This is a genomic window from Falsiroseomonas sp. (genome assembly GCF_051860665.1).
Classification (GTDB): domain Bacteria; phylum Pseudomonadota; class Alphaproteobacteria; order Acetobacterales; family Acetobacteraceae; genus Falsiroseomonas.
On the sequence record NZ_JBHYDM010000030.1, the window covers coordinates 1 to 56,885 of the forward strand.

46 protein-coding genes and 1 tRNA gene are annotated in these 56,885 nt (G+C 70.2%); 23 read left to right on the top strand and 24 right to left on the bottom strand.

Going from position 1 to position 56,885, the window contains the following annotated elements; all coding sequences use genetic code 11:
• Positions 1 to 125: 125 nt before the first annotated feature.
• The gene (locus ACTIF1_RS21710) at positions 126 to 698 is read right to left on the bottom strand and encodes a DUF924 family protein (protein ID WP_439598540.1); all 573 of its coding nucleotides are present in this window, start codon (positions 696 to 698) and stop codon (positions 126 to 128) included.
• Positions 695 to 3,610, bottom strand: coding sequence for an FAD-binding and (Fe-S)-binding domain-containing protein (locus ACTIF1_RS21715; protein ID WP_439598541.1), 2,916 nt, complete (start codon positions 3,608 to 3,610; stop codon positions 695 to 697). Before ACTIF1_RS21715 ends, ACTIF1_RS21710 begins: the two co-directional genes overlap by 4 nt.
• Positions 3,611 to 3,752: 142 nt before the next feature.
• Here ACTIF1_RS21715 and ACTIF1_RS21720 point away from each other — a divergent pair, with 142 nt between their 5' ends.
• The 4 genes from ACTIF1_RS21720 (at position 3,753) to ACTIF1_RS21735 (ending at position 7,572) form a co-directional block, all read left to right on the top strand.
• Positions 3,753 to 4,937 (top strand): pyridoxal-phosphate-dependent aminotransferase family protein, encoded by a 1,185-nt coding sequence (locus ACTIF1_RS21720; protein WP_439598542.1) that lies wholly within the window; start codon positions 3,753 to 3,755, stop codon positions 4,935 to 4,937.
• 89 nt (positions 4,938 to 5,026) lie between these two features.
• The gene (locus tag ACTIF1_RS21725; RefSeq protein ID WP_439598543.1) at positions 5,027 to 6,106 is read left to right on the top strand and encodes an SMP-30/gluconolactonase/LRE family protein; all 1,080 of its coding nucleotides are present in this window, start codon (positions 5,027 to 5,029) and stop codon (positions 6,104 to 6,106) included.
• Positions 6,107 to 6,195: 89 nt separating this feature from the next.
• Positions 6,196 to 6,894: a glutathione S-transferase N-terminal domain-containing protein gene (locus ACTIF1_RS21730; protein ID WP_439598544.1), complete on the top strand. Its 699-nt coding sequence runs from the start codon at positions 6,196 to 6,198 to the stop codon at positions 6,892 to 6,894.
• 33 nt (positions 6,895 to 6,927) lie between these two features.
• Entirely contained in the window at positions 6,928 to 7,572 is a 645-nt protein-coding gene (locus ACTIF1_RS21735; protein ID WP_439598545.1) for a VOC family protein, read from the top strand.
• A 60-nt stretch (positions 7,573 to 7,632) separates the two neighbouring features.
• On the opposite strand, the gene ACTIF1_RS21740 is transcribed toward ACTIF1_RS21735, so the two are convergent.
• Positions 7,633 to 8,247, bottom strand: a complete 615-nt coding sequence (locus ACTIF1_RS21740) for a class I SAM-dependent methyltransferase (RefSeq protein WP_439598546.1) — start codon at positions 8,245 to 8,247, stop codon at positions 7,633 to 7,635.
• A 143-nt stretch (positions 8,248 to 8,390) separates the two neighbouring features.
• On the opposite strand from ACTIF1_RS21740, the gene ACTIF1_RS21745 reads away from it, so the two are divergent.
• A complete protein-coding gene (locus ACTIF1_RS21745; RefSeq protein WP_439598547.1) occupies positions 8,391 to 9,791 on the top strand; it encodes a PleD family two-component system response regulator in 1,401 nt (466 codons plus the stop codon).
• A 104-nt stretch (positions 9,792 to 9,895) separates the two neighbouring features.
• Here the strand turns inward: ACTIF1_RS21745 and rpmG are convergent, their stop codons facing one another.
• Together rpmG and ACTIF1_RS21755 are read right to left on the bottom strand one after the other, a co-directional pair.
• A complete protein-coding gene (gene rpmG, locus ACTIF1_RS21750; RefSeq protein ID WP_216836822.1) occupies positions 9,896 to 10,069 on the bottom strand; it encodes a 50S ribosomal protein L33 in 174 nt (57 codons plus the stop codon).
• A gap of 99 nt (positions 10,070 to 10,168) precedes the next feature.
• Positions 10,169 to 11,140 carry a Bug family tripartite tricarboxylate transporter substrate binding protein gene (locus ACTIF1_RS21755; RefSeq protein WP_439598548.1) on the bottom strand — a complete coding sequence of 324 codons (972 nt, stop codon included), beginning with the start codon at positions 11,138 to 11,140 and terminating at the stop codon, positions 10,169 to 10,171.
• A gap of 187 nt (positions 11,141 to 11,327) precedes the next feature.
• Between ACTIF1_RS21755 and ACTIF1_RS21760 the strand changes: the two genes are divergently transcribed.
• From ACTIF1_RS21760 to ACTIF1_RS21785, 6 genes are read left to right on the top strand one after another with little or no spacing between them, the layout of a single operon-like run.
• The gene (locus ACTIF1_RS21760) at positions 11,328 to 12,596 is read left to right on the top strand and encodes a dihydroorotase (RefSeq protein ID WP_439598549.1); all 1,269 of its coding nucleotides are present in this window, start codon (positions 11,328 to 11,330) and stop codon (positions 12,594 to 12,596) included.
• The gene (gene plsY, locus ACTIF1_RS21765; protein WP_439598550.1) at positions 12,593 to 13,183 is read left to right on the top strand and encodes a glycerol-3-phosphate 1-O-acyltransferase PlsY; all 591 of its coding nucleotides are present in this window, start codon (positions 12,593 to 12,595) and stop codon (positions 13,181 to 13,183) included. Before ACTIF1_RS21760 ends, plsY begins: the two co-directional genes overlap by 4 nt.
• Before the next feature lies 1 nt (position 13,184).
• Entirely contained in the window at positions 13,185 to 14,294 is a 1,110-nt protein-coding gene (gene dprA, locus ACTIF1_RS21770; RefSeq protein ID WP_439598551.1) for a DNA-processing protein DprA, read from the top strand.
• 50 nt (positions 14,295 to 14,344) lie between these two features.
• Positions 14,345 to 17,107, top strand: a complete 2,763-nt coding sequence (gene topA / locus ACTIF1_RS21775) for a type I DNA topoisomerase (protein ID WP_439598552.1) — start codon at positions 14,345 to 14,347, stop codon at positions 17,105 to 17,107.
• A 22-nt stretch (positions 17,108 to 17,129) separates the two neighbouring features.
• A complete protein-coding gene (rnr, locus tag ACTIF1_RS21780) occupies positions 17,130 to 19,385 on the top strand; it encodes a ribonuclease R (RefSeq protein WP_439598553.1) in 2,256 nt (751 codons plus the stop codon).
• 56 nt (positions 19,386 to 19,441) lie between these two features.
• On the top strand, positions 19,442 to 20,905 hold the full coding sequence (locus ACTIF1_RS21785; protein WP_439598554.1) for a S41 family peptidase: 1,464 nt from the start codon (positions 19,442 to 19,444) through the stop codon (positions 20,903 to 20,905).
• 14 nt (positions 20,906 to 20,919) lie between these two features.
• On the opposite strand, the gene ACTIF1_RS21790 is transcribed toward ACTIF1_RS21785, so the two are convergent.
• Together ACTIF1_RS21790 and ruvX are read right to left on the bottom strand one after the other, a co-directional pair.
• Positions 20,920 to 21,858, bottom strand: a complete 939-nt coding sequence (locus tag ACTIF1_RS21790) for an aspartate carbamoyltransferase catalytic subunit (protein ID WP_439598555.1) — start codon at positions 21,856 to 21,858, stop codon at positions 20,920 to 20,922.
• 10 nt (positions 21,859 to 21,868) lie between these two features.
• Complete coding sequence (ruvX, locus tag ACTIF1_RS21795) at positions 21,869 to 22,336, bottom strand: Holliday junction resolvase RuvX (protein ID WP_439598556.1); 468 nt, start codon at positions 22,334 to 22,336, stop codon at positions 21,869 to 21,871.
• A gap of 82 nt (positions 22,337 to 22,418) precedes the next feature.
• Here ruvX and gatC point away from each other — a divergent pair, with 82 nt between their 5' ends.
• From gatC to gatB, 4 genes are read left to right on the top strand one after another with little or no spacing between them, the layout of a single operon-like run.
• Positions 22,419 to 22,715, top strand: a complete 297-nt coding sequence (gene gatC / locus ACTIF1_RS21800) for an Asp-tRNA(Asn)/Glu-tRNA(Gln) amidotransferase subunit GatC (RefSeq protein WP_439598557.1) — start codon at positions 22,419 to 22,421, stop codon at positions 22,713 to 22,715.
• The gene (gatA, locus tag ACTIF1_RS21805) at positions 22,715 to 24,202 is read left to right on the top strand and encodes an Asp-tRNA(Asn)/Glu-tRNA(Gln) amidotransferase subunit GatA (RefSeq protein WP_439598558.1); all 1,488 of its coding nucleotides are present in this window, start codon (positions 22,715 to 22,717) and stop codon (positions 24,200 to 24,202) included. Before gatC ends, gatA begins: the two co-directional genes overlap by 1 nt.
• 36 nt (positions 24,203 to 24,238) lie before the next feature.
• Positions 24,239 to 25,015 (top strand): hypothetical protein, encoded by a 777-nt coding sequence (locus ACTIF1_RS21810; RefSeq protein ID WP_439598559.1) that lies wholly within the window; start codon positions 24,239 to 24,241, stop codon positions 25,013 to 25,015.
• Positions 25,016 to 25,049: 34 nt separating this feature from the next.
• Complete coding sequence (gene gatB, locus ACTIF1_RS21815; protein ID WP_439598560.1) at positions 25,050 to 26,501, top strand: Asp-tRNA(Asn)/Glu-tRNA(Gln) amidotransferase subunit GatB; 1,452 nt, start codon at positions 25,050 to 25,052, stop codon at positions 26,499 to 26,501.
• A gap of 132 nt (positions 26,502 to 26,633) precedes the next feature.
• Here the strand turns inward: gatB and ACTIF1_RS21820 are convergent, their stop codons facing one another.
• Positions 26,634 to 28,229, bottom strand: coding sequence for an ABC transporter substrate-binding protein (locus tag ACTIF1_RS21820; RefSeq protein WP_439598561.1), 1,596 nt, complete (start codon positions 28,227 to 28,229; stop codon positions 26,634 to 26,636).
• A gap of 41 nt (positions 28,230 to 28,270) precedes the next feature.
• Entirely contained in the window at positions 28,271 to 29,215 is a 945-nt protein-coding gene (locus ACTIF1_RS21825; protein ID WP_439598562.1) for an NAD(P)H-dependent flavin oxidoreductase, read from the bottom strand.
• Positions 29,216 to 29,315: 100 nt separating this feature from the next.
• Here ACTIF1_RS21825 and ACTIF1_RS21830 point away from each other — a divergent pair, with 100 nt between their 5' ends.
• The 5 genes from ACTIF1_RS21830 to ACTIF1_RS21850 are packed head-to-tail and all read left to right on the top strand — an operon-like array spanning position 29,316 to position 36,350.
• Positions 29,316 to 31,376 carry a 3-hydroxyacyl-CoA dehydrogenase NAD-binding domain-containing protein gene (locus ACTIF1_RS21830; RefSeq protein ID WP_439598563.1) on the top strand — a complete coding sequence of 687 codons (2,061 nt, stop codon included), beginning with the start codon at positions 29,316 to 29,318 and terminating at the stop codon, positions 31,374 to 31,376.
• A gap of 1 nt (position 31,377) precedes the next feature.
• Positions 31,378 to 32,988 (top strand): AMP-binding protein, encoded by a 1,611-nt coding sequence (locus ACTIF1_RS21835; protein WP_439598564.1) that lies wholly within the window; start codon positions 31,378 to 31,380, stop codon positions 32,986 to 32,988.
• Positions 32,989 to 32,998: 10 nt separating this feature from the next.
• Positions 32,999 to 34,198 (top strand): acyl-CoA dehydrogenase family protein, encoded by a 1,200-nt coding sequence (locus ACTIF1_RS21840; RefSeq protein ID WP_439598565.1) that lies wholly within the window; start codon positions 32,999 to 33,001, stop codon positions 34,196 to 34,198.
• Positions 34,199 to 34,204: 6 nt separating this feature from the next.
• A complete protein-coding gene (locus tag ACTIF1_RS21845; protein WP_439598566.1) occupies positions 34,205 to 35,359 on the top strand; it encodes an acyl-CoA dehydrogenase family protein in 1,155 nt (384 codons plus the stop codon).
• Between the two features lie 19 nt (positions 35,360 to 35,378).
• Entirely contained in the window at positions 35,379 to 36,350 is a 972-nt protein-coding gene (locus ACTIF1_RS21850; protein ID WP_439598567.1) for a tripartite tricarboxylate transporter substrate binding protein, read from the top strand.
• Between the two features lies 1 nt (position 36,351).
• On the opposite strand, the gene ACTIF1_RS21855 is transcribed toward ACTIF1_RS21850, so the two are convergent.
• From ACTIF1_RS21855 to ACTIF1_RS21885, 7 genes are all read right to left on the bottom strand, one after another.
• Positions 36,352 to 37,152, bottom strand: coding sequence for a YdcF family protein (locus ACTIF1_RS21855; protein ID WP_439598568.1), 801 nt, complete (start codon positions 37,150 to 37,152; stop codon positions 36,352 to 36,354).
• Positions 37,153 to 38,025, bottom strand: a complete 873-nt coding sequence (locus tag ACTIF1_RS21860; RefSeq protein ID WP_439598569.1) for a glycosyltransferase family 2 protein — start codon at positions 38,023 to 38,025, stop codon at positions 37,153 to 37,155.
• Positions 38,025 to 38,915 carry a glycosyltransferase family 2 protein gene (locus ACTIF1_RS21865; RefSeq protein ID WP_439598570.1) on the bottom strand — a complete coding sequence of 297 codons (891 nt, stop codon included), beginning with the start codon at positions 38,913 to 38,915 and terminating at the stop codon, positions 38,025 to 38,027. The genes ACTIF1_RS21860 and ACTIF1_RS21865 overlap by 1 nt, the downstream gene beginning before the upstream one ends.
• Positions 38,912 to 40,033, bottom strand: a complete 1,122-nt coding sequence (locus tag ACTIF1_RS21870) for a glycosyltransferase (RefSeq protein ID WP_439598571.1) — start codon at positions 40,031 to 40,033, stop codon at positions 38,912 to 38,914. The genes ACTIF1_RS21865 and ACTIF1_RS21870 overlap by 4 nt, the downstream gene beginning before the upstream one ends.
• The gene (locus ACTIF1_RS21875; protein ID WP_439598572.1) at positions 40,030 to 41,073 is read right to left on the bottom strand and encodes a glycosyltransferase family 4 protein; all 1,044 of its coding nucleotides are present in this window, start codon (positions 41,071 to 41,073) and stop codon (positions 40,030 to 40,032) included. Before ACTIF1_RS21875 ends, ACTIF1_RS21870 begins: the two co-directional genes overlap by 4 nt.
• Positions 41,070 to 42,590 (bottom strand): flippase, encoded by a 1,521-nt coding sequence (locus tag ACTIF1_RS21880; RefSeq protein ID WP_439598573.1) that lies wholly within the window; start codon positions 42,588 to 42,590, stop codon positions 41,070 to 41,072. Before ACTIF1_RS21880 ends, ACTIF1_RS21875 begins: the two co-directional genes overlap by 4 nt.
• A 73-nt stretch (positions 42,591 to 42,663) precedes the next feature.
• Complete coding sequence (locus ACTIF1_RS21885) at positions 42,664 to 43,389, bottom strand: sugar transferase (RefSeq protein ID WP_439598574.1); 726 nt, start codon at positions 43,387 to 43,389, stop codon at positions 42,664 to 42,666.
• A gap of 460 nt (positions 43,390 to 43,849) precedes the next feature.
• Between ACTIF1_RS21885 and ACTIF1_RS21890 the strand changes: the two genes are divergently transcribed.
• Positions 43,850 to 45,505, top strand: a complete 1,656-nt coding sequence (locus ACTIF1_RS21890; protein WP_439598575.1) for a DUF6311 domain-containing protein — start codon at positions 43,850 to 43,852, stop codon at positions 45,503 to 45,505.
• Between the two features lie 4 nt (positions 45,506 to 45,509).
• Here the strand turns inward: ACTIF1_RS21890 and ACTIF1_RS21895 are convergent, their stop codons facing one another.
• On the bottom strand, positions 45,510 to 46,526 hold the full coding sequence (locus ACTIF1_RS21895; protein WP_439598576.1) for a glycosyltransferase family 2 protein: 1,017 nt from the start codon (positions 46,524 to 46,526) through the stop codon (positions 45,510 to 45,512).
• 80 nt (positions 46,527 to 46,606) lie between these two features.
• On the opposite strand from ACTIF1_RS21895, the gene ACTIF1_RS21900 reads away from it, so the two are divergent.
• On the top strand, positions 46,607 to 47,062 hold the full coding sequence (locus tag ACTIF1_RS21900) for a MarR family winged helix-turn-helix transcriptional regulator (RefSeq protein ID WP_439598577.1): 456 nt from the start codon (positions 46,607 to 46,609) through the stop codon (positions 47,060 to 47,062).
• Positions 47,063 to 47,072: 10 nt separating this feature from the next.
• On the opposite strand, the gene ACTIF1_RS21905 is transcribed toward ACTIF1_RS21900, so the two are convergent.
• The 3 genes from ACTIF1_RS21905 to ACTIF1_RS21915 all read right to left on the bottom strand — a co-directional run bounded on the left by ACTIF1_RS21905 (position 47,073) and on the right by ACTIF1_RS21915 (position 50,718).
• Complete coding sequence (locus tag ACTIF1_RS21905; protein ID WP_439598578.1) at positions 47,073 to 48,671, bottom strand: SIR2 family protein; 1,599 nt, start codon at positions 48,669 to 48,671, stop codon at positions 47,073 to 47,075.
• 108 nt (positions 48,672 to 48,779) lie between these two features.
• Complete coding sequence (locus ACTIF1_RS21910) at positions 48,780 to 49,739, bottom strand: radical SAM protein (RefSeq protein WP_439598579.1); 960 nt, start codon at positions 49,737 to 49,739, stop codon at positions 48,780 to 48,782.
• Between the two features lie 61 nt (positions 49,740 to 49,800).
• Positions 49,801 to 50,718 (bottom strand): alpha/beta fold hydrolase, encoded by a 918-nt coding sequence (locus ACTIF1_RS21915; RefSeq protein WP_439598580.1) that lies wholly within the window; start codon positions 50,716 to 50,718, stop codon positions 49,801 to 49,803.
• Between the two features lie 156 nt (positions 50,719 to 50,874).
• Here ACTIF1_RS21915 and ACTIF1_RS21920 point away from each other — a divergent pair.
• A tRNA-Thr gene (locus ACTIF1_RS21920) sits at positions 50,875 to 50,949 on the top strand.
• Positions 50,950 to 50,974: 25 nt separating this feature from the next.
• On the opposite strand, the gene ACTIF1_RS21925 is transcribed toward ACTIF1_RS21920, so the two are convergent.
• The 4 genes from ACTIF1_RS21925 to ACTIF1_RS21940 form a co-directional block, all read right to left on the bottom strand.
• Complete coding sequence (locus ACTIF1_RS21925; RefSeq protein ID WP_439598581.1) at positions 50,975 to 53,746, bottom strand: PAS domain S-box protein; 2,772 nt, start codon at positions 53,744 to 53,746, stop codon at positions 50,975 to 50,977.
• On the bottom strand, positions 53,743 to 54,024 hold the full coding sequence (locus ACTIF1_RS21930; RefSeq protein ID WP_439598582.1) for a circadian clock KaiB family protein: 282 nt from the start codon (positions 54,022 to 54,024) through the stop codon (positions 53,743 to 53,745). The genes ACTIF1_RS21925 and ACTIF1_RS21930 overlap by 4 nt, the downstream gene beginning before the upstream one ends.
• Positions 54,017 to 55,717, bottom strand: a complete 1,701-nt coding sequence (gene kaiC, locus ACTIF1_RS21935) for a circadian clock protein KaiC (protein ID WP_439598583.1) — start codon at positions 55,715 to 55,717, stop codon at positions 54,017 to 54,019. The genes ACTIF1_RS21930 and kaiC overlap by 8 nt, the downstream gene beginning before the upstream one ends.
• A gap of 160 nt (positions 55,718 to 55,877) precedes the next feature.
• Complete coding sequence (locus ACTIF1_RS21940; RefSeq protein WP_439598584.1) at positions 55,878 to 56,795, bottom strand: response regulator transcription factor; 918 nt, start codon at positions 56,793 to 56,795, stop codon at positions 55,878 to 55,880.
• Positions 56,796 to 56,885: the final 90 nt, after the last annotated feature.

Sequence of the window (56,885 nt, forward strand, 5' to 3'; positions counted from 1 at the left end):
GCGGTGGCTCCGGCCCCCTCTCCACTCCTGCTCATGATTCAAGGGTTCCAAGGGGCCACTGCCCCTTGGCAGGGGGTGCAGGGGGACAGCGTCCCCCTGCAGTCACGCGCGCCGCGCCCCTCGCTTCAGAACCCGCCCCCGGCGGCGAGCCAGGCGAGTTCTGCCGGTGTGCTGGGGCGGCCGAGGGGGGTGTTGCGGTGGGGGAAGCGGCCGAAGCGTTGGATGACGGTTCGGTGGCGCCAGGCGTAGTCGATGACGCTGTCGGGGGCGGCCATGGCGGGGAAGTCCCGCAGGCCTTCGAAGAGGGCGACGGCCAGGTCCTGGTCGGCCGGGGCTTCGCTGTGTTCGAAGGGCAGGTAGAAGAAGCTTCGCTGTGTTGGTGTCACGGCCAGGTCGAAGCGGCGGGTGAGGACGGCTTGGCGGGCGATGGCGCGGCCGTGTTCATCGCTGGCGAAGGCCTCTGGGCTGCCGCGATGCAGGTTGCGGGGGAATTGGTCGAGCACCAGTAGCAGGGCGAGGGCGCCGTCGGGCGTTTCGGCCCAGGTGTCGAGGGCGCCGGTGCGGGCGGGGACCAGGAGGTCGCCGAAGGCGGTCCGGATGCTGGCGTCGAAGGTCTCGTCCTTGAGGAACCAGGCCTTGCGGAAGGTGTCGGGGCCTTCGGAGAACCAGAAGGCGAGGATGCTTTGGGGTTGGGTCATGCCAGGGACATGTCGAGAAGCCGGATGGAGTGCAAGGCCGGGCGCTTGGCGAGGTCGCTGATCTGGTGGCGGCAGGAGGTGCCGTCGGCGACGATCAGCGCGCTGGGCGCGGTGCGCCGGATATGCGGCAGCAGCGAGAGCTCGGCCATTGCGATGGAGGTCGGCAGCTTTTCCGCGTCGTAGCCGAAGGCGCCGGCCATGCCGCAGCAGGAGGAGGTGATGGGGGTCACCTTCAGGCCGGGTATGCGGGTGAGGGTGGCGACGGCCGCGGGGAAGTCGCCGACCGCCTTCTGGTGGCAGTGGCCGTGGATATGCGCCTCCGCGCCGATGGATTTCAGCTTCAGCGGCGCCTTGGTCTTGGCCAGCCATTCGGAGACGAGCATGGCGCGGCCTGCCAGCTTCTGGGCGGGCTCGCCGGGCAGAAGCGACAGAAATTCGTCGCGCAGGGTGAGCAGGCAGGAGGGCTCCAGGCCGAGCACGGGGCTGTCCCAGGCCGAGAGCGCGGTGAGGGTGCGCTGCGCCTCGGCGCGGGCCTGCGGGACCATGCCGGCGGCGAGGTAGGTGCGGCCGTCATCGAGGGGGCGGGACCCGCGCGCCGGACGCGCCACGGCAGGATCGGCGCCGGCGGCGCGCAGCACGCGGATGGCGGCCCGCAGATTCTCGGGCTCGAAGTAGCGGTTGAAGAGGTCGGGCAGCAGGATGACCTCGTTGGCGCGGCCGTCCGGCGCGCGCAGCTCGGCATCGTGGAAGGCATCGGCGCGGAAGCGGGGCAGGGTGCGGCCGGCAGCGAGGCCGGTGAGGCGCTCGGACAGCTTCGCCAGGCCGGGGATCAGGTCGCGCGCGTTGAACAGGATGGGCGCGATGGCGGCGTAGGGCGCCCAGTGCGGCATGCTGGCGATCAGCCGGTCGCGGAGCGCGATGCCGTGCCGGCGGCCGCGGGCATGGGCGGCCTCGATCTTCATCTTGGCCATGTCGACGCCGGTCGGGCATTCGCGCTTGCAGGCCTTGCAGCCGACGCAGAGGGACATGGCTTCCGCCACGTCGTCGGAGGCCAGGCCCTCGGGGCCGAGCTGCCCGGTCAGCGCCAGCCGCAGCGTATTCGCGCGGCCCCGCGTCAGATGCTGTTCCTGGCGCGTGGCGCGGTAGGAGGGGCACATGGAGCCGGCGTCGAATTTCCGGCAGGTGCCGTTGTTGTTGCACATCTCGACGGCGCCCAGCAGGCCACCTTGCGGACCTGGCCAGGCGGACCAGTCGAGCGCCGACGTCACCGCCGGGTCGGCCGCATAGTCCGGCCCGTAGCGGAACAGTGTCCGGTCATCCATGCGCGGCGGATGCACCACGCGGTTCGGGTTCAGCAGGCCGTGCGGCAGGTCTGGCGTGCCCGGGTCGAAGGCCTCCTTCACCGCCTCGAAGGCTTTGACGATGCGGGCGCCGAACATCGGCTCGTGGAATTCGGAACGGACGATGCCGTCGCCATGCTCGCCGGAATGCGAGCCCTTGTATTCGCGCACCAGCGCGAAGCACTTTTCGGCAATCGCCCGCATCTTCGTGACGTCTTCGCCGGACTTCATGTTCAGCACGGGCCGGACATGCAGGCAGCCCACCGAGGCATGCGCGTACCAGGTGCCCTTGGTGCCGAACTCGGAAAAAACGTCGTTCAGGCGCTCGGTGTAGTCGGCGAGGTCGGCCAGCGGGACGGCGCAATCCTCGATGAAGGAGACGGGCTTCCCGTCGCCCTTCATGCTCATCATGATGTTCAGCCCGGCCTCGCGCACTTCCGCCACGCGCGCCTGGAATCCGGCATCGGTGATGCGCACCACCTGGCCGGGCAGGCCGAGGTCGCCCATCATTTCCTCCAGGCGGTCGAGGCCCTGCAGCAGGGTCGCATCGTCATGCCCGTGGAATTCGACGATCAGCAGGCTGTCCGGCTCGCCGATGAGGATCTGGTCGATGGTGTCGCGGTAGATCGGGATCGAGCGGCCGAGGTCGATCATGGTGCGATCGACCAGCTCGACCGCTTCCGGGTCCAGCGTCACCAGGTGCTGCGACGCCGCCATCGCCTGGCGGAAGGACGGGAACTGGCAAATCCCCAAAACCTTGCGCGGCTTGATCGGCCATAGCTTCAGGTCGAGCGAGGAGGAGAAGGCCAGCGTGCCCTCGCTGCCCACCAGCAGCCTCGCCAGGCTGCCGCGGCCGGCGGCGCGGCCGGCGGGCGTCAGCGCATCCAGGTTGTAGCCGCCGACGCGGCGCAGCTGGTCGGGGAACCGCGCCGCCACCTCCTCCGCCTCCCGCGCCCCGATGGCGCGCAGCTTTGCGACCAGGTCGGCGACGCTGCCGGGCACGTCGGGGCCCAGGTTCTCGGGGATGTCTCCGAAGCGGAAGCGGCTGCCATCGGCGAGGATCGCGTCGATGGCGCGGACATTGTCAGCCATCAGCCCGTAGCGGATGGATTTGCTGCCGCAGGAATTGTTGCCCGCCATGCCGCCGATGGTGCAGCGCTGCCAGGTGGAGGGATCAACGGGATAGAATTTGCCCGAGCTCTTCAGCGCCTCGTTCAGCGCGCCCAGGGTGATGCCCGGCTCCACCGTCGCGGTGTCGCCCTCCACCTTCAGCACGCGGCGCAGATGCGGCGTGCAGTCCAGCACCAAAGCGCGGTTCACCGTCTGGCCGCATTGGCTGGTGCCGCCGCCACGCGGCAGCACGGGCACGCCTTCCTCCCGGCAGATCGCCATGGCGGCCGCGACATCCGCGGCGCTGCGCGGCACCAGCACGCCGATCGGCATCATCTGGTAGATCGACGCATCTGTGGCATAGCGGCCGCGGTCGGCAGCGGAGAACAGCACCTCCCCCTCCGTCTCCCGCTTCAGGCGCTGCGCGAGGCGGCTGTCCGCGATTCCGATGCTGGCATTCATGCGGCGTCTCCCATCGCCGGCTGTTTAGCGCGGGCCGTGGCGTCTGTCCGATCTATAACGCTTATCAATTCCACAAGGGTTACTCATTGGCGGATGGCATTGCCGGGCGTTAGATGAACCCAACCGAGGGAGCCCCGCCGCCATGGCCTATTTCCAGTCCAAGCCGAATTCCGGCCGCCATTTCCTGCAGATTCCGGGGCCCTCCAACGTGCCGGACCGCATCCTGCGCGCCATGGACCACCCGACCATGGACCATCGCGGCCCGGATTTCGGCAAGCTCGGCGCGCAGGTGCTGGAGAAGGCCAAGGCGATCTTCAAGACGAAGTCGCATGTCATCATCTACCCCGCCTCCGGCACCGGCGCCTGGGAAGCCGCGCTGGTCAACACCCTCTCGCCCGGTGACCGCGTGGTGATGTGCGAGACCGGCTGGTTCGCGCATCTGTGGAACGAGATGGCGGAGCGCCTCGGCATCGTCGCCGACTTCGTCAAGACCGACTGGCGCCGCGGCGCCGACGTCGAGGCGATCGAGCACAAGCTGCGCGACGACAAGTCGCACGCCATCAAGGCCGTCTGCGTCGTGCACAACGAGACCAGCACCGGCGCCACCTCCCGCATCGCGGAAGTCCGCGCCGCGATCGACGCCGCGAAGCACCCGGCGCTGCTGCTGGTGGACACGATCTCCGGCCTCGGCTCGATGGATTATCGCCACGACGAATGGGGCGTCGATGTCACCGTCTCCGGCAGCCAGAAGGGGCTGATGCTGCCGCCGGGCCTGTCCTTCAACGCGATCAGCGCCAAGGCGATCGAGGCGAGCAAGTCCGCCAGGCTGACGCGCAGCTTCTGGGACTGGAAGCCGATGCTGGCCTCCAACGCCACCGGCTACTTCCCCTATACGCCGGCGACCAACATGCTCTACGCCTTCGACACCGCTTGCGACATGCTGCTGGAGGAAGGCCTCGACAACGTCTTCGCGCGGCACGACCGCATGGCGGAGGCGACGCGCCGTGCCGTTCGGCATTGGGGGCTGGAGGTGCAGTGCCAGGACCCGCGCCATTTCTCCAGCGTCCTGACCGCCGTGCGCCTGCCCGAGGGCCACAGCGCCAATGCCCTGCGCGCGACGATCCTTGAAAAATTCAACATGTCGCTCGGCAACGGGCTCGGCCAGTTGAACGACCGCGTCTTCCGCATCGGCCATCTGGGCGACATCAGCCCGCTGCAGCTGGTCGGCGCGCTGGGTGGCGTGGAGATGGGGCTGCGCGCCGCCGGCGTGCCGCACCAGGCGGGCGGCGTGCAGGTGGCGATGGACTACCTCGGCGGGAACGCCTGACCGCCGAAGTCATCACGCCTTCGGGATGATGCGGGGCGCGACCGCATGGCATCCTTCATGGGCCCGGAAGGGCCAATGGAGGAAACAGCATGAAGCCTCTCCCCGACCCGTCGCGCCGCGCTTTGCTCGGCGCGGCGGCCGCGCTGGCCGCGACGCCGGCGCTCGCGCAGCGCAGCTATGGCCCCAATGCCGGCCCGCAGCGCTACCCCGACCCCGATATCATCGCCAGCGACCCGCGCCGCTTCACGGCCAAGCTCGGCAACTCCGCCATCACCCGGCTGCACACCGGCATGGGCTGGGCCGAGGGTCCCGCCTGGCACGCCACGGGCCGCTTCCTGATCTGGTCGGATATCCCGAACGACGAATGCCTGCGGCTGGTGGAGGAGGACCTCACCACCCACCGCCGCTTCCGCAGCCCCTCCGGCTATTCCAACGGCAACACTTTTGACCGCGAGGGCCGCCAGATCGCCTTCCGCCACTTCCATCGCGACGTCGCGCGCTACGAGCGCGACGGCCGCGTCACCGTGCTGGCCGATCGCGGCCCGGACGGCGCCTTCAACGCGCCGAATGACGGTGTGGTGCACCCCGAGGATGGCGCGCTGTGGTTCACCGATCCCGGCTATGGCGGGCTGATGGATTATGAGGGCAACCGCGTGCCCGAATCCGCCCGCTCGCCCCGCCCCTTCATCAAGGAGGCGATCTACCGGATCGACGCGCAATCCGGCCAGGTGGCGAAGGTGGCGGATGATGTCTTCAAGCCGAACGGCCTGTGCTTCTCGCCGGACTACCGCACGCTCTATGTCGCCGACACCGGCCGCAGCCACTACCCCGATGCCGCCAGCCAGATCTGGGCCTATGAGGTGGACGGCCCCCGCCTGCGCAATCCGCGCCGCTTCGCGGAGATGACGCTGGATGGCCGCACCGGCATGGTGGACGGCATCCGCTGCGACGAATCCGGCAATGTCTGGGCCGCCATGGGCTGGGTGGGGGAGGGCTATGACGGGGTGCACATCTTCGCCCCCGACGGCGCCCGCATCGGCCAGATCCGCCTGCCCGAGATCTGCGCCAATCTCTGCTTCGGCGGCACCAGGCGGAACCGGCTGTTCATGTGCGCCAGCCAGTCGCTCTACATGGTGCCGGTGGAGACGCGCGGCGCGCATTTCTGCTGACCTGCCAATGGGTCAGGCTTGGCCGCGGCGCCTTGCAAGGGCGCCGCGGCCGGCCCAACCTGCGGCGCAACGAATGCCGGGAGCGCCGCATGACGATCGAGGTCTTCACCTGGCCCACGCCGAATGGCCACAAGGTGCATATCGCGCTGGAGGAGCTGGGCCTGCCCTATACCGTGGTGCCGGTGAATATCGGCGCCGGCGAGCAGTTCCGGCCGGATTTCCTGGCCATCACGCCGAACCACCGGATCCCGGCCATCGTGGATCCGCACGGGCCGGGCGGGCAGCGACTCGCACTGTTCGAATCGGGCGCCATCCTGGTCTATCTGGCGGAGAAGGCCGGCGCCCTGATCCCCTCGGACCCCGCCGGCCGCTACACCTGCCTGCAATGGCTGATGTTCCAGATGGGCGGCGTCGGGCCGATGTTCGGCCAATACGGCCATTTCCACAGCTATGCGCCGGAAGTCATCCCCTATGCCCGCGACCGCTATGCGAAGGAGGTCGGGCGCCTGCATCGCGTGCTGGACAAGCGGCTCGGGGAAGCGGCCTATCTGGCGGGGGATGACTATTCGATCGCCGACATCGCAACCTTCCCCTGGATCCGCAATCCGGAGCGCCGCGCCATCGACCTGGCCGACTTCCCGAACCTGAAGCGCTGGCACGATGCAATCGCGCAACGGCCGGCGGTGCAGCGCGGCGTGGCCGTGCTGGCGCAGAACCAGCGTGTCGGCGGCATGACGGAGAAGGAACGCGAGGTGCTGTTCGGCAATACGCAGTTCCAGGCCCGCTGAGCGCCCGCGTCGAACGACAGGACAGGACAGACCATGGCCGAAATCGACCACATCGTGGTGGGCGCCCGCACGCTCGAGGAAGGCGCCGATTACATCGAGGCGCAGCTGGGCATCCGCCCCGGCAAGGGCGGCAGCCATCCGGGCGTCGGCACCCACAACATGCTGCTGAGCCTGGGCCCGCAGCAGTATCTGGAGGTGATCGCCCCCGACCCGGCGCAGGACACCCCGCCGCATCCGCGGCCCTTCGACCTCGATGATCCGGCGGTGAAGCTGATGCTGGAGGCCGGGCCGCATCTGCTGGCCTGGGTGGCGCGCACGCCGGTGCTGGATGCCGTCGTCACCCGCCTCGGCGCCAGCCAGGCGGGGGAGGTGCGGGCCATGTCGCGCGGCGAGCTCACCTGGCGCATGGCCTTCCCGCCGCAGCGCCAGGACATGGGCAACCTGATCCCGCCGCTGATCCAGTGGGATGATGGCAAGGGCGCCGCGCCGCGGCTGAAGAAGTCCGGATGCAAGCTGCTGGCGCTGGAGGCCGAGCATCCGGATGCCGAGCAGTTGCGCGAGGCGCTGCGCCAGCGCGGGCTGGAGGAGGCGCTGAAGGTGCGCCGCAGCCCGCACCCGCGCCTGGTTGCGCGCATCACCCGGCCGGATGGCACGGAAGTCGCGCTGCGCAGCGGCTGAACCAGGTGGTCACGCGGCGCGCAGCCCTGCGCGCCGCATGGCGGGACGTTGCGGCGCGCGCTATGACCGGGCAGGCTGGTAATGCCAGACGCTGGCCGGCGGGAAGTTCAGGGGGGTCCAGGCCTCCCGCTTCGCGCTCAGGCCAAGCTGGCGGTAGGGAAGCGGCGAGGTGATGCAGTAGGTGTACAGGAGAAAGCCCTTTCCGGGGGCCACCGCTTCCACCGCATCGACGAATCGCTGCTGGTCCGCCCGCGGCAGCAGGACCAGGGGAATCCCGCAGATCGCCGTGCCCACCTTGCCATGCATCGCCGCCGGCAGCGCCTTCGGAAGCTCGAAGGCATCGCCCTGGATGACGTTCACGCCGGGCAGGGCGGAGCGCAGGTGGTCCGCCATGTCGCGCACGATCTCGACCACCACCAGCTTCTCCGCCGGCACGCCGGCGGCGAGCAGGGCGCGGGAGATCACGCCGGTGCCGGCGCCAAGCTCCACCACCACCTCATCCTCCGCGCGCTTCACCAGTGCCGCGATTCGCCGGCACAGGGTGGCGGAGGAGGGGATGATGGAGCCCATCTGCAGGGGATTCGCCATCCAGCGCTTGAAGAAGAGGCCGGCATTGGCGACATCGCGATGGGCCGCCTTCGGCAGCGCATTGTCGCCGCGTGTGATGTCGGACACTGATTTCTCCTTGACAGATTTGTGACCATGTGCATCAGGCCAGCAGCGCAGCGTGTAGCCGGAATGTCGCCGCGTCACCAGATCGCCGCGGCCCCGCCGCGCGTTCCGGATTCCGAACGGCCTGGACGGGAACCGCCCCGCCGATGACCGCGCGCATTCTCGTCGTCGATGACATCGCCGCGAATCTCCGGCTGCTCGAGATCAAGCTGCTGAACGAGTATTACGAGGTGGCGATCGCCGCCTCGGGGCCCGAGGCGCTGACCACGGTGCAACGCTGGATGCCGGATGTCGTTCTGCTGGACGTCATGATGCCCGGCATGGATGGCTACGAGGTCTGTCGCCGGCTGAAGGCGCAGCCGGGCACCGCGCATATTCCCGTGGTGATGATCACGGCGCTGACCGACCCGGCGGAACGGGTGCGGGGGCTGGAGGCGGGGGCGGACGACTTCCTCTCCAAGCCCGTCGACGATGCCACCCTCTTTGCCCGGCTGCGCGCCCTGCTGCGGATGAAGCAGGTGCTGGATGCCTGGCGCCTGCGGGCGGAGACGGCGCGCGACCTGGGCTTCGAGCCGCCGCCCGGGCCCTCCCCCAGCGTCGCCGGCGCGCGCGCCCTGATCGTGAACGAGGATGCGGCGGAGGCCGATGCCCTGGCCGCGGTGCTCGGCGCCGATGGCATCGAGGTGGCGCATTGCACCGACCCGGCCGAGTCCTGGGATATCCTGCAGGACGGGCTGCATGACGTGGTGCTGCTGAGCCTGTCGCTGGATGGCGGCGATGCGCTGCGGCTGGCATCGCGCCTGCGCGCCCATGGCAGCACGCGGGACGTGCCGGTGCTGCTGGTGGCCGACCCCGGCCAGAAGGGCCTGGTGCTGCGCGGCTTCGACCTCGGCGCCAACGACCATGTGATCCGCCCGGTCGATCCGAACGAGCTGCGCGCCCGCGTGCGCAACCAGATCCGCCGCAAGCGCTACCAGGAACGACTGCGCGCCGACCTCGACCGCAGCCTGGAGATGGCGGTGACGGACCCGCTGACCGGGCTGCGCAACCGCCGCTATGTCCGCCGCCATCTGGAGGGCGTGCTGCGCAATTCCGGCGCCTGCGTGCTGCTGATGGATGTGGACCGCTTCAAGCTGGTGAACGACACCCATGGCCATGCCGCCGGTGACGTGGTGCTGCGCGAGGTGGCGGAACGCGTCCGCGGCCATCTGCGTGCGGCGGATGTGGTGGCCCGCTATGGCGGGGAGGAGTTCCTGGTGGTGATGTCCGGCGCCGCCACGGAGGATGGCATGCTGGTGGCCGAGCGCCTGCGCGCGGCCATCGCCACCGTGCCGATCCTGGCGGAGGGCAGCCAGCTCAGCATCACCGTCAGCATCGGCGTGGCCGCCGGCGGCATCGGCGCGCAGGCGGATGACGTGGTGAGCGCGGCCGATGCGGCGCTCTACCGGGGCAAGAACAGCGGCCGCAACCTGGTGCTGGCCGCCGAGAAGGCCGATTGGCCACCCAGCGCGGACCAGGGCAAGCCCGCCGCGCGCACCACGCGATAAGGCATCACGACACGCAGAAAAGCCGCGCCTGACCAGGGGTCGGGCGCGGCCGTTGTCGACCAGTGGGGCCGATCAGCGGGACGGGGGCGGGGCCCCCGGCCGAATTACTTGATCTTGGACTCGCGGAAGAGCACGTGCTTCCGGGCGACCGGGTCGTACTTCTTCATCTCGAGCTTGCCGGTGGCGTTCCGGGTGTTCTTCTTGGTCACGTAGAAATAGCCCGTCGACGGCTCGGCCGTGCTGATGAGCTTGATCAGGATGGTATTGGCCTTGGCCATCGGACAGGTTCCAGCACAGGAAACGGTTTGCGGGCGGACCTTGCGGCCCACCCGGCACAGGTGGGGGTTCTAGCCCGGCGGGGGCTCAGGTCAAGTGTTTCAATTGGCGGTCGCGCCGCTGGCCCGCACCACCGGCACCCATTCGGCCAGCTCCCGCCGCAGGAAGGCCGCGAATTCGGCGGGGCTGCCCTCCGCGATCGGCGGCAGGTCCTGCTCCACCAGCCGGGCCGAGGTCGCCGGCTCCAGCAGCGCCGCCCGCACCGCGGCGTTCATCCGGCTGACGATCGGCTCCGGCGTGCCGGCGGGGGCGAAGAGGCCGAACCAGGAATAGGCCTTGTAGCCGGGCAGCCCGGCCTCCGCGGCGGTCGGCACATCGGGCATCAGGGGCGACCGCGCCTCGGTCGCCACGGCCAGGCAGCGCAGCTTGCCGGCGGCGTGATGGGGGGCGATCAGGGCCGGGGTGTCGAAGCAGATATTCACCTGGCCGGCCAGCATATCCGCCAGCATCGGCGCGCTGCCGCGATAGGGCACATGGGTTGCCTCCGCCCCGATCGCGTTCAGGAAGGCCACCGCGCCGATATGCGCGGACCCGCCGGCGCCGCCGGTGCCATAGGCATACTTGCCGGGATTGGCCTTCAGCAGGGCGATGAGGCCGGCGAGGTCCGTCACGCCCAGGGCGGGGTGGATGGTGATGCAGATCGGCACCATGACGGTGGGCGCGACGGCGACGAAATCCCGCTCCGGATCATAAGGCAGGCGGTCGCCATAGAGGCCCACGGCCAGCACATGGGTGGAGATGGTGCCCATCAGGAAGACGCTGCCGTCCTTCGCCGCCTTGGCCACCGAATCGGAGCCGATGGTGCCGCCCGCCCCACCCCGGTTCTCGATCACCACCGGCTGGCCGAGGATCTGCTGGATGCGCGGCGCCAGTAGCCGGGTGGAGACATCCGTGCTGCCGCCGGGCGCGAAGGGCACCACGATGCGCACCGGGCGGTTCGGCCAGTCGGCCTGGGCCAGGGCCGGGCTGGCCATCAGGGTGGCGGGAAGGGCGAGCAGGGTGCGGCGATGCATGGCAGGGGGTCCCGGAGCGAGGGTCGCATCCTAGGCGCGGCCGCCCGCGAAGGCATCCGGGTCCCGCCGCAAGGATGGGCGCGGCCTGGCGCTGGCTGCCCAGGACGGCTGCAGCCGTAGCCCGGTCCGCCACCGGATGCGGCAGCGCCCGCTGGCGGGACTCGCGGCGGCGATTATAAGGGTGGCGATGTCCGATCTCCTCCTCCTCCATGCCCGCCTGCTCGACCCCGCCTCGGGACTCGATGCGCCCGGATCGCTTCTGGTGCGGGAGGGGCGGATCCTGGACCATGGCAGCAACCTCGGCGTGCCGGAGGGGGCGACGGTGGTGGATGCGGAGGGCGCCTGCCTGGCCCCCGGCCTGGTGGACCTGCGCGCCGCCCTCGGTGAGCCCGGCGCCGAGCATCGCGAAACCATCGCCTCCGCCGCCCAGGCCGCGGCGGCGGGGGGCATCACCACCCTCTGTGCCCTGCCGGATACCACGCCCGCCATCGACGACCCGGCGCTGGTCGCCTTCCTGGCTCGCCAGGCCAGCGCCAGCCTGACCATCCTGCCCTACGGCGCGGCCACGCGCGGCTGTGCGGGCAAGGATATCTCCGAATTCGGCCTGCTGCGGGAAGCGGGCGCGGTGGCCTTCACCGATGGGCGGCGCGCCATCGGCCCGGCGCGGCTGATGCGCCTGGCGCTGTCCTATGCCCGCGCCTTCGGCAGTTTCGTGGTGCAGCATCCGGAGGAGCCCTCGCTGGCCACGGGCGGCGCGGCGACGGAGGGGGAGCGCGCCACCCGCATGGGCCTGCCCGGCATCCCGGCGGCCGCCGAATCCATGATGGTGGAGCGCGACATCGCGCTGGCCCGGCTCTCCGGCGGCCATGTGCATTTCGCCCATGTCAGCACCGGCGCGGCGCTGGCGGCGATCCGTCGCGCCAAGGCGGAGGGGCTGCAGGTCACCTGCGACACCGCGCCCCCCTATTTCGACCTGAACGAGACGGCGATCGGCGAGTACCGCACCTACGCGAAACTCTCCCCGCCCTTGCGGGAGGAGGCGGACCGGCTGGCGGTGGTCGCGGCACTCGCGGATGGCACCATCGATGCCATCGCCTCCGACCACCAGCCGCATGATGCCGACGACAAGCGCCTGCCCTTCGCCCAGGCGGAGCCGGGCGGGGCGGGGCTGGCCACGCTGCTGGCGGTGACGCTGGCGCAGGTGCATGGCGGCAAGCTCTCGCTGCTCGATGCGCTGGGCCTGATGACGGCGCGGCCGGCGAAGCTTCTGGGGATCGAGGCCGGGCGCCTCGCCAAGGGCGCGCCGGCGGACCTCATGCTGTTCAGCCTGGAGCGTGGCTGGCAGGTGGTCTCGGGAAAACTGCCGGGCAAGGCGCAGAACACGCCCTTCGACGGGCGGGCGCTGGAGGGCCGTGTGCTGGGCACCTGGAAGGCCGGGCGGAGGGTCTTCGGGTGAGCACCGGCCTGATCCTCGCCGCGGCACTCGGCTATCTGCTCGGCTCCGTGCCCTATGGGCTGCTGCTGACCAAGGCGGCGGGGCTGGGCGATGTGCGGGCCATCGGATCGGGCAGCATCGGCGCCACCAATGTGCTGCGCACCGGCAACAAGAAGCTCGCCGCCGCCACGCTGCTGCTGGATGCGGCCAAGGGCGCGGTGGCGCTGCTGCTGGCCCGCATGATCTGGGGCGAGGATGCGGCGCTGGTCGCCGGCTTCTGCGCGCTGCTCGGGCATACCTTCCCGGTCTGGCTCGGTTTCCGGGGCGGCAAGGGCGTGGCGACCGGGGCGGGTGTGCTGCTGGCGGCGCAGCCGGGCCTCGGGCTGCTGCTGCTGGGCGTCTGGCTCGCCATGGCGGTGCTGACGCGCATTTCCTCCCTCAGCGCGCTGACCGTCTGCGCCCTGGCACCCGTGGTCGCGGCGCTTTCCGGTGATTGGCGGCTGGCCGGCTTCTGCCTGGGCGTCGCGCTGCTGATCGCCATCCGCCACCACGCCAATATCCGTCGCCTGCTGGCCGGCACCGAGCCGCGGATCGGCAAGAAGGCCTAGGGTGACGAGCGCGGAGGCCCTGGCGCGGCTGCGCCTGTCCCGCACCGAAGGCATCGGCCCCGCCACCTTTCGTCGTCTTCTCGCCCGCCATGGCACCGCCGCCGCGGCCCTCGACGCGCTGCCTGCCCATGCCGCCCGCAGCGGCCGCGCCTTCGCCCCGCCGCCACTGGCGGAGGTCGAGCGCGAGATGATGGCCGTGGCGCGGCTCGGCGGCAGCTTCCTGTTCCTGGATGACCCCGCCTATCCGCCGCTGCTGGCCCTGCTGGAGGATGCGCCGCCGGTCCTCGCCCTGCTGGGCGATCCGCTCGTGCTGAAGCGGCGGCAGGTGGGCGTGGTGGGCGCGCGCTCCGCCTCCGCCGCCGGGCGGCGGCTGGCGGAGGAACTGTCGGCGGGGCTCTGCATGGGCGGCGTGGTGGTGACCTCCGGCCTCGCGCGCGGCATCGATGCGGCGGCGCATACGGGCGCGCTGGGGGCGCAGGGGCGCACCATCGCGGTGGTCGCCGGCGGGCTGGACCAGCCCTATCCGCCCGAGAATGCAGGGCTGCAGGCGCGCATCGCGGCGGAAGGTGGCGTCGTGGTCAGCGAGGCGCCGCTCGGCACCGCCCCCATGGCGCGCCACTTCCCCCGCCGCAACCGCATCGTCGCCGGGCTGGTGCTGGGCCTGGTGGTGGTGGAGGCGGCACCCCGCTCCGGCAGCCTGATCACCGCCCGCCTGGCGCTGGAGGCGGGGCGGGAGCTTTTCGCCGTGCCCGGCAGCCCGATGGACCCGCGCGCCAGGGGGTCCAACGACCTGATCCGCCAGGGCGCGCATCTGACCGAAACGGCGGAGGATGTGCTGGCCAATCTGCCCGCCCAGCCGCTGGACCTGCCGCTGTTTTCCATGGCGCCCAGCCCGGTTAACCATTCCCCGGCACCGGTTTCAGCCCCGGCGCGCCCCGAATCGCAGGCGCAAATCCTTGAAATGATTGGCACGGTCCCCGTCGCCGTTGACGATCTGGTCCGCCGCTGCCAGCTATCTGCGCCATCCGTCCAGGCGATCCTGCTCGACCTGGAGTTGTCCGGGCTGGTGGAATGCCTGCCCGGCAACCGGGTCGTGCGGTCAGTCACCTGACCGTCCGAGCAATTGGGGCGGGACAAGCGCGCGAAGGCGAACAGACAAACATGCCCGATGTCGTCGTGGTCGAGAGCCCCGCGAAGGCCAAGACCATCAACAAGTATCTCGGCGGCGACTTCACCGTCCTCGCCTCCTTCGGCCATGTCCGCGACCTGCCGGCCAAGGATGGCAGCGTCCGGCCGGACGAGGATTTCGCCATGGACTGGGAGGCGGATGAGCGGGGCGACCGGCAGATCGCCGCCATCGCCAAGTCCCTGAAGGGCGCCCGCCGCCTGTTCCTCGCCACCGACCCGGATCGGGAGGGGGAGGCGATCTCCTGGCATGTGAAGGACATGCTGGCCCGCCGCGGCGTGCTGAAGGGCGTGGAGGTGCATCGCATCACCTTCAACGAGATCACCAAGCGCGCCGTGCAATATGCGGTTGCCCATCCGCGCGACCTGGATGTGCCGCTGATCGACGCCTATCTGGCGCGCCGCGCGCTGGACTATCTGGTGGGCTTCAACCTCTCGCCCGTGCTCTGGCGCAAGCTGCCGGGCAGCCGCTCCGCCGGCCGGGTGCAGTCCGTCGCGCTGCGGCTGATCTGCGAGCGCGAGGCCGAGATCGAGGCTTTTCGCGCGCGGGAGTATTGGACGGTGGAGGCGCGCTTCGCGACGCCCTCCGGCGCGCCCTTTTCCGCTCGGCTGACGCATCACCAGGGGAAGAAACTCGAGCAGTTCGACCTGCCGGACGAGGCGACCGCGATGGCCGCCAAGGCGGCGGTCGAGGCGGGCAAGTTCAGCGTGGCTTCGGTGGAGAAGCGCCGGACCCGGAGAAATCCGCCGCCGCCCTTCACCACCTCGACGCTCCAGATGGAAGCATCGCGAAAGCTGGGCATGGGCGCGCAGGCGGCGATGCGGGTGGCGCAGCAGCTCTATGAAGGCACCGATATCGGCGGCGAGAGCGTCGGCCTCATCACCTATATGCGGACCGACGGCGTGCAGATGTCGCGCGAGGCCATCGCCGCCATCCGCGACCATGTGAAGGGCGAATTCGGCCCCGACTATGTGCCGGGCGCGCCGCGCGAATATTCCTCCAAGGCCAAGAATGCGCAGGAGGCGCATGAGGCGATCCGGCCGACCGATGTCTCCCGCACCCCGGAGCAGGTGGCCCGCTTCCTCGATGACCGGCAGCGCAAGCTCTATGAGCTGATCTGGAAGCGCGCGGTCGCCAGCCAGATGCAATCCGCCGAGATCGACCAGACGGCGGTGGAGCTGGTGGAGCCCTCCGGCCGCACCAAGCTGCGCGCCACCGGCTCCGTCATCGCCTTCGACGGCTTTTTGCGACTCTACCGCGAGGATGAGGACGACCGCGCCGCCGATGCCCGCGCCGGCATCGCCACCGCCGGGCCCGAGCCCGACGACGACAGCCGCACCTTGCCGCCGATGCGGGAAGGGGACGCGGCCAGGTCGGGCCCGGTGACCGCCAGCCAGCATTTCACGCAGCCGCCGCCACGGTTCTCCGAGGCGACATTGGTGAAACGGCTGGAGGAGCTGGGGATCGGCCGGCCCTCCACCTACGCCTCGATCCTGCAGGTGCTGCAGGACCGGGACTATGTGAAACTGGACAAACGGCGCTTCGTGCCGGAGGACCGCGGGCGGCTGGTGACGGCCTTCCTGGTCTCCTTCTTCGAACGCTATGTGGATACCGGCTTCACCGCGGGGCTGGAGGAGAAGCTCGACGATATCTCGGGCGGCCGCGCCGATTGGCGCGCAGTGATGCGCGCCTTCTGGGACGAGTTCTCGAAGGCCATCTCGGCCACCAGCGAGCTGACGATCAGCGATGTGATCGATGCGCTGGACGAGGATCTCGGGCCGCATTTCTTCCCCGCCCGTGCCGATGGCACGGACCCCCGCGGCTGCCCGGCCTGTTCGGGCGGCAGGCTCGGCCTGCGGCTGGGGCGGACGGGCGCCTTCATCGGCTGCTCCAATTATCCCGAATGCCGCTACACCCGGCCGCTGGTGGCGCCGGGGTCGGAGGCCGAGGGCGCGGCCGGCTTCAACGAGGGCCAGCGCGAGCTGGGCGTCGACCCGGCCACCGGGAAGAACATCAGCCTGCGCCGCGGCCCCTATGGCCTCTATGTCCAGCTCGGCGAGGAGACGCTGGATGAGAAGGGCAAGAAGGTGAAGCCGCGCCGGGCCAGCCTGGCCCGCGGCATGGACCCGGACAGCCTGACCCTGGAACGCGCGCTCGCCTTGCTGTCGCTGCCGCGCATCGTCGGCGTGCATCCGGAGACGGCGGAGGAGATCACCGCCGCGATCGGGCGCTTCGGCCCCTATGTGAAGATGGGCCAGCTCTTCAAGTCGCTGGACCCGGACGACGATGTGCTGGTCATCGGCCTGAACCGCGCCATGGCGCTGCTGGCCGATGTGAAGCCGCGCGGCCGGGCGCTGGGGGATCATCCCTCCGGCGGCAATGTCGATGTGCGGCGCGGGCGCTTCGGGCCCTTCGTCATGCATGGCAGCCGCGTCGCCTCCATGCCCAAGTCGATGGATTTCGACACGGTGACGCTGGAGGAGGCGGTGAAGCTGCTGGCGGAGAAGGGCAAGGAACTGCCGCCGCTGAAGGGCAAGAAGGGCGCGAAGAAGGCCCCCGCGCCCAGGAAGGCCGCGGCCAGGCCGGATGGCGAGGCGGCGGCTCCGAAGAAGGCGCCGGTGAAGAAGGCCGCGGCCAAGCCGGCCGCCAAGAAGGCCCCGGCCAAGACGGCTGCCGCGAAGAAGGCGCCCGCCAAGGCGGCGCCCGCGAAGAAGCCCGCCGCGCGAAAGGCGAGCTGAGATGGTCCGGCGCGGTCCTCCCGTGAAGGGCCACGCCGCCCGCAAGCCGAAGGGCGCCGGCGGCGGCAAGGCGCCCCGCCGCCGCACCGGCATTCCGGAAGCCGCGCCTGCCGCCCTGCCCACGCTGGCGCAGCTGCGCGATTTCCTGCGCGCGGCGCCGGGGCGCGTCGGCAAGACGGAGATCGCGCGGCATTTCGGCCTCTCCTCCGACCAGCGCCCGGCGCTGCGCGAGCTGCTGCGCGTGTTGAAGGACAGCGGCCAGGCGACCCCGGTGGGTCGCAAGGGAATCGCCGCGCCGGAACGCCTGCCCGAGATGGCGCCGGTGGAGGTGGTGGGCACCGACCCCGATGGCGACCCGATCGCGCGGCCCCTCAGCTGGGACCGCGACCGCGGGCCGCCGCCCGTCATCTTCATGCAGCGCGAGGCGCGCGGCCAGGCGGCCCTCGCCCCGGGCGAGCGGGTGCTGGCGCGGCTGAAATTCATCGGCGGCAACAAGTATGAGGGCCGCACCTTCAAGCGCATCGCGCGGGAGACGCCGGCCCGCATCCTCGGCGTCTTCGAGGAAGGCCGCATCATCCCGACGGATCGCCGCCAGCGCGCCGATTGGCGGGTGGCGGAGGTGAATGGCGCGAAGCCCGGCGACATCGTCCTGGCCGAGCCGATGCCGACGCATCACAGCCTGGGCCCGCGCCCGGCCCGCATCGTCGAGGTGCTGGGACGGATGGGGGAGGCGCGCTCCGTCTCCCTGATCTGCATCCATGCCCATGGCATCCCGGACGTCTTCCCCGCCGAGGCGGTGGAGCAGGCGGAGGCGGCGAAGGGCGTGACCAAGCGGGGGCGGGAGGATCTGCGCGACATCCCGCTGGTCACCATCGATGGCGAGGATGCGCGCGATTTCGACGATGCCGTCTGGGCGGAGCCGGTGCCGGAGGGCTGGCGCTGCCTGGTCGCCATCGCCGATGTCGCCCATTACGTGACCCCCGACAGCCCGCTGGACCGGGAGGCCTGGGCGCGCGGCAATTCCGTGTACTTCCCCGACCGTGTCGTGCCGATGCTGCCCGAGGCGCTGTCCAACGGCTGGTGCAGCCTGCGCCCGCAGGAGCCCCGCGGCTGCCTCTTCGTCGAGATGCGCTTCGACCGCGCGGGCCGGAAACTCTCGCACCGCTTCGGGCGCGGCATCATGCGCTCCGCCGCCCGGCTCACCTATGAGCAGGTGCAGGCGGCGAAGGAGGAGGGCACGGTGCCGGAAGGCGTGCCCGCCGAGCTGCTCGGCCATCTCTATGGCGCCTTCGAATCGCTGCTGGCCGACCGCGCCCGGCGCGGCACGCTGGAGCTGGATGTGCCGGAACGCCGGGTGCTGCTGGACGCGGCCGGGCAGGTCACCGCGGTGATCCCCCGTGCCCGACTCGATTCGCACCGGCTGATCGAGGAATTCATGGTCGCCGCCAATGTCTGCGCGGCGGAGGAGCTGGAGCGGCTGAGCCAGCCCTGCATGTACCGGATCCACGACCGGCCCTCTGATGCCAAGCTGGAGGGGCTGCGCCAGTTCCTGGAATCCCTCGGCCTGAAGCTGCCGGCGCGGGACCGCATCCACCCCCGCGATTTCGGCGGCATCCTGGCCGCGGTGAAGGACCGGCCGGAGGAGCGGCTGGTGAACGAGGCGGTGCTGCGCGGCCAGTCCCAGGCCGAATACAGTCCGGACAATATCGGCCATTTCGGCCTGGCGCTGGCGCGCTATGCGCACTTCACCAGCCCGATTCGCCGCTATGCCGACCTGCTGGTGCATCGCGCGCTGATCGCCGGCCTCGCGCTGGGGAAGAATGGGCTGGCGCCGGCGGAGGCCGCGCGCTTCCCGGACACGGCGGAGCACATCACCCAGACCGAACGGCGCGCCGCCATGGCGGAACGGGACGCCATCGACCGCTACCTTGCTGCTTTCATGGCAACACGTGTCGGAGAAGTTTTCGAAGCGCGGATTTCCGGGGTGACACGCTTCGGCCTCTTCGTCACCGTGCAGGAGAACGGCGCCAGCGGGATTGTTCCGCTCGCGTCCTTGCCGGACGACAGATGGCAGTTGGACGAGGCCGGGCATGCAATGTCCGGTCGCAATACGAGGCTGACCTTCTCGCTGGGCCAGACGGTCGAGGTGAGGCTGTCGGAGGCCACCCCGCGCACGGGCGGGATGGTCTTCGCGCTGATGCAGGGCGACCCGCGCGGCGCGCCGCGGCGTGGCGGACGATCGGGGCCCTCCTCCGGCAAGGCCGCGCGGCGGCGCTGATCCTGCTGCTGGCCCTGGCCGGTGCGCCGGCCGCCGGCGCGCTGGCGCAGGACCAGATGGCGATCCCCGCCAGCCTGCCCAGCGCGGCGCTGGAATCGGTCCTGGCGCCAAGTCATGCGCTGATCCTGGATCGGCACCTGGAGGCGACGAGCCCGGCCAATTTGGTGCTGTGGTCGCTGCGCGGCCTCAGCGTGCTGGACACCCGCTTCAACGCGGAAATCCGCCAGGACCGGATCCTGCTGCTGGGCGAGGACCGGGTTCTGGCCGGCATGCCGCTGGCGCCGCTCGTCGGGCCCGGGCAGCCGGATGCGCTGGGTGGCGCGGTCGCCGCGGCGCTCGGTCAGTTCTACTCCGCCGCCTGGCGCGCCTCCCCCCAGCTGCGGGAGGCGGGGGCGGAGCGCCTGCTGGCCTCGGGCTTCGAGGAGCTGTTCAACCACCTCGACCCCTATAGCCGCTACGTGCCCGCGGCGGACGCGCGGGAGGCGCGGCAGCGCCGCGTCGGCCAGTCAGGCCTCGGCCTGCGGGTGGCGGCGCAGCGCAATGCGCTGGTGATCGATGCGGTGACGCGGGACGGCCCCGCCGCCCATGCCGGCATCCGCGCCGGGGACCGGCTGGAAGCGGTGGATGGCCGGCGCCTCGGCCCGCGCGACCCGGGCCTGGCCGCGACCCTGCTGGAGGGACCGGAGGGCAGCGAGGTGACGCTGACCCTGCTGCGCGCCGGGCGCCGCCGGGTGGTGACGCTGGTGCGCGAGCTGGTGGTGGCGGAGACGGTGACCGCGGAGCGCGGCAACGACATCCTGTTCGTGCGGCTCTCCGGCTTCTCCGCCGTCACCGACCGGCGCCTGACCCAGGTGCTGCGCGACGGCTTCGCTGAAGGCGTGCCGCGTGGCGTGGTGCTGGACCTGCGCGGCAATCGCGGCGGGCTGCTGAGCCAGGCCGTCGCAGTGGCCGATGCCTTCCTGACGGATGGCGAGGTGATGCGGACGGAGGGCCGGCACCCGGAGGCCAATCGCCGCTACATGGCCGCCGGGCAGGACCTGGCGGAGGGGCGGCCGGTGGTGGTGCTGGTGGATGGCCGCACCGCCTCCTCCGCCGAGATCGTGGCGACCGCCCTTTCGGAGCGCGGCCGGGCCGTGGTGGTGGGCAGTGCCACCATGGGCAAGGGGCTGATCCAGCTGGTGGCGCCGCTGCCGAACGGGGCGGAGCTGCTGGTGACCTGGTCGCGCATCGTGGCGCTGTCCGGCTGGCCGATCCAGGGCCTGGGCGTGCTGCCGGCGCTCTGCACCAGCCTCGGGCCGGAGGTGCTGGCCCAGGGCCTGGCGCAACTGCGCCAGGGCCAGGCGCCGATGGGCCGCATGCTGGCCCGCCAGCGCGCCGCGCGGGCGCCGGTGCTGGCCAGCGAGACGACGGCGCTGCGCAATGCCTGCCCGCCGGCGGAGGGGCGGGAGGATGACCGGGTGGCGGCCCGCGCGCTGATCGAGACGCCGGCGGCCTATGCGACGGCGCTGCGGGTGCCGTAGGGCTATTCTGGCGGTCAGGTATTCCGTCGCTGGTTCCGCGCCAGCACGTCCAGCACCGCCATGCGCACCGCGACGCCCATCTCCACCTGCTCACCGATCACGCTGCGCAGGGGATCATCCGCGATGGCGCTGTCGATCTCGACGCCGCGGTTCATCGGGCCGGGATGCATGACGATGGCGTCCGGCTTGGCATAGGCCAGCTTCTCCGCATCCAGCCCGTAGAAGCGGAAGAACTCGCGCGCGCTCGGCACCTGGCCGCCGGACATGCGTTCCTTCTGCAGCCGCAGCATCATGACCACATCGGCATCGGCCAAGCCGGTCTTCATGCTGTGATGCACCTCCACCCCCAGCGCCGCGGCCTCGGCCGGGATCAGGGTGGGCGGGCCGACGATGCGGACGCGGCAGTTCATCGCCAGAAGCAGGTGGATGTTCGACCGGGCCACGCGGGAATGCAGCACGTCGCCACAGATGGCGACCGTCAGCCCCTCCAGGCTGCCCTTGCGGCGGCGGATGGTCAGGGCATCCAGCAGCGCCTGGGTGGGATGCTCATGCGTGCCGTCACCGGCATTGATCACCGCTGCATCCACCTTCTGGGCCAGCAGCGCCGGCGCGCCGGATTGCGCATGGCGCACCACCAGCAGGTCCGTGTGCATGGCGTTCAGGGTGGAGGCGGTGTCCAGCAGCGTCTCGCCCTTGTTCACGGAGCTGGTGGAGACCGTCATATTGACGATGTCGGCGCCCAGCCGCTTGCCGGCCAGCTCGAAGCTGGTGCGGGTGCGGGTGCTGTCCTCGAAGAACAGGTTTATCAATGTCCTGCCCTTGAGCAGGTCGCGCTGGGTTTTGCCCTGGCGGTTCAGCAGCGCGTAGTTCTCCGCCAGATCCAGCAGATCGGCGATATAGGGGGGCTCGAGGCCCTCGATGGCGAGCAGGTGGCGGTGGGGATAGGGGAGCATGGCGCGGACCCTACGCCGGGCCGGCGCTGGCATCCAGAGCGGCCTGGAGCATATAGGCGGCCGCCGCGGCATCGACGGCCTTGGCCCGCTTGGCGCGCGACAGGTCGGCCGTGATCATCATGCGGTTCACCGCGGCCGAGGACAGGCGTTCGTCCCAGAGCGCCAGCGGCAGGCCGGTGGCCTGCGAGACGGCCAGCGCCCAGTCCTTCGCCGCCTGCGCCGCCGGCCCGAAACTGCCATCCATGGATAGCGGCAGCCCCGCCACCAGCCCGCCGGCCCCCTCCTTCCGCGCGATGGCCCCGATCTCCGCCGCATTGGCCGCCAGCTTGCCGCGCGGGATGGCGCCATAGGGGGAGGCCAGCATCAGCGAGACATCGGAGAGCGCGACGCCGATGATCCGCGCGCCGGGGTCGAGGCCGATCAGGCGCGCATGGCGGGGCAGGGCGGCGCGCAGGTCGCGCATGTTGATGGCGGGCATGGGCGCCGTTATGTTCCGCGGGCCCGCCGCTGGCAAAGCTCCCCTGGGCAGATCCAGGCCGATCAAGGATTTCTTGCGAAACATGTCCCTCGATACCGCCACCATCCGGCGCATCGCCTCGCTCGCCCGCATCCGGCTGGACGAGCCCGAGGTGCAGCAGGCGCAGGCCGAGATCAACGGCATCCTGGGCTGGATCGAGCAATTGCAGGAGGTGGAGACGGAGGGCGTGGAGCCGATGGCCGGCGGCAGCCCGGTGGCCCAGGCGCGCGCGCGGCTGCGGCCGGATGTGGTGACGGATGGCGGCCAGGCCGATGCCATCCTGGCCAATGCCCCGGATCGCCAGGGCGAGTATTTCGGCGTGCCGAAGGTGGTCGAGTGATGCATCCCACGGATTTCACCCTGCGCGGCGCGCTGGACGCGCTGTCCGAAGGCACGATCAGCAGCGTCGAGCTGACCCAGGCGCATCTGGATGGCATCGCGAAGCTCAACCCGCGGCTGAATGCCTATATCACCGTGACGGCGGAGAAGGCGCTGGCGGCGGCCAAGGCCAGCGACGAACGCCGCCGCCGGGGCGAGGCGGGCGCGCTGGAGGGCATTCCGCTCGCCATCAAGGACCTGTTCTGCACCGCGGGCACGCGCACCACGGCCGGCAGCCGCATCCTCGACAGCTTCGTGCCGCCCTATGAGAGCACGGTGTCGCAGAACCTGCTGGATGACGGGGCGGTGTTTTTGGGGAAGGCGAATCTCGACGAATTCGCCATGGGATCGTCCAACACCACCAGCGCCAGCGGGCCGGTGGAGAATCCGTGGTCGCGCGCCAACGACCCCGACACGCGGCTGGTCCCCGGCGGGTCCTCCGGCGGCTCCGCGGCTGTCGTCGCGGCGCGGCTGGCGCTGGGGGCGACGGCCACCGATACCGGCGGCTCCATCCGCCAGCCGGCGGCCTTCTGTGGCATCGCGGGGATCAAGCCGACCTATGGGCGCTGCTCCCGCTTCGGCATCGTGGCCTTCGCCTCCTCGCTCGACCAGGCGGGGCCGATGGCGCGCACGGTGGAAGACTGCGCCATCCTGCTGAAGTCCATGGCCGGCTTCGACCCGAAGGATTCCACCAGCGCGGACATGCCGGTGCCCGACTTCGCCCGCGCCTGCGAGCGCGGCGTGAAGGGCCTGCGGATCGGCGTGCCCAAGGAATACCGGCTGGACGGCATGGCGCCCGAGATCGTGGCGCTGTGGGAGCAGGGCCTGGCCTGGCTGCGCGATGCGGGGGCGGAGACCGTCGAGGTCAGCCTGCCGCATGCGAAGTATGCGCTGCCCACCTACTATATCGTGGCGCCGGCGGAGGCTTCCTCCAACCTCGCCCGCTATGACGGCGTGCGCTTCGGCATGCGGGAAACCGTGCCGGGTTCCGACCTGCGCGACCTGTATGAGCGCACGCGGGCGGCCGGTTTCGGGGCCGAGGTGCGGCGGCGCATCATGATCGGCACCTATGTGCTGAGCGCGGGCTATTACGACGCCTACTATCTCAAGGCCCAGAAGGTGCGCGCCCTGATCCGCCGCGATTTCGAGCAGGCTTTTGGCAATGTGGACGCCATTCTGACTCCGGCGACACCCTCTGCTGCCTTCGGCATGGATGAGAAGCAGGACGACCCGGTGGCGATGTATCTGAACGACATCTTCACCGTGACGGCGAACCTGGCGGGCCTGCCAGGGATCTCGGTGCCGGCGGGTCTGGATGGGCAGGGCCTGCCGCTCGGGCTGCAGGTGATCGGGCGCGCCTTCGATGAGGAGACGGTGTTCGCCGTGGGGCGGACGCTGGAACGGGCGGCCGGCTTTTCCGCGCTTCCGCGGCTACGGGCGGGGGCCTGAGGGGGCGGGGGCGTATAACTGCAGGGGCCGCAGGCGGTGGCGGGCTTCGGCCTGGTCGGCCTGGTCGCCGCGGTGGCGACGGCCGCCGTCATCCACGGCATCGAACAGTCCAACGCCCAGGCCCGCCGCAGCCGCAGCGAGACGCTGAAGGAGCTGCTCGGCCCGAGCGGCGAGGTCGGGCTGGAGCTGGACGCACAGATGCGGGAGCAGCTGGCCGCCGTGGTGGCCGCCGGCCCGCGCACCCGCATCGTCCGCATCGGCACCCTGGACGCGACGGAGCAGCTGGCGCCGCAAGGCGAAGGCACCTTCATCTTCGAGCTGGGCGCCATGCTGGCGCAGGATGCGCGCTCCGTCGTCGTGCAGGCGGAGGTGATCCACGCCCGGCGCATCGTGGAGGGGCGGATGCTGCCCTCCCGCATCCGCTACTTCCTCGCCCTTTCGGCCCCCATCCAGGCGGCGACGGAGGAGGAGGCGATCGCCGCCTGGCGGGCGGAGGATTATGCGCAGCTGCGCCAGGCCATCCGCGCGATGGTGCCGGAGCTGATGCAGCAGCTGCGCAGCGTGCTGCTGGATCCGGAGGAGATCGACTACACCAAGCTGCCGCAGGTGACCTCCACCGTGCCGGGTGTCTCCCTGGTCCAGCTGCGCCTGCCGAACCAGCCGGTCCGCACCGTCCATGTCCAGGGTCCGCTGCAGGGGCGGCTGATCCGGCGGACGGCCGATCGGGCGCATATCGTGATGCCGACCATGTTCGGAGTCTGGATTTGGATCAGCCTTCCGGCTACGGCCTTGCCAAGCGCTCAGGCCTCATGAAACACCGGGTCGAGACGATGAACGGAATGCGACTGTGACCTACACGATCGAAGGCCGCACCGGCCCCTGGGAACTCGTCATCGGCCTGGAAATCCATGCCCAGGTCATCAGCCAGGCCAAGCTGTTTTCCGGCGCGGCCACGGCCTTCGGGGCGGAGCCGAACAGCCAGGTGTCCTTCATCGATGCCGGCTTCCCCGGCATGCTGCCCGTCATCAACCAGGAATGCGTGGCCCAGGCCGTGCGCACGGGGCTTGGGTTGAATGCGCAGGTGAACCTGTGGTCGCGCTTCGACCGGAAGAACTATTTCTACGCCGACCTGCCGCAGGGCTATCAGATCAGCCAGTTCGCCCACCCGATCATCGGGCAGGGTGCGGTGGAGATCACCCTGGGCGATGGCACGACGAAGACCATCGGCATCACCCGCCTGCATCTGGAACAGGATGCCGGCAAGTCGCTGCATGACCAGCATGCGACCAAGAGTTTCATCGACCTGAACCGCTCCGGCGTCGCGCTGATGGAGATCGTCTCCGAGCCCGACATGCGGAGCCCCGAGGAAGCCGGCGCCTACCTGACAAAAATCCGGCAGATCCTGCGCTACCTCGGCACCTGCGACGGGAACATGGACGAGGGCTCGATGCGGGCCGACGTCAACGTCTCCGTCCGCAAGGCGGGGGAGAGGTTCCGGACGCGCTGCGAGGTGAAGAACGTGAACTCCATCCGCTTCGTCATGCAGGCGGTGGAGGCCGAGGCGCGCCGGCAGATCGAGGTCTGGGAAGCGGGCGAGGAAGTCTTCCAGGAAACCCGCCTGTTCGACACAACTCGGGGAATCACGCGCTCCATGCGGTCCAAGGAGGATGCGCATGACTACCGCTACTTCCCGGAGCCCGACCTGCCCCCGCTGGTGCTGGAATCCGATTGGGTGGAGGCGCTGAAGGCGGCGCTGCCGGAACTGCCGGATGCGCGGCGCGCGCGCTACACGGCCATGGGCCTCACCGCCTATGACGCCCATGTGCTGACGCTGGAGAAGGAGACAGCGACCTTCTTCGAAACCGTCGCCAAGGGCCGCGACGCCAAGCTCGCGGCCAATTGGGTGACGGGCGATTTCTTTGCAGCATTGAACCGCCTGAAGCGCGACGTGGCGGACCCGCCGGTCACCGCCGAGAATCTCGGCGCGCTTCTGGACCTGATCAGCGACAAGACCCTGTCCGGCAGCCTGGCCAAGCAGGTCTTCGAGGCGATGCTCGAGACCGGCAAGGCGCCGGGCGAGATCGTCGAGGAGCGCGGGCTCAAGCAGGTGACGGATACCGGCGCGATCGAGGCGGTGGTGGCGCAGGTGATGGCGGCCAATGCCGACAAGGTCGCGGAGTATCGCAGCGGCAAGGAGAAGCTGTTCGGCTTCTTCGTCGGCCAGACGATGAAGGCGATGCAGGGCAAGGGAAATCCGGCCCTGGTGAATGAGGTGGTGAAGGCGAAGCTGGCGGGGTGACCGTTCTCCCTCTCCCGCACTTGCGGGGGAGGGTCGGGGTGGGGGTTTCATGGCAAGCGGTTCGCCCTGAAGAACCCCCACCCGTTGCGGCAGTGCCGCAACCCCCCGCAAGTGCGGGGGAGGGCTATCGGCTCACACCGGCCGCACACCCCACGGGTACGGCATGCTGCCCTTCAGATGCCCCGTGATCCGCTTGCGCCAGGCGCTGCGGATGGTGAACTGGCCGAGCGGGATGGTCGCCACATCGTCCTGCGCCAGCTTGTTCAGCTCATTCGCCAGCGCCTGCTGCCGCTCCGCATCCGGCGCGTCCAGCCAGTCCTGCACCAGCGCCTGGGCGCGCGGGCTGTCGTACCAGCCGAACCAGCCATTCTCGCCCGGCCCCTTCACCAGGGACGAGACCGCCGGGTTCAGGTAGCCGAGCGAGGAGCCATAGGTGTGGAAGATGCTCCACCCGCCGCGCTCCACCGGCTCCTTCCGCACGCGGCGCTGCACCACCGTGCCCCAGTCGGTCTCGGCGAGTTCCACATTCATGCCGATGCGCCGCAGCCGGTCCGCCGTGATCAACCCGTGCGGGCCGATCAGCGGGAAGTCGGTCGGGTTGATGATGACGACCTTCTCGCCATTGTAGCCGCTGGCCTGCAGGGCCGCGCGCGCGCGGTCCAGGCTGCGCGGCGGCGCGTTGAATTCGGACAGGTTCTCGACGCCGAGCGGCGTGCCGCAGGGAAACAGGCTGTGGCAGGTGCGCCAGATGCTGCGGTCATTGCCGAGCGTGGCGCGCATATAGTCTTCCTGCTCCACCGCCAGCGCCACGGCCTGGCGCACCTTCACATTGTTGAAGGGCGCCTGCAGGTGGTTGAGGCGCATGATGGACATGATGCCGGCCTCGGCCAGCACGCCCACCTCGATGTCGCGACTGCGCGTCAGCGTGGGGATCAGGTCGGAGAGCGGCTGGTCCAGCCAGTCGACCTCGCCCGCCTGCAAGGCCGCGGCCGCCGTCGCCGGGTCCGGCAGGATGTGCCATTCGACGCGGGCGAAATGCGCGACCTTGCCGCCGGCGGCGCCGCTGGCCGGTTCCGGGCGCGGCACATAGGCCTCGTTCTTCGCATAGACCACGCGGCTGCCGGAGACGAATTCGTTCGCCACGAAGCGGAAGGGGCCGCTGCCCATCACCTCGCTGACCTGGGTATTGGCATCCGTCGTGGCCAGGCGCTCCGGCATGATGAAGGGCACATTGGCATCCGGCTTGGCCAGAGCCTCCAGCAGCAGCGGGAAGGGGCGCTTCAGGCGGATTTCCAGCGTGCGGTCATCCGCCGCGCGCCATTCATCGACGGAGGTCACCAGGATCTGGCCGAAGGGGTCGCGCTTGGCCCAGCGGGCGAGCGAGGCGGCGCAATCCACGGCGCGCACCGGGGACCCGTCGTGGAACTTCAGACCCTCCCGCAGCCGGATGCGCCAGATGCGGCCATCGGCCGAGACCTCATGCCCCTCCGCCATCTGCGGCTGCGGGCGCAGCCGGCCGTCCAGCGCATAGAGCGTGTCGTAGACGTGGTAGCCATGCATCTGGGTGACGATGGCGCTGGTCCAGATCGGGTCCAGCGCGGTGAGATTGGCCTGCGGCACGAAGCGCAGCGTGCCGGCGCGCGCCGGCTGCGCGAGGGCGGGGGCCGCCCCCGAGAATGCGGTCGCGGCAAGTCCCGCGCCCGCCTGGAACAGCGAACGGCGTTGCATGGATTGTTTCCTCCTGCCGCTCTGACGGCGGCGGGCGGAGGCTAGGCGCCGTCCGCGCCGAGGGTCAATGCCGACCGCGCCGCGTCATATTCGGCGCGCAGCCGCGCCACGATCTCGGCCGCCGGCGGGGCGTCGGTGATGCTGCCGAGGCCCTGGCCGGCGCCCCAGACATCCTTCCAGGGTTTCACACGGCCACTGCCGAAATTGGCGCTGGTCTTGTCCACCGCCGGCAGCGCCTCCGGGTCCAGCCCGGCGGCCGTGATGCTGGGCTTCAGGTAGTTGCCGGGGATGCCGGTGAAGAAGGGCGTGTAGAGGATATCGGCCGCCTGGCCTTCCACGATCATCCGCTTGTAGCCCTCCGCGGCCTGGGCCTCGGCCGAGGCGATGAAGCGCGTGCCCATATAGGCCAGGTCCGCGCCCATCGCCTGCGCGGCCAGGATCTGTGCGCCATGGGTGATGGACCCGGACAGGATCAGCGTGCCGCCATAAATGCGGCGCACCTCCGCCACCAGCGCGAAGGGCGAGAGCGTGCCGGCATGGCCGCCCGCGCCGGCGGCGACCAGGATCAGCCCATCGACACCGGCCTCGATCGCCTTCTGCGCGTGGCGCAGGTTCGTCACGTCATGGAAGACCAGCCCGCCCCAGCCATGCACCCGGTCCACCACCGCCTGGGGCGGGCGCAGCGAGGTGATGATGATCGGCACGCGATGCCGCTCACAGACGCCAAGATCATGTTCCACCCGGTCGTTGGAGGCATGCACGATCAGGTTCACCGCGAAGGGCGCGTCCTGCGCCGTCAGCCCGGCGGTGATGCGGGCCAGCATGGGGTCCAGCGCTTCCGCCGGCCGGGCATTGAGGGAGGGGATGCTGCCCACAATGCCGGCGCGGCATTGCGCCAGCACCAGTTCGGGCGTCGAGACGATGAACAGCGGCGCGCCGATCACGGGCAGGCGCAGGCGGCCCTGCAGCAGCGGGGGAAGTGGCATGGTCGTCTCCCTTTCGGCGGCCATCCTGCCGGCTGCCCTTCGCCTTGACCATGGCGCGGGGATGGCGGACAGGATGGGACAAGGATCGGGGAGAGGGCGCATGGTGGAACCGGTGCGGTATGAGGTGCTGGACGGCATCGCGGTGGCGACGCTGTCGAACCCCCCGGTCAATGCGCTGTCCGCCGCCCTGCGCGCCGGGCTCTTCGAGGCCGTGCGGCGGGCGGAGGCGGATCCTTCCGTCACCGGCCTGGTGATCGCGGCCGAGGGCCGCACCTTCATCGCCGGCGCCGATATTTCCGAATTCGGCAAGCCGCCGGCCTCGCCCACCCTGGCGGAACTGGTGGCGGCGCTGGATGGCGCGGCCAAGCCCGTGGTGGCGGCGATCCAGGCCGCGGCGCTGGGCGGCGGGCTGGAAGTGGCCATGGCGTGCTCTTGGCGCGTGCTGGGGCCCAAGGCGAAGCTCGGCCTGCCGGAGGTGAAGCTGGGCCTGCTGCCGGGCTCCGGCGGCACGCAGCGGGCACCGCGGCTGATGGGCGCGGCGGCCGCGCTGAAGCTGATGGTTTCGGGCGATCCGCTGGAGGCCGATGCGGCGGTGGCGGCGGGGCTGGCCGATACCGTGGTGCTGGGCGACCTGCTGCAGGCGGCACGCGATTTCGTGAAGCGGCCGAAGCCGCAGCCGGTCTCGGCGCGGGATGCGGGGCTGGGCGATCGCGAGGCCTTCGAGAAGGAGGCCGCCACGCTGGCCAAGCGCGCCGCGACGGAGCCGCAGATCGCCGATTGCATCGCCTGCGTCCGCGCCGCCTTCGACAGGCCGTTCAAGGAGGCGGTGGCCTTCGAACGCGCCGCCTTCCTGCGCCTGCTGGACGACCCGCGCAGCAAGGCACTGCGGCATGTCTTCTTCGCCGAACGTGAAGCCGCCCGCATTGCCGGCCTGCCCAAGGGCACGCAGCCGCGGCCGGTTTCGCGCGCGGCGGTGCTCGGCAGCGGCACCATGGGCGCCGGCATCGCCATGTGTTTTGCGAACGCCGGCATCCCGGTGCGGGTGATCGAGACGGATGACGCGGCCTTGGCGCGCGGCATGGAACGCATCCGCGGCACCTATGACAGCAGCGTGAAGCGCGGCAGCCTGGCCGCCGAGACGCGCGATGCGCGGCTGGCGCTGATCGAGGGCGCGGTGGGGCTCGATGCCACGGCGGATGCCGACCTGGTGGTGGAAGCCGTCTTCGAGGAGATGGGCCTGAAGAAACAGGTCTTCGCGCATCTAGACCGGGTGACGAAGCCGGGGACGATCCTGGCGAGCAACACCTCCTATCTCGATATCGACGAGATGGCTTCCGCCACGACGCGGCCGCAGGACGTGCTGGGGATGCACTTCTTCTCGCCCGCCAATGTGATGAAGCTGCTGGAGGTGGTGCGGGCGAAGCAGACTTCGCCGGAAGCGCTGGCCACGGCGACCGAGATCGGCCGCAAATTGGCAAAGGTGCCGGTGGTGGTGGGCGTCTGCTACGGCTTCGTCGGCAACCGCATGCTGGCACGCCGCACGCAGCAGGCGGAGCGGCTGCTGCTGGAAGGCGCGACACCGGAGCAGGTGGATAAGGCGCTGACCGATTTCGGCTTCCGCATGGGGCCCTTTGCCATGGCCGATCTCGCCGGCCTCGACATCGGCTGGCGCATCCGCCGCGCGACGGGCAAGCGCGCGCCGGTGGCGGATGCGCTGGTGGAGGCGGAGCGCCTCGGCCAGAAGACCCGCAAGGGATACTACCTTTACCCGGAAGGCAGTCGCACGGGCGTGGTGGATCCGGAGGTCACCGCGCTGATCCGCCGCGTCGCGGCAGCGGAAGGCGTGGCGCAGCGGGAGATTTCGCAGGCGGAAATCCTGGATCGCCTGGTGCTGCCGATGGTGAACGAGGGCGCGCGCATCCTGGAGGAAGGCATCGCCGCCCGGCCCGGCGACATCGATGTGGTCTGGCTGCACGGCTACAACTGGCCCGCCTGGCGCGGCGGCCCGATGCATTACGCGGACAGCCTCGGCCTGAAGCAGGTGGTGGCGCGGCTCGCGGCCTTCGCCGAGGCCACGGGCGACGAGACGCTGCGGCCCGCCGCGCTGCTCGGGCGTCTCGCCGACGAAGGCCAGGGTTTCGCGAGCCTCAAGGCCGACTGACATGCACCCGTGGGAGGCGTCCTACCCGCCGGAATGCCGCTGGGACACGCCCATCCCGCGCGGCACGCTGCCCGCCTTCCTGGATGACGTGGCCGCGCGTTTCGGCGACAAGCCGGCGCTGGAATATCGCGGCCATGTGCTGAGCTATGCCGGGCTGCGCGCGCTGTCGGACCGTATCGCGGCGGGGCTCTGGGCGCGCGGGATCCGGCCCGGCGATTGCGTCGCGCTGTATCTGCCCAATACGCCCTGGCATCCGCTGTGCTTCTTCGCGGCGCTGCGCCTTGGCGCGCGGGTGGTGCATTTCTCGGCGCTCGATGCGAAGCGGGAGCTGGCGCACAAGGCGCGCGATTCCGGCGCGAAGCTGCTGATCACCACCGGCTTCCCCGCGCTGGTGGCCAATGCCGAATGGCTGCGCGCGGAAGGCGCGGTGCGGGACGTGCTGCTGGCGCCGGAGGCGCGCTGGGGCGGGGAGGATGCCGCCTGCGACTTTTCCCCCGTTCCCGAAGCCGAGCCGCTTGCGCAGTGGCCTGCCGTCTCGCCTGATGACCTGGCGCTGCTGCAATACACCGGCGGCACCACCGGCACGCCGAAGGGCGCGATGCTGAGCCACGGCAACCTGACCGCCGCCGTCGCGATCTACAAAAGCTGGCGCGACCGCACGGACCTGCCGGAGGGCACGGCGCGCGTCCTGGTGCTGCTGCCGCTGTTCCATATCTTCGCGCTGACCGCCGTCCTGCTGCGGCAATTGGCGCAGGGCGCGCTGTGCCATCTGCGGGTGCGCTTCGATGCGGCGCAGTGGGTGGAGGAGGTGGAGCGGCTGCGCATCACCACCTTCTCCGGCGTGCCGACCATGTGGATCGGCATTGCGGGCGTGCCGGGTCTCGAGCAGCGGGACCTGTCGAGCCTGCGCCAGTGCAGTTCCGGCGGCGCGCCCATGCCGCAGGAGGTGCAGCAGCGCGTCGAGCGTCTGCTGAAGCTGCGCATCGGCGGCGGCTGGGGCATGACGGAAACCTGCCCCGCCGGCACGCGCATTCCGCCCGATGGCCCACGCCGCGCCGGCATCATCGGCCTGCCGCTGCCGGGCATCGAGATGCGGATCGTGGCCCTGGAGGATCCGAGGCGGGAAATGCCGGTGGGCGAGATCGGCGAGATCGCCATCCGCGGTCCGAACGTCTTTTCCGGCTACTGGAACCGGCCGGAGGAGAATGCCACCGCCTTCGCCGAGGGCTGGTTCCTGACCGGCGATACCGGCTGGATGGATGCGGCCGGCCATTTCACCCTGGTCGATCGCCGCAAGAACATGATTCTCTCGGGCGGGTTCAACGTCTATCCCGCGGCCATCGAGCAGGCCATCTACGAGCACCCGGCGGTCGCGGAATGCGTGGTGATCGGCGTGCCAGACGCCTATCGTGGCCAGGCGGCCAAGGCTTTTTGTGCGCTGAAGGCGGGTGCCGAGCCCTTCACGCTGGAGGATCTGCGCGCATTTCTGGCGGACCGCGTCGGCAAGCACGAGATGCCCGCGGCACTGGAGATTCGCGAAACGCTGCCGCGCAGCGCGGCGGGCAAGTTGCTGGCGAGCGCGCTGCGCGACGAAGAAGCGGCACGGGGATAGGAATCGGACCATGGACCTGCGCTACACACCCGAGGAAATCGCCTTCCGCGATGATTTGCGCAAATTCTTTCGGAGCGAGATCCCGCTGGCGATCCGCCGCAAGGTGAGCGAGGGCCGCGCCCTGGCGCGGGAGGATTATGTCACCAGCCAGCGCATCCTGCATGCCAAGGGCCTGGCCACGCCGAACTGGCCCGTGCAGTGGGGCGGGCAGGACTGGTCGCCGGTGCAGCGCTACATCTATGTCGAGGAACTGCAGGCCGCCGCCGTGCCGCAGCCACTCGGCTTCAACGTCAACATGGTCGGCCCCGTCATCGCCACCTTCGGGTCCGAGGCGCAGAAGCAGCGTTTTCTGCCCGCTACCGCCAATCTCGATATCTGGTGGGCGCAGGGATTCTCGGAACCTGGCGCGGGCTCCGACCTCGCCTCGCTGAAGACCACGGCGCGGCGGGAGGGCGAGGAATTCGTCGTCAATGGCCAGAAGACCTGGACCACGCTTGGCCAGTACGCGGACTGGATCTTCTGCCTTGTGCGCACGGATTCGACCGTGAAGAAGCAAGCGGGAATCTCCTTCATCCTGATCGACATGAAGACGCCCGGCATCACGCTGCGCCCGATCATCACCATCGATGGTGGGCATGAGGTGAACGAGGTCTTCTTCGACGAGGTGCGCGTGCCCGCCGAGAACCTGGTCGGCGAGCTGAACAAGGGCTGGGACTACGCGAAGTTCCTGCTGTCCAACGAGCGCATCGGCATCGCCCGCATCGGCATGACCAAGGAACGCCTGGCGCGCGTGAAGCGGCTGGCGCAGGAGACGCCGGCGGGCGAGGGGATGGTCTGGGACGACCCCGATTTCCGCCGTCGCCTCGCCTGGTCCGAGATCGAGCTGAAGGCGCTGGAGATCACGCAGATGCGTGTGGTGGCCGCGCAGCGTGGCAAGGCGAGCGACAAGCCCGATCCCTCCTCCTCCATCCTCAAGATCAAGGGCAGCGAGATCCAGCAGGCCTCCACGCAATTGCTGGTCGATGTCGCCGGCCCCTATGCCATGCCGCGGCCGGATCGCGAGGAGGAGGGGCTGAACCTGCCGAGCGTCGGCCCGGACTGGGCGGATGCGGCGGCGCCGCTCTTCTTCAACTACCGCAAGGTCTCGATCTACGGCGGGTCGAACGAGATCCAGCGCAACATCATCGCCAAAGCTTTCCTGGGGCTCTGACGGCACATGGATTTCGACCTGACCGACGAGCAGCGCATGCTCTCCGACAGCATCCGCCGCCTGGTCGCGGATGCCTATGACGATTTTGAGCAGCGCAAGACCTATCGCGCCGAAGCGAAGGGTTATGCCGATGCGAACTGGCAGAAGTTCGCCGAGATGGGGCTGCTCGGGCTGCCCTTCTCGGAAGAGGACGGCGGCTTCGGCGGCGGGCCCGTGGAGACCATGCTGGTCTGCGAGCAGTTCGGCCGCGGCCTGGTCGTGGAACCCTATCTCGCCACCGTGGTGCTCGGCGGCGGGCTGCTGAAGCGCGCCGGCAGCGACGCACAACGCGCCGAGCTGATTCCGGCGATCGCGGAGGGCAGCCTGACCCTCGCCTTCGCACATCAGGAACGGCAGGCGCGGCACGACCTGTTCGACATTGCCACCACCGCGACGCGCAAGGCCGAGGGCTGGGTGCTGAACGGCGCCAAGGGCGTGGTGCTGCATGGCGACAGCGCGGACCGCCTCATTGTCTCCGCCCGCACTGGTGGTGCGCGGCGCGACCGAGACGGTATCAGCCTGTTCCTGCTCGACCCCGCCACGCCGGGCATCATCCGCCGCGGCTATGCGACGCAGGACGGGCTGCGCGCGGCGGAGGTGGTGCTGGAGAATGTGACCGTCCCGGCCGAGGCCCTGCTTGGCACGGAGGGCACCGCGCTGCCGCTGATCGAGCAGGTGGTGGACGAGGCCCAGGCCGCGATCTGCGCCGAGGCGCTGGGCGCCATGGAGGTGCTGCGCGACCTCACCGTGGACTACCTGAAGCAGCGCACCCAGTTCGGCCAGCCCATCGGCAATTTCCAGGCGCTGCAGCACCGCGCGGCGGATATGCTGGTGGCCAGCGAACAGGCCCGCAGCATGGCCATGTATGCCGCGATGATGGTGCAGGAATCCGACCCCGCCGCCCGCCGCGTGGCACTCTCGGCCGCCAAGGCGCTGGTCGCGAAGAATGCCGACCAGCTCGGCAAGGACGCCATCCAGCTGCATGGCGGAATCGCCGTGACGGAGGAATACAAGGCAGGGCACTATTTCAAGCGGCTGACGATGCTGGCCGGCCTGTTCGGCGATCTGGACCACCATCTGCGGGTGGTCGTCGCCGCGGGAGGGCTGCCGGAGGCCGCCTGACACGCGGGGAGGAAACATCATGCCGAAGACGGCGATCGGCCGGCGCAGCGCGCTGGGCATTGCGGCTGCCTGCCTGTCCGGGGCGGCGCTGGCGCAGGCAAGGTTCCCGGATCGGCCCATCCGCATCATCGTGCCCTTCCCGCCGGGCGGCACCACCGATGTGCAGATGCGCGTATTGGCGGAAGGCGCCGCGCGGCGACTCGGCCAGCCGGTGGTGATCGAGAACCGCCCCGGCGCCGGCGGCAGCATGGGCGCCACCGCTCTGGCGCAGAACACGCGGGCGGATGGCTACACCCTGTCCGTCATGCCGAATTCCATCTTCCGCATCCCCGTGATGATGGCCCGGCCCAGCTACGACCCCATGGTGGACTTCACCTGGGTGATCCGCCTTGTGGGCTATACCTTCGGCATCGTCGTGCGGGCCGACAGCCCCTTCCAGACGCTCGCGCAGATGCTGGACCATGCCCGCGCCAACCCCGGCAGCCTGACCTATGGCAGCCCAGGCGTCGCCACGCTGGATGTGACCATGGAGCGCATCGCCCAGATGGCCGGCGGGCTGCGCCTGGTGCATGTGCCCTTCCGCGGCAGTGCCGAGAGCCTCCAGGCCCTGCTGGCCGGGCAGATCGACATGGCGGCCGAAAGCAGCGCCTGGGGCGAGCTGGTGCTGGACGGGCGGCTGCGGCTGCTCGCCACCTGGGGCGAGGCACGCCCGCCGCGCTTCGCCATGGCGCCCACCCTGCGGGAGGCCGGAATCGACATCGTCAACAGCTCCCCCTACGGCTTGGCCGCGCCGCGCGGGCTGGACCCGGCGGTGGCCGCGGTGCTGCACGATGCCTTCCGGGATGCGCTGCAGGACCCGGCGCATCTGGCGGTGCTGGAGCGCTACAACATGCCGCTGATGTATGCGGATGGCGCGGAATATGCCCGCTACGCCCGGGAATTCTACGCCGAGGACAGCGCCATGGTGCGCGCCATGGGGCTGAAGTTCTGAACTACGGCGCCGGGAACAGCGCGGGCGTCCGCCCCATCAGCCGATAGGCCGCGAGGCCCACCCATTCGCGCAGCGCCCATTCCGCGTGGTTCAGCTTGGTGGGGAAGGGGTTGTCCCACCAGTAATCGGGGTCGTTGCCGGTCGTGTAGTTCACCGGCCAGGCGATGATGCTGCTCCAGCCCGCTGCGCGGAACACGCCCATGCTGCGCGGCATATGGCTGGCGGAGGTCACCAGCAGCCAGGTCTCGCCGGGCTGGGGGTTCAGCAGGCGGTGGGTATAGACCGCGTTCTCATGCGTGTTGCGGCTTTCATTCTCCAGCACCAGGCGCGCCGCCGGCAGGCCGAGGCTGGTGAAGAGCAGGCGCGCCGTCTCGGCTTCCGTCGGGCCGGACTGGTCGATGGCGGCGGTGCCGCCGGTGAAGACCAGCCGCGCCTCGGGGTAGCGCAGCGCCAGCGCCACGCCTTCCGTCATCCGCTCCGCCGCGCCGTTCAGCGCCGGGATGCCGCGCGCCTCCGTCATCCGCTGCTCCACCGCGCCGCCCAGCACGATGATGCCGGTGACCTCGGCCGGCGGCGTCGCGGGACGGGGGAAGCGGTTCTCCAGCGGCAGGGTCAGCAGGGCGGCGACCGGCAGGGCGAAGACCGCCACATACCAGCCGATGCCCAGCGCCAGCGGCCAGCGCCCGAAGCGCCGCCCGCGCCAGACCAGCAGCAGCCCGAGCACCGCCAGGGCGAGGGCCAGCGTATTCGGCCGCAGCAGCGCCCACAGCACCTTGGACAGCAGGAACAGGACGTCCTGCACCTACAGCTCCAGGATGCGCATCGGATGCGCCCGCCCGCGCAGCAGGTCCGCCAGCGCGATGAGATTGCCGCGCAGCCGCCCGAAGCGGTCCACATGCGGCTCCGGCGCCAGCGAGCGCAGCGCGTTCATCGCGGTATGGCGCGCGGCGGAGGGGATGGCGTGGCTCCAGGGGAAGGTGCCTTTGCGCGCCAGATAGACCGGGTTCGCCACCTGGCTATAGCCCAGGCGCAGCCCGGAGACGCGCCCCGACTTGGCACCCAGATGCACGCCCCGCGCGCCCGCCAGCCGCAGGATGGAGCCGTGCCGGCCGAGCGCGCGGGTCACGTCGATATCCTCGTACCAGCCATAGAGCGGCAGCGCCTCATCCACCCGGATCCCATGCGCGCGCAGCGGGGCGAGGCGGAAGGCCATGTTGCAGCCATAGCCGTTGAAATGCGGCGCGACGGCCAGCGCATCCTCGGGCGTCCCATCGGCCGCCAGCAGCGCGCGCCCTTCCGCCACCGAAAGCCCGGGACCCTTTGCCCCATCGGCGATGACCGTGCCGGTCGTCACCACGCAATCCGGATGCGCCATCAGCACCCGCTCCGTCACGGCGAGGTAGTCCGGCATTGGCAGGAAATCGTCGTCGAGGAACAGCACCGCGTCGCAGTCGCCGCAGGCATCCAGGATCGCGTTGCGTTGTCGCGGTAGGCCGGCGGGGCTGGCCCAGAACTGCACATGCGGGAAGCGCGCGGGCAGGCCGGCGATGTCGTCCTCCGTGACGTGGCAGACCAGCACCCGGTCCGGCGCGCGCGTCTGCTGCCGCAGCTCCTGCAGCACCTCGCCGAGGATGGCCGCACGGCCGCGGGTGGCGACGCCGATCGCCAGCCGCATCAGCGCTCCTCCTCCGGCTGGCCCTCGATGGCCGGGCGGATGCGCCCGGAGGTGGCGTCCCGCCGCGCGAAACCGCGCAGCCGGCCGAGGAAGGTCATGCCGTAATAGGCCGCATCGCGCGGCCGCAGCCGCGCCAGGCTCAGCAGCAGCCCGCCGATCGGTCGGATGGCGAAGGGCATCCAGACGCTGGCCGGCACCGAATGCCGCCGCAGCGCGAAGCCGAGCCCGCCGCCATAGAGCCAGGCGCGCGCCACGGCGACTTCCGACAGGCGCTTGTCGGGGTGGATGATGCGCAGCGTGGGATCGTAGATCGCCTTGTGGCCCACGGTGACGGCGCGCAGCACCAGGTCATTGCCCTCCGCCGAGCCGAGCCCCGTGCCGGGCCCCATGGTCTCGTCATAGCCGCCGAGGCGCAGCGCCAGGCCGCGGCGGAGCCAGAGGTTGAACTCGATGACGCTGGTCCAGGCATTGGCCGCCGTGATCGGCCCGCCCTCGACCCGCCAGCGGCCGGAGCCGAGACCGCCATCGGGGCTCTCGGCCGGGCCGGTCAGGATCATCAGCGCCGGATCGGCGGCGAAGGCGGCGGCGACGCGGTCCAGCAGGCCCGGCGGATAGAGGCAGTCATCATCCGGAAAGCTGACCAGCGCGCCGCGCGCCTGGCGCAGGCCGAGGTTGCGGGCGTGGTTGGCGCGCGCGATGGAGGAGCGCAGATGCGTGATCCGCAGCGCCTGCGTATAGGGCGCCAGAAGCGGGGCGAGGCGGCCATCCTCGTTCTGGTCCACCACGATCACCTCGGCATCCTCGCGGCGCTGGGCCATGACGCTGTCGAGGAATTCCACCAGCTCCGTGGTGCGGCCGCGGGTGGCGACGATCAGGCTGAACTGGATCATGGGGCCTCCATCCCGCGCGCTGCGCAGGCCTCCGCGATCAGCGCCCGCAGGCGGGCACGGAAGGCCTCGCGGGAGAAGCGCTCCGCATTGGCGCGGCAGGCTTCGGGGGCGATGGTCAGGGTCTCGAACTGGGTCACGGTGGCGATCAGGCTTTCCGTGGTCTGGTGGGGGAACAGCAGGCCGGTGACGCCGGGCTGCACGATGTCGGTGGCGCCGCCGCGGCCATAGGCGATCAGCGGCGTGCCGCAGGCCTGGGCCTCCACCATGCCGATGCCGAAATCCTCCTCCGCCGCGAAGACGAAGGCCTTTGCTGCGGCCAGCAGCGCGACGAGGTCGGCCTGCGCGACGCGGCCACGGATCTCGATGTTCTTCGAATCGCCCGCCGCTTCGCGGACCCGCGCCATCTCGGGCCCGTCGCCGGCGATAATCAGGCGCCTGTCCGGCATTTGGCGAAAAGCCTGGGCGATCAGGTCAATACGCTTGTAGGGCACCATGCGGGAAGCGACGACATAGGCCTCGCCCTTGGCGGCCTGGAAGGGGAAGCCATCGAGGTCGACGGGCGGATGCACCACCACGCTGTCCCGCCGCCAGGATTTGCGGATCCGCTCCGCGATCCAGGCGCTATTGGCCGCGATCACATCCGGCCTTGCGCCGGAGGCGAAATCCCAGGCGCGCATGCGCGACAGCAGCCAGCGGGTCAGCGCGCCCTTCAGCCCCGCTTCCATGCGGGCCTGGCGCAGATACTGGTGCTGCAGGTCCCAGGCATAGCGCATCGGGCTATGGACGTAGCTGACATGCAGCGTCCCCGGCCCGGTCAGCACCCCCTTGGCGACGGCGTGGGAGGAAGACACCACCAGATCGTAGCCGGAAAGATCGAACTGCTCCACCGCCAGCGGCATCAGGCCGAGATAGTAGCGGAACCATTTGCGGGCGCGCGGCAGGCGCTGGATGAAGGAGGTGCGCGGGATGCGGCCACCGAGGAAGGCGCGCTCGCCGTCTGGCAGGAAGTCGCAGACGGCAAAGAGATCCGCCTGCGGAAAAAGTGCGAAAAGCTGCTCCAGCACGCGTTCGGAGCCGGCATAGCTGTCGAGCCATTCATGGACGATGGCGATCTTCATCGGGACTCCAGCAGGCCGAGCAGCCGGTCCGCCGCGGCGGCCCAGGAGAATGTGGCGGCGCGGTCGCGGCCGGCCATGCGCAGGCGCTCCGCCAGCAGCGGTTCGTCCAGCAGGCGGGCGAGGGCGGCGGCGGGGGTGCGGGGCCCCTCGGCGTCGAAATAGAGCGCGGCCTCGCCACACACCTCGGGCACAGCACCGGCCGCGGCGGCCAGCACCGGGCAGCCGCACCACATCGCCTCCAGCGGCGGCAGGCCGAAGCCCTCGTAGCGGGAGGGGAAGATGAGGCAGAGGGCGGCGCCATAGAGGGCGCGCAGCTCCCCATCGCTGACCCGGCCGAGCGCCACGGCGGCGTCCACGTCGCCGGCATTGCGGAAGACGCCGGCATCGGCGGCGCCGGCGACGGCCAGCTTCATGCCGCGCGCCGCCAGCAGGGCCACTGCCTCCCGCAGCGCATCCAGGTTCTTGTGCGCGGCGCGCGTGCCGACGGCGAGGGCGAAGCGGCCGGGCTGCAGGCCATGGCGCGCCAGCACCGCCGGTTCCGCCGCATCGCGCAAGGCATGTTCGCCACCCTCCATCACCACGCCGATACGCGCGGCGGGCAGGCCCAGATGCATGGAAAGCCGCCCGCGCGAAAATTCCGAGACGGTGACGATGCGCGCGCCACGGCGCGGCAGGGTCCAGTGCAATGCGCGGTACCAGGCGCGGAAGGCGAAGGAATAGCTTTCGGGCGTGTCGAAGACGCCGGCGTCGTGGATCACCAGGGTCTGCGCGGCGCCGACCCGCAGCGGCGCGGTATTGCCGAGGTTCAGCAGGTGCTGGCCGGCCAGCGCGCCGGGCAGGTCGAATTGTTCCCAGGACTGGCCCGCGCGGCGGCCGATATGTTCGACCCGCAGGCCGGCGAATTCGGCTGGCGCATCGCGCGGGGCGAGCAGCCGGATCGGGCGGCCGGACTCCGCGAGGGCGGTCACGATCTCCCGCGAGAAGCGCTGCACGCCGCTCATCTTCTGGGTCAGGAAGCGGGCATTGATGGCGAGCGTCATGCGGGCTCTCCGCGCAGCACGGCGCGGATGCGCCAGGGGCGGCGCAGCAGGCCGCGCGCGTCGCGGCGCTCCGCCTCGGTCAGGGCCAGGATGCCGGCGGCGGTGAAGCCGGCCAGGGCGAGCAGGGCGAGGGGGATCGGCAGCACGCCGGGCAGCAGGATGGCGAGGCCGAGACCGCCGGCCAGCAGCGGCGCTGCGAGCTGCCGGGCGGCGTCGCCGGCCGTCGGATAGAGCCGGGTGACGAGAAGGAGCCGGCCGAAGACATCCGTGGCACAGCGCAGCGCCCAGGCGGCGGCGGCGCCCTCGATGCCGATCCACAGCAGCAGCAGGGCGGAAAGCGGCAGGAAGACCAGCGCCTGCAGCAACTGCCACTTGGCATTGGCATCCGGCCGCCCGATCGCATCCAGCAGCGCGCCGGGGGCGAAGGCGGCGCAGGAGAAGAAGATGCCGACCGAGAGGATCTGCAGCACCCGCCCACCGCCGGCGGCGAAATCCGCGCCGAGCCAGAGGCGCAGGATCTCCGGGCCCCAGACCACCAGCACCAGGCAGGCCGGCAGCACCGCGGCCATGACCAGCAGCGCGCCGCGCCGCAGCAGCCCGGCGGTCGCCTCGGCATGCGACAGATAGGCGCTGGCCATGGCCGGCAGCAGCGCCTGGGCCACCGCCACCGGCAGGATCCACATGCGCATGACGAGGTCGAGCGGCGTGGCGTAATAGGCGACCGCCGCGAGTGTCAGCAGTGCGCCGACCAGGAATCGGTCCGCATAGAGCAAGGCCTGGGTCAGCACGCCGGAGGCGCTCATCCAGCCGCCCATGCGCAGCAGCGGCGCGATCAGCGGCCAGCGCGGCCAGACGGGCCGCAGCCCCGGCAGATCCCGCCGCGCCAGCCAGAGATAGGACAGCGTATTGGCCAGCCGGCAGGCGAGCAGGGCCAGGATGACGCCCACAAGGCTCTGCCAGACCAGCAGCACCAGCACCGGGCCGAGATAATAGAAGATGGCGACCGGAATGGCGGCCAGGTTCGCCTCCCGAAACCGCTGATGCGCGGCCAGCGTGCCCCAGAGTGCGGCGTTGACCACAACCAGCGGGGCCGCGGCACAGAGCCAGCGAAAGGCGGTGATGGCCTCGGCTTGCAGGGCGGGGGGCGTGTTCAGCAGGCCGGTGACCAGCATCGGCACGAAGGCGAAGGCGAGGCCGGCGATGACGGCGCTGAGCAGTGCCAGCGCGCTGATCGCGGCCCCTGCCAGCTCCGCCGCCCCCTCGATCTCCCCCGCGCCGATCCGGGCCGAGAGCGCCCGGGTCAGCGCCGCGCCCACGCCGAGGTCGAAGACCCCGAAGACACCGACCAGTGCGAGGGCGAGGGTGAAAAGCCCCCAGCGGTCGATGCCCATCTGCCCGACCAGCACCGGCGTCAGCGCCAGGGCGAGAAGCAGCGGCAGGCCCCGGCCCGCCGCATTCCACAAGGTGCCGGAGAGAAGCCGCCCTCCGGAGGCGCGATGTTCGGCCGAATTGGCCATGACCTGCGCCATTCCTGCCTGGGGAGTCACGCGGCGCGATATGACTCGCGCCGCCGTCGAAGGGAAGGCTTGGTCAGTAGGCGCCGCGGCGGGCCAGCACTGCCATGGGGGTGCGCAGCAGGATGCGGATATCGCCGAGCAGCGAGGGGTGGCGGGCATAGGCCACGTCCAGCGCCACGCGCTGGGCATAGGAGGTGTCGTTGCGGCCGGAGACCTGCCAGGGGCCGGTGATGCCCGGGCGCACCGCCATGTAGTGCTGCGCCGCCGGGCCGTAATACACGGCCAACTCCGCCGCCTGCACCGGGCGGGGCCCCACCAGGCTCATCTCGCCGCGCAGCACGTTCAGGATCTGCGGCAGCTCGTCCAGTGAGGTGGCACGCAGGAAGCGGCCGATGGCCGTCACGCGCGGATCCGCCTTCAGCTTGCGGGTGGCTTCCCATTCCGCGCGGGCGGCCGGGTCCCGCTCCAGCAGCGCGGCCAGCCGGCGGTCGGCATCGGCAACCATGGAGCGGAACTTCAGGCAGCCGAAGAGGCGGCCGCCGCGGCCGACGCGCTCATGCGCATAGAAGGCCGGGCCGCCATCCATGCGGACCAGCAGGCCGATCACCAGGAAGACCGGCAGGCAGAAGAGCAGCAGCAGACCGGCGCCGAGCAGGTCGAGCCCGCGCTTGGCGATCGCCTGGGCGGTGGCCGGGGCCTCCGCCACCTCGGGCTGAGCCTCCGCCGCGCTGAAGGCGAAGACCGATCGCCGGGTTTCGGGTTCCCGCAGCAGAGTCTGGATATTGTCCAGGCCGGGCATGGAAGTCCTCGTGATCGCGGCGGGGGCCGCGGCTGGTGTGGGCGGGTCGGGCTTCCGGCACGATGCGGGCCCCAGGGGGCGGCCGCGGATCGGGTCAGGAGCTATTCCCTTGATGGGGGTAATACGCATGGGGACGGGCGGGTTTGCGACGCGCTTGCGGCGGGATTGTGGCGGCTGCGAAAGGTCCGGCGAATCCTTTGCCTTTCCACGAAAAAATCACGATCACGCCGTTTTTGGGAAGACAGCTCCCGCCCTGGTTGTGCCATAATTGGGCATGCGCAACTCAGCCTCTCGCGATGCCCGGCGCGACACCCCGGATGCCAGCCCCCTTCGCCCCCGGATGCCGCCCCGATTGACGGCGTCCGAACAGCCGGCGGGCAGCCCGGCGCGGGGAATCGGCCTGGCGGTGCTGCTCTCCGGCGTCTTCTGGATCGTGGTGGGCTGCATCGCCTGAGGCGGCTTGCGCGGGGCAGCGCGCGGCGCCTACAGGGCCGCGCCGCCCCCGCCGACAGGAACCGCCAAGCTGACCGACCGCCAGACCGCGCCGCTGTCCTATGCGGCTGCCCTCGCCCTCGGACTCGGCCTCGCCCTCTGGGTCTTTCCGCTGGATTTCCTCTTCCCCGCGGCCGGGCAGGGCTGGCGGCCGGCGGGGGATGCGGCGCAGCACATGGTGGCGCAGCGCTACCTGATCGCCGATGACTGGCGCTGGCCACCCAGCTTCGCCGCCAATCTGAACACCCAGGAAGGCGGCATGAACACCGCCTTCGCCGATTCCATCCCCGCCCTCGCGCTGCTGCTGAAGGCCTTTCGCGGCTGGCTGCCGGAGGGGTTTCACGGAATCGGCCTGTTCTACGGGCTGGCCTGGGTCGCGCAGCCCATCGCCGCCGTCTTCGCGCTGCGCAGCGCCGGGGAACGGCGGCTGCTGCCGGCGCTGGGCATGGCGCTGGCCGCCGCCTCCATGCCCGCCTGGATCGGACGCTTCGGCCATGCGGCGCTGTGCGGCCACTTTCTTCTGCTGCTGGGCCTCGGCCTCTATCTGCGGCTGGTGACCCGGCCGAGCCCGGCGCTGTGGCTGGCGGCCGCCCTGCTGCAGGTGGCGACGCTGCTGGTCCACCCCTACCTGGCCGCCATGACGCTGGCCCTGCTCGGCGCCGTGCCCGCCACGCGGCTGCTGCGCGGCGAGGCCTTCTGGGGCCCCGCCTTGGCGGTGGCGGCCAGTTTCGGGCTGGTGGTCGCGGCGATGGCGGGCTTCGGCTATCTCGGCGCCAAGGGCGATGGCGGCTATGGCCATTTCGCGCTGAACCTGCTCTCGCCCCTCTGGCCCGCCGGCTCGCTTCTGTCCGGCTGGCCCTGGTCGCCGCAGCTGGATGCCACCGGCCATGGCGGGTGGGAGGGGTACAACTGGCTCGGCGCCGGGCTCTGGGCCGCGCTGGCCCTGGGCCTTCTGCTGCGGCCGCGATTCGCCTGGCGGCGCTTCCGGCGGCATGCCGGGCTGGCGCTGGTGCTGCTGGGCCTGACGGCGCTGGCCGTGTCCTTCCAGGTTGGGTTCGGCGCGCGGATCGTGCTGGACCTCGGCCCGCCGCCGGCGGCGCTGGAGCAGTTCCGCGCCTCCGGCCGCTTCTTCTGGCCGGTGGCCTATGCGCTGCTGCTGGCGGGGATGGTGCTGCTGGCGCGGCTGCGGCCGGTGCTGTGCCTTGCGGCCGGGCTGCTGCAATTCGCCGATGCCACGCCGCTGCGCGCCGCCATCGCCGACTGGGCCCAGGCCCGCCCGGCCTGGACGGTGGAGGCGCCCGCCCTGCGCTCCGAATTGGCCAGCGCGCAATCGCTCACCCTGCTGCCGAGTTGGACCTGCCTGACCCATGCCGAGGCCACAACCTATCCGCTGCTGCTGGAGGTGCTGGCCCTCGCCTCCGAAGACGCCGTGCCGGCCAGCACCATGTATGTGGCGCGCTGGCGCACCCCGCCCGCCTGCCGCGACGCGGCGCTGGCCGCCGCGCCGCTGGCCCCGGGCGAGCTGCGGCTGATCCTGCCCGCCGCCCAGGCCGCGCTCGCCCCGCTGGTGCCGGAGGGGGCGGCGCGCTGCCGCCCGATCGGGGCGCTGCTGGCCTGCCGCTGAGGGCTCAGCCAGGCCCGGACTGGGGCGCCATCCCGCTCGGCACATGGCGCTCCACGATATACAGCGGGCGGCGCTTGGTCTCGTTGAAGATGCGGCCGAGATACTCGCCGATGATGCCCAGCGTCATCAGCTGCACCCCGCCGAGGAACAGCACCACCGCCATCAGGCTGGGATAGCCGGCCACCGGATTGCCGAACAGAATGGTGCGGATGATGAGCTGCACGCCGTAGACCACCGCGCCGAAGGCGGTGAAGAGGCCCAGATAGGTGGCGATCTTCAGCGGGCCGACGGTGAAGGCGGTGATCCCCTCCAGCGACAGGTTCCAGAGCTTCCAGTAGTTCCACTTCGTCTCACCCGCCGCGCGCGGCGCGCGGTCATACATCACGGGGATGGAGGGGAAGCCGACCCAGGCGAACAGGCCCTTCATGAAGCGGTGCTGTTCGCGCAAGGCGAGCAGCGCATCCAGCGCGCGGCGGCTCATCAGCCGGAAATCGCCGGTATCGGCCGGCAGCTCCACCTTGCCGCCGATGCGCTTCATCACCCGGTAGAAGCCGGCGGCGGTGGCCTTCTTCAGCCAGGTCTCGCCCTCCCGCGCGCGGCGGCGGGCATAGGCGACGTCATAACCCTGGCGCCAGGCGGCGACGAGGTCCGGGATCACCTCCGGCGGGTCCTGCAGATCCGCGTCGATGACCACCACCGCCTGGTCCGCCGCCGCATGATCCAGCCCGGCGGTCAGCGCGATTTCCTTGCCGAAGTTGCGGCTGAGATTGACCACCGAAACCCGGGCATCCTGCGCCCGCAGGCCGAGCATCAGCGCCAGCGTGCCGTCGCGGGAGCCGTCATTCACATAGACGACCTCCCACGGCAGGCCGATGCCTTCCATCACCGGCACCAGGCGGGCGTGGAAGGCGGGAAGGACCTCCTGCTCGTTATAGGCGGGCACGACGACGGAGAGCGCGGGGCGCGCAAAGGCGGCGTGCTGGGCTTGGGGGGCGGGCAGGCTGGGAGCTTCGATGCGCATGGCGCGCAGTGTGGCCCGAGGCTTGCGGCAATTCCACGGCGGTTGACGGCAGAGGTTTGGCCAAGGGAGTTTGGGGGGGCATGCCAAATCCCCCGCCGGAGACCATCCGGGACCTTCTCTCCTACCGGATCCACCGGCTGGCCAATGCGCTGAGCCGCGGGGCGGCGCGCCGCTACCGCCGGGATTTTGGCGTCAGCCTGATGGAATGGCGCATCCTGGCGCTGCTGGGCGGTTTTGCGCCGATGACGCTGCGCGACCTGGCGCGGGAATCCGGGCTGGACAAGGCGCAGGCGTCCCGGGCCGTGAAGGCGCTGGTCGCGCGCGGGCTGGTGGAACGCGCGACGGGGGCGCAGGACGCGCGGGAGGTGGCGCTGCGGCTTTCGGGGGAGGGGGCGCGGCTGCAGGCGGGGCTGATGGAGGCGGCGCGGGAGCGGGATGCGGCGTTTCGGGGGGCGCTGACGGAGGAGCGGCTGGCGGTGGTTGAGGAGGCGATTCGGGTGCTGATGGCGGAGGCGCGGAGGCAGGCGTTGGAGTAGCCTTCTTGCGTCAGAAGCCAAAAGCCAATCTGTCATAGCGACAGACGAGTTTGCGATATGCTGTGCGATACGGCTCCGCATCGAAACTATCAAGGTGCTGAACTAGAAATTCCCGCAGCGCATTTAGATCAACCTCCGCGGCTGGCTGGAAAGCAAGCATAAGTGCAGCTTCAGTGGGTGCGGAAGCTTTTTGAATAATCTCGGAAGTTGATAAATTAGAAAATGCAGACTTGTATCGACTTGAGTAGGGGCTGCTTGTGTAATCTGCAGCCCTAAGTTTGGCGACAATTTTTTTCGCGCCCTCAAATTTTGACTCCTGTAGTTGCTGCGAAGAAGTTATTCCTGCGGATTTTAGGTAGCGAAAAATTGGAATAAAGGTGCGGCTTGATCGAGCATATCCTGGATACGCTGATCCGAGCAGATCGGCTGCGTCAAACTTCGAGACTTCCAGCAGGCAATCGCTGAAGACTTCATCCGGAGTTACGCCGGCATACCCTTTCCTTGCAAGGGCACTTTTGACTGCTTCGTCAACCCGCTCACCAAGTTCCTGTTGGCGCCGGGCGACTCCTACCCCCACCACAAATTCTACTGCTTCTAATGAGCCGATCTCTTCAAAATCAACAACTGCAATTTTGTTTTCATTGTCGGCGGGCGCGCGAACCAAATCATACATCTGTTCCTTAAAGAAGCGAAGTACGCGGGCTGGAATTTTTCGTTTGGTCGCGGTAAGTGCAGTATAGATCTGCGAAAAATCAGCCACCCTGACGACCGTCATCGTCACACTAAACTCATCAGACTGGATCGTGGTCTTTTCGAGGCGTACAGTTTCGGCGTCTTTGGCGCGCTGAACGAAAATAAGATTTTCCTGGAATGATGAAATCTTTTCTTGACTAAGGCATCGCGCTATCGAAGTTATGATCGCGCGAATGTGGGGGTCAGATATTGAGTACCCCAGGAAAATAATAGGATGCTCAACGAAAATCGTGACTAATTTTGCCGCGAGATAGGGGTTTTTTGAGGCGAAGGCTTTATAGTCCTCCTGCGTTAGCACCATGCTTCCTGGATCGGATGCTGAGCCGTGGATCTTGTAGATCTCTCCAATGGCTTGAGGGTGCGAGAACAACAGCTCCTCTTGCCCGACAAAAACGCGGTAGCCGGGGAATAGGTCTTCCAGCAAAAAATCCCAGTTCGTTGTTATTATGCCGTCGACAGATATTTCTGAAAGCGTTACAATTTCGGCCCCAAATTCCGAATCGCGAGCATTTTCTAGTGAGCGAGTTTTGATGTAATTTGCGATATCGAATTTTAAGGCATCTGCCTTGGATTTTATTCTGGCTCCATATTTATTTCGATTTTCGGCTGTCTCGGCGGCGCTCCACCACCATTCGTTGTAATCGTCGGCCATGAAGGAGGCGGCCAACGGCAGATCTCCGTTGGCCTTCGAAATATAGTAACCAAAATCCTTAATGGGAGCGCAAAATTTTTGTAGTAAACCTTTCCAATCCTCCAGCTGAAGATATCGTCTGGAAAATCCCGACCCAACAAATAGGAATGGCGCTGCAGGGTGCCGATCAAAGATGTCTTTCAGCGTCTTTTGCGGCTCAAGCATGTCTCGGCCCGTAAGCGGTGGCTTGGCATGATGGCAGATATGATTCGGTGTCGCAAATTGTGGTTCACCTCCAAGAGGCACAAAAAGAGGATTTCTTCCCGACCAAACTCACCCCGAACAGCTCGCCCCCCCCAACACGCAAAACTTCGCGCAATGCGGGTGGTTCAGCGCCACCGGCCGCGCCGCCTCCGCCAGCGTCCCGCCCAGCTCGAATTGCGCGTCGTAAGGCAGCAGCGTGCAGGCCACCACCGCCGGCCGCTCCGCCCCGCGCCGCTTCACCACCATGCGGGACGACGCGCACATCATCTGCTCCGGGTGTTTCCCCAGAATGCCCCAGCAGGCCTCGGTGATTTCCGGCACGTCCACCGCCGCATCCATCTCGGGAAACAGCATCAGCGCCACCGGGTCCGCCGCGTCGATCGGAATCGCGTGTTCGGCAAACACCCGGGCAAAGCCGGCGCGCATCGCCGCCTCATCCTCCCCGCCAAAGCTGGCGCGGCCGGCGACATGCACCCGGAAACCCTCGCGCGAAAGCCAGCCGAGGCCTTCCAGCGTGGCCGCAAAACTGCCGGCGCCGCGCTCGAAATCGTGGTGCGCGGCGCTGTGGTGGTCCAGGCTCACGCGCAGCGTCAGCCGCTCCGTCCCGAACCGTTCCCGCAGTTCCAGCAGTTTTGGCGCATACCGCCGCATCGGCTTCATCGCATTGGTCAGCACCAGCGCCCGAAGTCCCCGCCCGAGCACATCGACCAGCATCGGCACCAGCCCCGGATTCATGAAGGGCTCGCCGCCCGTGAACCCCACCTCGCGCAGCGGCATCCGCGCGGACGCGGCCTCGTCCAGATAGGCGGAAACCTCCGCCGCCGAGAGATAGACCAGCGCATCGTTGCGCGGGCTGCTCTCGATATAGCAGGCGCGGCAGGTGATGTTGCAGAGCGTGCCGGTGTTGAACCACAGCGTCTCCAGCGCCTTCAGCCCCACCACCGCCCGCCGCTCCCCCTTCGCCGTCACCGCCGGGTCGCGGAATTTCTCGGGGGCGAGGGGGCGCGGCAAGGCGAGGGTCAGGGTCAAGGCGCAATCCTCCGTTGGGCAGCTTCGCGGCGGGGCGGGGGCAGGTTACGCGCGCGGCGCGTCATGGCGCGCCCAGGAAGGCGCGCAGCGGCGCGGCGGCTGCGGCGGGCGCTTCCTCCATCGGCACATGGCCGAGGCCGGGCAGCACCACCAGCCGCGCATCGGGCAGGGCGCGCAGATATTCCTGCGCATTGGCCACCGGCACCATGCGGTCCTCGGCGCCCCAGAGCAGCAGGGTGGGCGCCGTGATCCGGGCCAGCAGCGGCTCCGGCCGCTCCAGCACATGCTGGCCGGCGCGCGCCACGATCGCCCGGCGCACGCCCGGCGCCAGCAGCATGTCCCGGGTGCGGGCGAAGCGGGCCGGGGTCAGCGCGGCCGGGTCGGCATAGGCGGGGGCGAGGCTCGCGCGCAGCAGCCGGTCCGGCAGGGTATAGGGCAGGGCGCGCAGCAGCAGCGGCACGCGGGGCGGCGCATCGTAGCCGATGCCGGGGCTCGCAAAACCGTCGGGCGCCATCAGCACCAGGCGGTCGACGCGGTCCGGATGCGCGGCGGCGAAGCGCCAGGCGATGCGCCCGCCCATGGAACTGCCCAGCAGATGCGCCCGCGCCAGCCCCAGCCGGTCCATCAGCGCGGCCAGCACCGCCAGGGCGCGCGCATCGGTATAGTCGCCCAGGGGGTCGGCGCCGGTCAGGCCGAAGCCGGGCAGGTCGAGGCGGATGAGGCGGAAGTCGCGCTCCAGCAGCGGCGCCCAATCGTCCCAGGTATGCACGCTGCTGCCGAAGCCGTGCAGCAGGATCAGGGCGGGGGCGGTGCGCGGGCCGGTGTCGCGCAGATGCAGGCGCAGGCCGTCGAGCTCGAGGAAGGTGGAGGGCGGCGCGGCATAGGCGGCCTCCAGCGCCGCGCGCGGCCGGTCCGGCGCATGCAGCCACCAGCCGGCCGCGAGCAGGGCGAGCAGGAGGAGGAGAAGGATCAGCCGCATGCGGGAAAGGGGCGAGGGCGCATGGCCCATAGATGCGGATGGCCGCCGCCCTGTCGATGGCCCGGGCGCGGAAAAGCCGGCGCCCTTCGCGGCTTCAGCCGGGGGTTGCGCAGCGCTGGCCGGCCCGCTAGGAAGCTCCACGCTTTCCGGCGGCACGCTGCTGTAGCTCAGTGGTAGAGCACTCCCTTGGTAAGGGAGAGGTCAAGAGTTCAATCCTCTTCAGCAGCACCATCGCCGGCGTGTTTCCCGAACATCTTCAAGGCGTCGCATCCAGGGCCTCGCGCACCTTCTCCGCCAGCTGGTGGCGGCGATAGGGCTTGTTGATCAGCGGCAGCGCCAGGGCGGCATCCGGCTCGGGCAGCCGTTCATCGTAGCCGCTGGTCAGCAGCACCCGCAGCCTGGGCTGCAATTGCCGGGCGAGGGCGGCCAGCTGCGGGCCGCTGCGGCCGCCGGGCATGACGATATCGGTGAACAGCAGGTCGAAGCCCGCATCGGCGCGGAGAATCCGCAGCGCCTCCGCCGCATCGCCCGCCTCGGTCACGCGGTAGCCCAGTTCGCGCAGCAGGCTGCCGGCATAGTCGCGCACCGCGCCGTCATCCTCCACCACCAGCACGCGCTCAGTGCCGCCGCGCGGCCCGGCCAGGCGCCGCGCCGGCTCCGGCCGCGCCGCCGGGCCCTGGGCGCGGGGCAGGTACATGCGCACCCGCGTGCCGCCGGCCGGCTGGGAATGGATGGTGACATGGCCGCCCGACTGCTTGAGGAAGCCATAGACCGTGCTGAGGCCCAGCCCGCTGCCCTGGCCCACTTCCTTGGTGGTGAAGAAGGGCTCGAAGGCGCGGGCCAGGATCTCCGGCGGCATGCCGCTGCCGCTGTCGCTGACCTGGACCATCACATAGTCGCCCGGCGCCAGCTCGCCCTCATGCCGCGCGTAGTCGGCATCCAGCCGGGCATTGGCCGTCTCGATGGTCAGCCGGCCGCCCTCCGGCATGGCGTCGCGCGCATTGATGCAGAGGTTGAGCACCGCCGTCTCCAGCTGCGGCGCGTCGATCAACGCAACATGCAGGTCCGGCGCGGGGCGGATGACGATCTGCACCTGCTCGCCCAGCGTGCGTTCCAGCATCTGCACCAGGCCCGCCAGCAGCGCGTTCACATCCACCGCCCTGGGGTCCAGCGCCTGGCGGCGGGAGAAGGCGAGCAGCCGGCTGGTCAGCGCCGCGGCGCGGCCGGCGGCGGCCATGCTCATCTCGGCCATCTGGCGCAGCTCGCTGGCCGGCTCCAGCCCTTCCACCATCATCTCCGCATTGCCCAGGATGACGGTCAGCAGGTTGTTGAAGTCGTGCGCCACGCCGCCGGTCAGCTGGCCCACCGCCTCCAGCCGCTGCGCCTGGCGCAGCTTCTGCTCCAGCTCCAGCCGCTGGGTCACGTCGGTATGCACGCTGAGGATGGCGCCCGGCGCGCCATCCTCCTGCCGCACCAGGGTCCAGGAGGCCTCGACCACCAGCGGCTGGCCGCCGCGGTGGCGGTGCTGCTGCTGGCCGGTCCAGCTGCCGGCCGAGAGCACGGCCTCCACCGCCTCGCACAGCGCCGCCTCCGCGCCGCCGAGCGCCGCGGGCAGGGGCTCGCCCAGCACCTCCTCCGCCTCCCAGCCATAGAGGCGCTGCGCGCCGCGATTCCAGTAGCGGATGCGCCGGTCCGCGCCGTGGACGATGATGGCGTCCTGCACCTGTTCCAGCAGCGCGGCCTGCTGTTCCAGCTGCGTCTGGTAGCGCCGCCGTTCCGTGATCTCGCGCTCCACCGCCACCCAATGCGTCACCCGTCCACAGGCCGCGCGCATCGGCACGATTTCCATCTCGATCCAGAATTCCTCGCCCGACTTCGTGTAGTTCAGCAGCTCCGCCTTCACCGGGTCGCCCGCTTCCAGTGCGGTGCGGATGCGGTCGAGCTCGCTGCGGCGGGTCTTCGGCCCCTGCAGCAGCCGCGGGCTGCGGCCCAGCACCTCGGCGCGGGCATAGCCGGTGCGTCGTTCGAAGGCGTCGTTGACGAAGACGATGCGCGGACCTGGCTCCGCCAGCGGCCCGGCCTCCGTGATCAGCACGATGTGGTTGAGCTGCGCGATGCAGGCCTCCAGCAGGCGCTGCCATTCCGCCCGCCGGCGCCGCTCGGTGATGTCGTGCAGCACCACGGTCAGGCCCTCGGCGGCCGGATAGGCGCGCATCTCGAGCCAGAGGCCGCTGCCCGGCAGCGCTGCCTCGCAGAACTGCAATGACCGGCGCGCGGCGGCATCGCGCAGGGTCCGCCCGAAGGGATCGGAGGAGCCGAAGCCCGGGCGCGCCCCCACCGGCGTGCCAACCAGTGCCGCGGCCGAAAGGCCGAAGGCCAAAGCGGCGCGGTCGTTCACATGGGTGAAGCGACCCGCCGCATCCAGGGTGAAGAAGGCGTCGGAGATGCTGGCGATGGTCGCGGCCAGGCGCGCCGTCAGCTGCTGGTTTGCCGCCTCCGCCGCCTTGCGGCCGGAGATATCCTCGACGATCGCGACCAGCCCCTGCAGGGCGCCCGTGCCATCCAGCAGGGCGGAGACGCTGACACGGGTCCAGACATGCATGCCGGCGCCCGTGCGGAAGCGCTTCTCACTGACGAAGCCCTGGCGCAGGCCGAGCTTGATCTCCCGCACCAGCGCGGCGCAGTCGGAGGGTTCGGCCGGGTCGTCGAATTCGGCGATGTGGCGGCCCAGCAGGGCTTCCGCGGGATAGCCGATCATGGTGCAGAAGGCCGGGTTGGCCTCGCGGATGCGGTGCTCCTCATCCGTGCTGACGATGCCGACGGCCGCGTTGCGGAAGATGTTCTGCAGCGTGCCGGCGACGCGCAGCATGTTCTCCTGCGCCACCGGCAGCAGGTGCCGCTGGCCGGAGGGGTCGATCAGCGCATCAACCTGCCCGCCGGTCAGCTCCACCAGGCGCCGCTGCGTGGCATGCAGCGTGCCGATCAGCGCCAGCAGCTCCGGCTCCTGGTCGGCCTGCCGCAGCGTCACGGCAGGTCCGGCGCCAGGGCTGCCAGCAGCGCCCTGCGGTCGCCCAGGTCGCCCACCACGGCGCGCGCGCCCTCCTCGGACAGGATCACCAGCTGCGGTGTCATCAGGATGCCGTCGGCCAGCGCGCGTTGCGGCTGCTCGAAGACATCGACCGTTTCCACCACCCAATCGGCGGCCGGGCATTCGGCGCGCAGCTGCGCCAGGTTAGCCAGCGCCTTGCGCGAATTCGGGCTGGATCCCGCGATGTAGAGCCGCAGGCGCGGCGCCGCATCAGGCATCGGCGACCTCCATCTGGTCATCGGCCATGCGCCGATGGCCGAGTTCCTCGCGGGTCCTTCGGTGATCCTCGCTGCGCACCTCGCCGGCGCGGCGCAGGGCGGCGGCCTCGGCCTGCTTCAGCTCCAGCTGGCGGCGCAGCAGCACCAGCCGCCCCTCGATCTCCGCGGCCTCCGCCTCCAGCTTCAGGCGCTGCAGCTCCGTCTCCGCCGCCTCGGCCGCGATGCGCAGCCGGTCCTCGTTCTCCCGCGCCCAGCGCATCGTGCCCATCAGCACCTCGCCGTCCGAGCGATAGACATCCTCCAGCGTCACGCCCTGCCGCGTCAGCAGCAGTTCGCGCACCTGGCTGGAATGCCCGGTGCCGCGCGACTTGATGATGGTCAGCGCGCGGTTGCGCTCCCCGGCGCGCACCACGTAGCTCAGGTGGAGCCAGGTATCGGCGATGGTCGAGACCTGCAGCGGCGTGCCTTCCTGCTCCGGATTCATCTGTCCCATCAGGCTGGTGCAGAGCAGGGTCATGTCGCGGGCCTTGGCCCAGTCTATCAGTCGCTCCGCCACGCCATGCGCCAGGCCGGCATTGCCGTCATGCGACAGGGCCGAGAGCGGGTCGATGATCAGGCAGCGTGTGCCATGCGCCAGCGCCGCCGCCTTCAGCCACATCAGGTGCGCCTCCGCGCTGCCATGCACGGAGCGGGCGGAGAGGATGCGCAGATGCCCGCTCTCGACATGCGGGGCCAGGTGGATGGCGACGGAGGCGAGGTTGCGGATGATCTCGTCGCCGCGTGAATCGAAGCTCACCAGCAGCGTCTGCTCGCCGCGCCGGCAGGCGGCATCGGCGAAGCTGCCGCAGAGCGTGGTCTTGGCGGTGCCCGGCGCGCCGCTGACCAGCACGCTGGCACCGCGGTGGTAGCCGCCCTCCAGCATCGCATCCAGCCGCGCGATGCCCGTGCTAATGCGTTCCTGCGTCACCTGCCTGCCCTGGTCACGCTGGCTGGCGGCGAAGGCGACCTCGATGCCGCCGGCGCCGATCAGCAGCGGCGCCTGGTTCTCGGCGAAGGCGGAGCCGCGGTATTTCAGCACGCGCAGGCTGCGCTGCGAGATGCCGGCCACCACCTCATGCCGCAGCAGGATGGCGCAATCGACCATGAACTGCAGGAAGCCGAGGGAGGGCGCGGGCTGCGCGGCGGGCCCGGTCTCCGCCGCCTTGGCGGTGAGGATGGCGGTGAGCTGGCGCTCCAGCAGCCAGCGGTGCAGACGGTAGAGTTCGCGCCGCCGCGTCGCCGCGTCCGGCAGCAGCGCCAGCACCACATCGATCGAATCGAAGACGATGCGCCGCGCGCCGGTTTCCTGCACCAGCGCGCCCACCGCCGCCAGCAGCCCGCCGAGGTCGAAGCTGCCGACCTGCACCAGGTCCGGGCTCGGCTGGGCATCGAGGAAGAAGGTGGCGCGCTTCCAGGCCCCGTCATCGGCCCAGGCGAAGCCGCTGCAATTGGCGCGGATGCGGGCGGGCTCCTCCTCGAAGGCCACGAAGATCCCGGGCGTGCCGTCCGCGGCCACGCCATGCGCCAGCGTCTGCAGCGCGAGCAGCGTCTTGCCTGCGCCGGGGCCGCCCTCGATCAGCGTCACGCGGCCCGCAGGCAGGCCCCCGCGGGTGATCTCGTCGAGACCCGCAATGCCGGTCGGCGCCTTGCCCATGCTGCCCCGCTCCCTTCCAAGGCGATCCGTCCGGCGCCGGGGAGCGCCGTTCGCGGCATCGCAGTCGCAGCCGCGAAGCAAAGCCCGCTGTCGGCAAGCGAGGCAAAACTTCGCGCTGTGCGGGAATAATGCCGCGAAGGGGGGCGGCGGGGGAAGGCGCCTACCAGACCAGCCGATAGCCCTTTCCGCGCAGTGCCGTGATGGTGATGCGGCCGGCGGAGGCGGCGACGAGCTTCTGCCGCAGGTTGGAGGCGAGCTGATCGACCCCGCGCTGTTCCGGCAGCAGGCGGCGCCCGAGCACGCGGCGCGAGATGACCTCGCGATCCGCGAGATTGTCCGGCTCGGTCAGCAGCAGCGTGAGCAGGCCGGCCTCGCCGCCGGTGAGGCGGATCTCCGTGCCATCGACGCCGGTCATGCGAAAGCGCGCCGGCTGCAGCGTGGTCCCCTCGATGAACCAGGAGCTGGGCTCGGCGACGGCGAGCGCCATGGCCGCCTCCGCGGCGCCTGCGGGACTCGCGGCCGCCGCTGCGGGGCTGCCGGGCGCGGCGGCGGTGTCGCTGGCATAGCTGGGGCGCGGCGGCAGCGCGCCGACCATTTCCGGCGGCGTGGCGGCCATGCGCTGCACGGCCGACTGGGGCGTGGCGAGCGGCAGGCTGCGCGGGGAGGTCGCATCGAGGCGGCGGTTCAGCGCGCGCAGCCGCGCCACCATCTCGCGCAGCGAGAAGGGCTTGGTCAGGTAGTCGTCGGCGCCGACTTCGAGGCCGATGATGCGGTCCACCTCGTCGCCGCGCCCGCTGACCACGATGATGCCGAGGTCGCCGCCGGCGGCCGCTTCGCGCACGAAGGCGATGCCATTGCCATCGGGCAGGCCGAGATCGGCGATGATGAGCCGGGGCTGGTCCTCGTAGAGCCGCCTGCGAGCCTCGGCCAATGTGCCTGCCGTGACGGTGGCCCAGCCTTCCCGCGTCAGGGCGCCACAGATGGTAGCGGCCACCGCGGCATCATCTTCGAGCACCAGAACGAGGCGCTGCGCCAATGGCTGGACCAGCGGGGCAGCGACCAGCGGGACGGCGACCATTGGCAGATCCCATGCTAGAGCGTTTTCACCTCAGCCGGAATCGGATTGGGGATTCCGGCACGGGTCGTCAGTGTGATTCATAGGCGTCCG

Bases quoted from the DNA above. Each gene is read 5' to 3' on its own strand.
- ACTIF1_RS21710 (WP_439598540.1), bottom strand. From the start codon at position 698: ATGACCCAACCCCAAAGCATCCTCGCCTTCTGGTTCTCCGAAGGCCCC.
- ACTIF1_RS21715 (WP_439598541.1), bottom strand. From the start codon at position 3,610: ATGAATGCCAGCATCGGAATCGCGGACAGCCGCCTCGCGCAGCGCCTG.
- ACTIF1_RS21720 (WP_439598542.1), top strand. From the start codon at position 3,753: ATGGCCTATTTCCAGTCCAAGCCGAATTCCGGCCGCCATTTCCTGCAG.
- ACTIF1_RS21725 (WP_439598543.1), top strand. From the start codon at position 5,027: ATGAAGCCTCTCCCCGACCCGTCGCGCCGCGCTTTGCTCGGCGCGGCG.
- ACTIF1_RS21730 (WP_439598544.1), top strand. From the start codon at position 6,196: ATGACGATCGAGGTCTTCACCTGGCCCACGCCGAATGGCCACAAGGTG.
- ACTIF1_RS21735 (WP_439598545.1), top strand. From the start codon at position 6,928: ATGGCCGAAATCGACCACATCGTGGTGGGCGCCCGCACGCTCGAGGAA.
- ACTIF1_RS21745 (WP_439598547.1), top strand. From the start codon at position 8,391: ATGACCGCGCGCATTCTCGTCGTCGATGACATCGCCGCGAATCTCCGG.
- rpmG (WP_216836822.1), bottom strand. From the start codon at position 10,069: ATGGCCAAGGCCAATACCATCCTGATCAAGCTCATCAGCACGGCCGAG.
- ACTIF1_RS21755 (WP_439598548.1), bottom strand. From the start codon at position 11,140: ATGCATCGCCGCACCCTGCTCGCCCTTCCCGCCACCCTGATGGCCAGC.
- ACTIF1_RS21760 (WP_439598549.1), top strand. From the start codon at position 11,328: ATGTCCGATCTCCTCCTCCTCCATGCCCGCCTGCTCGACCCCGCCTCG.
- topA (WP_439598552.1), top strand. From the start codon at position 14,345: ATGCCCGATGTCGTCGTGGTCGAGAGCCCCGCGAAGGCCAAGACCATC.
- ACTIF1_RS21785 (WP_439598554.1), top strand. From the start codon at position 19,442: ATGGCGATCCCCGCCAGCCTGCCCAGCGCGGCGCTGGAATCGGTCCTG.
- ACTIF1_RS21790 (WP_439598555.1), bottom strand. From the start codon at position 21,858: ATGCTCCCCTATCCCCACCGCCACCTGCTCGCCATCGAGGGCCTCGAG.
- ruvX (WP_439598556.1), bottom strand. From the start codon at position 22,336: ATGCCCGCCATCAACATGCGCGACCTGCGCGCCGCCCTGCCCCGCCAT.
- gatC (WP_439598557.1), top strand. From the start codon at position 22,419: ATGTCCCTCGATACCGCCACCATCCGGCGCATCGCCTCGCTCGCCCGC.
- gatA (WP_439598558.1), top strand. From the start codon at position 22,715: ATGCATCCCACGGATTTCACCCTGCGCGGCGCGCTGGACGCGCTGTCC.
- ACTIF1_RS21820 (WP_439598561.1), bottom strand. From the start codon at position 28,229: ATGCAACGCCGTTCGCTGTTCCAGGCGGGCGCGGGACTTGCCGCGACC.
- ACTIF1_RS21825 (WP_439598562.1), bottom strand. From the start codon at position 29,215: ATGCCACTTCCCCCGCTGCTGCAGGGCCGCCTGCGCCTGCCCGTGATC.
- ACTIF1_RS21830 (WP_439598563.1), top strand. From the start codon at position 29,316: ATGGTGGAACCGGTGCGGTATGAGGTGCTGGACGGCATCGCGGTGGCG.
- ACTIF1_RS21835 (WP_439598564.1), top strand. From the start codon at position 31,378: ATGCACCCGTGGGAGGCGTCCTACCCGCCGGAATGCCGCTGGGACACG.
- ACTIF1_RS21840 (WP_439598565.1), top strand. From the start codon at position 32,999: ATGGACCTGCGCTACACACCCGAGGAAATCGCCTTCCGCGATGATTTG.
- ACTIF1_RS21845 (WP_439598566.1), top strand. From the start codon at position 34,205: ATGGATTTCGACCTGACCGACGAGCAGCGCATGCTCTCCGACAGCATC.
- ACTIF1_RS21850 (WP_439598567.1), top strand. From the start codon at position 35,379: ATGCCGAAGACGGCGATCGGCCGGCGCAGCGCGCTGGGCATTGCGGCT.
- ACTIF1_RS21860 (WP_439598569.1), bottom strand. From the start codon at position 38,025: ATGCGGCTGGCGATCGGCGTCGCCACCCGCGGCCGTGCGGCCATCCTC.
- ACTIF1_RS21865 (WP_439598570.1), bottom strand. From the start codon at position 38,915: ATGATCCAGTTCAGCCTGATCGTCGCCACCCGCGGCCGCACCACGGAG.
- ACTIF1_RS21870 (WP_439598571.1), bottom strand. From the start codon at position 40,033: ATGAAGATCGCCATCGTCCATGAATGGCTCGACAGCTATGCCGGCTCC.
- ACTIF1_RS21875 (WP_439598572.1), bottom strand. From the start codon at position 41,073: ATGACGCTCGCCATCAATGCCCGCTTCCTGACCCAGAAGATGAGCGGC.
- ACTIF1_RS21880 (WP_439598573.1), bottom strand. From the start codon at position 42,590: ATGGCCAATTCGGCCGAACATCGCGCCTCCGGAGGGCGGCTTCTCTCC.
- ACTIF1_RS21885 (WP_439598574.1), bottom strand. From the start codon at position 43,389: ATGCCCGGCCTGGACAATATCCAGACTCTGCTGCGGGAACCCGAAACC.
- ACTIF1_RS21895 (WP_439598576.1), bottom strand. From the start codon at position 46,526: ATGCGCATCGAAGCTCCCAGCCTGCCCGCCCCCCAAGCCCAGCACGCC.
- ACTIF1_RS21900 (WP_439598577.1), top strand. From the start codon at position 46,607: ATGCCAAATCCCCCGCCGGAGACCATCCGGGACCTTCTCTCCTACCGG.
- ACTIF1_RS21905 (WP_439598578.1), bottom strand. From the start codon at position 48,671: ATGCTTGAGCCGCAAAAGACGCTGAAAGACATCTTTGATCGGCACCCT.
- ACTIF1_RS21915 (WP_439598580.1), bottom strand. From the start codon at position 50,718: ATGCGGCTGATCCTTCTCCTCCTCCTGCTCGCCCTGCTCGCGGCCGGC.
- ACTIF1_RS21930 (WP_439598582.1), bottom strand. From the start codon at position 54,024: ATGCCTGATGCGGCGCCGCGCCTGCGGCTCTACATCGCGGGATCCAGC.
- kaiC (WP_439598583.1), bottom strand. From the start codon at position 55,717: ATGGGCAAGGCGCCGACCGGCATTGCGGGTCTCGACGAGATCACCCGC.
- ACTIF1_RS21940 (WP_439598584.1), bottom strand. From the start codon at position 56,795: ATGGTCGCCGTCCCGCTGGTCGCTGCCCCGCTGGTCCAGCCATTGGCG.